The 55,280-nt window shown below is 65.7% G+C and carries 53 protein-coding genes and 1 tRNA gene (2 of these 54 running past the window's edge); 21 read left to right on the forward strand and 33 right to left on the reverse strand.

The genetic code is table 11. From position 1 onward, the window contains the following. Window positions 1–284 carry the end of an Hsp70 family protein gene (locus tag ACP69S_RS08280; protein WP_425996132.1) on the forward strand. 1,054 nt of this gene lie to the left of the window's left edge, so 284 of the gene's 1,338 nt are visible here — the last part of the coding sequence; the start codon falls outside the window, past its left edge; it ends in the stop codon at window positions 282–284. A gap of 154 nt (window positions 285–438) precedes the next feature. Then, the gene (locus tag ACP69S_RS08285) at window positions 439–2,037 is read left to right on the forward strand and encodes a beta strand repeat-containing protein (protein WP_425996134.1); all 1,599 of its coding nucleotides are present in this window, start codon (window positions 439–441) and stop codon (window positions 2,035–2,037) included. Here ACP69S_RS08285 and ACP69S_RS08290 read toward each other — a convergent pair. Continuing rightward, window positions 2,009–2,944, reverse strand: a complete 936-nt coding sequence (locus ACP69S_RS08290) for a LysR family transcriptional regulator (RefSeq protein ID WP_425996136.1) — start codon at window positions 2,942–2,944, stop codon at window positions 2,009–2,011. The genes ACP69S_RS08285 and ACP69S_RS08290 overlap by 29 nt on opposite strands. A gap of 137 nt (window positions 2,945–3,081) precedes the next feature. Here ACP69S_RS08290 and ACP69S_RS08295 point away from each other — a divergent pair, with 137 nt between their 5' ends. Together ACP69S_RS08295 and wrbA are read left to right on the forward strand one after the other, a co-directional pair. Continuing rightward, a complete protein-coding gene (locus ACP69S_RS08295) occupies window positions 3,082–3,780 on the forward strand; it encodes a pirin family protein (RefSeq protein WP_425996138.1) in 699 nt (232 codons plus the stop codon). Between the two features lie 85 nt (window positions 3,781–3,865). Beyond that, window positions 3,866–4,465, forward strand: coding sequence for an NAD(P)H:quinone oxidoreductase (wrbA, locus tag ACP69S_RS08300; protein ID WP_425996139.1), 600 nt, complete (start codon window positions 3,866–3,868; stop codon window positions 4,463–4,465). A gap of 228 nt (window positions 4,466–4,693) precedes the next feature. Here wrbA and ACP69S_RS08305 read toward each other — a convergent pair whose 3' ends face one another. The 3 genes from ACP69S_RS08305 to ppdK form a co-directional block, all read right to left on the reverse strand. Further along, complete coding sequence (locus tag ACP69S_RS08305) at window positions 4,694–5,614, reverse strand: DUF4861 family protein (RefSeq protein ID WP_425996141.1); 921 nt, start codon at window positions 5,612–5,614, stop codon at window positions 4,694–4,696. A 205-nt stretch (window positions 5,615–5,819) separates the two neighbouring features. Beyond that, window positions 5,820–6,179, reverse strand: a complete 360-nt coding sequence (locus ACP69S_RS08310; RefSeq protein ID WP_425996143.1) for a hypothetical protein — start codon at window positions 6,177–6,179, stop codon at window positions 5,820–5,822. 152 nt (window positions 6,180–6,331) lie between these two features. After that, window positions 6,332–9,016, reverse strand: a complete 2,685-nt coding sequence (gene ppdK / locus ACP69S_RS08315; RefSeq protein WP_425996145.1) for a pyruvate, phosphate dikinase — start codon at window positions 9,014–9,016, stop codon at window positions 6,332–6,334. Window positions 9,017–9,421: 405 nt separating this feature from the next. Here ppdK and ACP69S_RS08320 point away from each other — a divergent pair, with 405 nt between their 5' ends. Continuing rightward, entirely contained in the window at window positions 9,422–9,748 is a 327-nt protein-coding gene (locus ACP69S_RS08320; protein WP_425996147.1) for a GIY-YIG nuclease family protein, read from the forward strand. A 176-nt stretch (window positions 9,749–9,924) separates the two neighbouring features. Here the strand turns inward: ACP69S_RS08320 and glyS are convergent, their stop codons facing one another. The 3 genes from glyS to ACP69S_RS08335 form a co-directional block, all read right to left on the reverse strand. Further along, window positions 9,925–12,153 (reverse strand): glycine--tRNA ligase subunit beta, encoded by a 2,229-nt coding sequence (glyS, locus tag ACP69S_RS08325; RefSeq protein ID WP_425996149.1) that lies wholly within the window; start codon window positions 12,151–12,153, stop codon window positions 9,925–9,927. 5 nt (window positions 12,154–12,158) lie between these two features. Continuing rightward, window positions 12,159–13,058 carry a glycine--tRNA ligase subunit alpha gene (locus ACP69S_RS08330; RefSeq protein WP_425996151.1) on the reverse strand — a complete coding sequence of 300 codons (900 nt, stop codon included), beginning with the start codon at window positions 13,056–13,058 and terminating at the stop codon, window positions 12,159–12,161. 89 nt (window positions 13,059–13,147) lie between these two features. Further along, complete coding sequence (locus ACP69S_RS08335) at window positions 13,148–13,510, reverse strand: hypothetical protein (protein WP_425996153.1); 363 nt, start codon at window positions 13,508–13,510, stop codon at window positions 13,148–13,150. A gap of 410 nt (window positions 13,511–13,920) precedes the next feature. Here ACP69S_RS08335 and ACP69S_RS08340 point away from each other — a divergent pair, with 410 nt between their 5' ends. Beyond that, the gene (locus ACP69S_RS08340) at window positions 13,921–14,259 is read left to right on the forward strand and encodes a P-II family nitrogen regulator (protein ID WP_035046383.1); all 339 of its coding nucleotides are present in this window, start codon (window positions 13,921–13,923) and stop codon (window positions 14,257–14,259) included. Between the two features lie 28 nt (window positions 14,260–14,287). Continuing rightward, the gene (locus ACP69S_RS08345) at window positions 14,288–15,823 is read left to right on the forward strand and encodes an ammonium transporter (protein WP_425996156.1); all 1,536 of its coding nucleotides are present in this window, start codon (window positions 14,288–14,290) and stop codon (window positions 15,821–15,823) included. Between the two features lie 75 nt (window positions 15,824–15,898). Here ACP69S_RS08345 and ACP69S_RS08350 read toward each other — a convergent pair whose 3' ends face one another. The 4 genes from ACP69S_RS08350 to ACP69S_RS08365 form a co-directional block, all read right to left on the reverse strand. Continuing rightward, entirely contained in the window at window positions 15,899–16,546 is a 648-nt protein-coding gene (locus tag ACP69S_RS08350) for a peptidylprolyl isomerase (protein ID WP_425996158.1), read from the reverse strand. 65 nt (window positions 16,547–16,611) lie between these two features. Beyond that, window positions 16,612–17,493 (reverse strand): 4-(cytidine 5'-diphospho)-2-C-methyl-D-erythritol kinase, encoded by an 882-nt coding sequence (locus ACP69S_RS08355; RefSeq protein WP_425996160.1) that lies wholly within the window; start codon window positions 17,491–17,493, stop codon window positions 16,612–16,614. A gap of 38 nt (window positions 17,494–17,531) precedes the next feature. Next, window positions 17,532–19,256 carry a tetratricopeptide repeat protein gene (locus ACP69S_RS08360; protein WP_425996162.1) on the reverse strand — a complete coding sequence of 575 codons (1,725 nt, stop codon included), beginning with the start codon at window positions 19,254–19,256 and terminating at the stop codon, window positions 17,532–17,534. Between the two features lie 124 nt (window positions 19,257–19,380). Further along, entirely contained in the window at window positions 19,381–21,054 is a 1,674-nt protein-coding gene (locus ACP69S_RS08365; protein WP_425996163.1) for an electron transfer flavoprotein-ubiquinone oxidoreductase, read from the reverse strand. Between the two features lie 164 nt (window positions 21,055–21,218). Between ACP69S_RS08365 and ACP69S_RS08370 the strand changes: the two genes are divergently transcribed. Further along, entirely contained in the window at window positions 21,219–22,037 is an 819-nt protein-coding gene (locus ACP69S_RS08370) for a uracil-DNA glycosylase (RefSeq protein ID WP_425996164.1), read from the forward strand. Between the two features lie 95 nt (window positions 22,038–22,132). After that, window positions 22,133–23,653 (forward strand): lytic transglycosylase domain-containing protein, encoded by a 1,521-nt coding sequence (locus tag ACP69S_RS08375; protein WP_425996304.1) that lies wholly within the window; start codon window positions 22,133–22,135, stop codon window positions 23,651–23,653. 1 nt (window position 23,654) lies between these two features. Here ACP69S_RS08375 and ACP69S_RS08380 read toward each other — a convergent pair whose 3' ends face one another. Further along, on the reverse strand, window positions 23,655–24,143 hold the full coding sequence (locus tag ACP69S_RS08380) for a glycosyltransferase (RefSeq protein ID WP_425996166.1): 489 nt from the start codon (window positions 24,141–24,143) through the stop codon (window positions 23,655–23,657). A gap of 80 nt (window positions 24,144–24,223) precedes the next feature. Between ACP69S_RS08380 and ACP69S_RS08385 the strand changes: the two genes are divergently transcribed. Both ACP69S_RS08385 and ACP69S_RS08390 read left to right on the forward strand, forming a co-directional pair. Then, a complete protein-coding gene (locus ACP69S_RS08385; protein WP_425996168.1) occupies window positions 24,224–25,309 on the forward strand; it encodes a PA0069 family radical SAM protein in 1,086 nt (361 codons plus the stop codon). A 77-nt stretch (window positions 25,310–25,386) separates the two neighbouring features. Beyond that, window positions 25,387–25,887 (forward strand): SRPBCC family protein, encoded by a 501-nt coding sequence (locus ACP69S_RS08390; protein WP_425996170.1) that lies wholly within the window; start codon window positions 25,387–25,389, stop codon window positions 25,885–25,887. A gap of 13 nt (window positions 25,888–25,900) precedes the next feature. Here ACP69S_RS08390 and ACP69S_RS08395 read toward each other — a convergent pair whose 3' ends face one another. From ACP69S_RS08395 to ACP69S_RS08410, 4 genes are all read right to left on the reverse strand, one after another. Continuing rightward, window positions 25,901–27,151: an RNA polymerase sigma factor gene (locus tag ACP69S_RS08395; RefSeq protein ID WP_425996171.1), complete on the reverse strand. Its 1,251-nt coding sequence runs from the start codon at window positions 27,149–27,151 to the stop codon at window positions 25,901–25,903. A 145-nt stretch (window positions 27,152–27,296) separates the two neighbouring features. Further along, window positions 27,297–28,316 carry an acyltransferase family protein gene (locus ACP69S_RS08400; RefSeq protein ID WP_425996173.1) on the reverse strand — a complete coding sequence of 340 codons (1,020 nt, stop codon included), beginning with the start codon at window positions 28,314–28,316 and terminating at the stop codon, window positions 27,297–27,299. A 55-nt stretch (window positions 28,317–28,371) separates the two neighbouring features. Continuing rightward, window positions 28,372–29,436 (reverse strand): class I SAM-dependent methyltransferase, encoded by a 1,065-nt coding sequence (locus ACP69S_RS08405; RefSeq protein ID WP_425996175.1) that lies wholly within the window; start codon window positions 29,434–29,436, stop codon window positions 28,372–28,374. A gap of 7 nt (window positions 29,437–29,443) precedes the next feature. Further along, window positions 29,444–30,676, reverse strand: a complete 1,233-nt coding sequence (locus tag ACP69S_RS08410) for a class I SAM-dependent RNA methyltransferase (protein ID WP_425996177.1) — start codon at window positions 30,674–30,676, stop codon at window positions 29,444–29,446. A 257-nt stretch (window positions 30,677–30,933) separates the two neighbouring features. On the opposite strand from ACP69S_RS08410, the gene ACP69S_RS08415 reads away from it, so the two are divergent. Next, window positions 30,934–31,569 carry a glycine zipper 2TM domain-containing protein gene (locus tag ACP69S_RS08415; protein WP_425996179.1) on the forward strand — a complete coding sequence of 212 codons (636 nt, stop codon included), beginning with the start codon at window positions 30,934–30,936 and terminating at the stop codon, window positions 31,567–31,569. 66 nt (window positions 31,570–31,635) lie between these two features. On the opposite strand, the gene ACP69S_RS08420 is transcribed toward ACP69S_RS08415, so the two are convergent. Next, window positions 31,636–32,367, reverse strand: a complete 732-nt coding sequence (locus tag ACP69S_RS08420) for a TlyA family RNA methyltransferase (protein ID WP_425996181.1) — start codon at window positions 32,365–32,367, stop codon at window positions 31,636–31,638. A gap of 100 nt (window positions 32,368–32,467) precedes the next feature. On the opposite strand from ACP69S_RS08420, the gene ACP69S_RS08425 reads away from it, so the two are divergent. Next, a complete protein-coding gene (locus ACP69S_RS08425; protein WP_425996183.1) occupies window positions 32,468–33,952 on the forward strand; it encodes an amidase in 1,485 nt (494 codons plus the stop codon). Here the strand turns inward: ACP69S_RS08425 and ACP69S_RS08430 are convergent. The 6 genes from ACP69S_RS08430 to ACP69S_RS08455 form a co-directional block, all read right to left on the reverse strand. Next, window positions 33,949–34,314 (reverse strand): iron chaperone, encoded by a 366-nt coding sequence (locus ACP69S_RS08430; protein WP_425996185.1) that lies wholly within the window; start codon window positions 34,312–34,314, stop codon window positions 33,949–33,951. The genes ACP69S_RS08425 and ACP69S_RS08430 overlap by 4 nt on opposite strands. Window positions 34,315–34,333: 19 nt before the next feature. Further along, window positions 34,334–36,085: a class I adenylate-forming enzyme family protein gene (locus ACP69S_RS08435; protein WP_425996187.1), complete on the reverse strand. Its 1,752-nt coding sequence runs from the start codon at window positions 36,083–36,085 to the stop codon at window positions 34,334–34,336. 215 nt (window positions 36,086–36,300) lie between these two features. Continuing rightward, a complete protein-coding gene (locus ACP69S_RS08440; protein ID WP_425996189.1) occupies window positions 36,301–39,138 on the reverse strand; it encodes a valine--tRNA ligase in 2,838 nt (945 codons plus the stop codon). A gap of 151 nt (window positions 39,139–39,289) precedes the next feature. Next, on the reverse strand, window positions 39,290–39,826 hold the full coding sequence (locus ACP69S_RS08445; RefSeq protein ID WP_425996191.1) for a PopZ family protein: 537 nt from the start codon (window positions 39,824–39,826) through the stop codon (window positions 39,290–39,292). A gap of 129 nt (window positions 39,827–39,955) precedes the next feature. After that, window positions 39,956–41,392 carry a TolC family outer membrane protein gene (locus tag ACP69S_RS08450; RefSeq protein ID WP_425996193.1) on the reverse strand — a complete coding sequence of 479 codons (1,437 nt, stop codon included), beginning with the start codon at window positions 41,390–41,392 and terminating at the stop codon, window positions 39,956–39,958. A 151-nt stretch (window positions 41,393–41,543) separates the two neighbouring features. Continuing rightward, window positions 41,544–42,116 carry a protein-L-isoaspartate O-methyltransferase family protein gene (locus ACP69S_RS08455; protein ID WP_425996195.1) on the reverse strand — a complete coding sequence of 191 codons (573 nt, stop codon included), beginning with the start codon at window positions 42,114–42,116 and terminating at the stop codon, window positions 41,544–41,546. Window positions 42,117–42,409: 293 nt separating this feature from the next. Here ACP69S_RS08455 and ACP69S_RS08460 point away from each other — a divergent pair. Both ACP69S_RS08460 and ACP69S_RS08465 read left to right on the forward strand, forming a co-directional pair. Further along, window positions 42,410–42,484 (forward strand) — tRNA-Asn (locus ACP69S_RS08460). 213 nt (window positions 42,485–42,697) lie between these two features. Then, complete coding sequence (locus ACP69S_RS08465; protein WP_425996197.1) at window positions 42,698–43,108, forward strand: hypothetical protein; 411 nt, start codon at window positions 42,698–42,700, stop codon at window positions 43,106–43,108. 6 nt (window positions 43,109–43,114) lie between these two features. Here ACP69S_RS08465 and ACP69S_RS08470 read toward each other — a convergent pair whose 3' ends face one another. From ACP69S_RS08470 to ACP69S_RS08480, 3 genes are all read right to left on the reverse strand, one after another. Beyond that, the gene (locus ACP69S_RS08470) at window positions 43,115–43,552 is read right to left on the reverse strand and encodes a VOC family protein (protein WP_425996199.1); all 438 of its coding nucleotides are present in this window, start codon (window positions 43,550–43,552) and stop codon (window positions 43,115–43,117) included. Between the two features lie 62 nt (window positions 43,553–43,614). Then, entirely contained in the window at window positions 43,615–45,474 is a 1,860-nt protein-coding gene (locus ACP69S_RS08475) for an ABCB family ABC transporter ATP-binding protein/permease (protein ID WP_425996200.1), read from the reverse strand. Continuing rightward, entirely contained in the window at window positions 45,471–46,313 is an 843-nt protein-coding gene (locus ACP69S_RS08480) for a hypothetical protein (protein WP_425996202.1), read from the reverse strand. Before ACP69S_RS08480 ends, ACP69S_RS08475 begins: the two co-directional genes overlap by 4 nt. A gap of 93 nt (window positions 46,314–46,406) precedes the next feature. Here ACP69S_RS08480 and ACP69S_RS08485 point away from each other — a divergent pair, with 93 nt between their 5' ends. Both ACP69S_RS08485 and ACP69S_RS08490 read left to right on the forward strand, forming a co-directional pair. Then, window positions 46,407–47,015 carry a TIGR00730 family Rossman fold protein gene (locus ACP69S_RS08485; protein ID WP_425996204.1) on the forward strand — a complete coding sequence of 203 codons (609 nt, stop codon included), beginning with the start codon at window positions 46,407–46,409 and terminating at the stop codon, window positions 47,013–47,015. Between the two features lie 67 nt (window positions 47,016–47,082). After that, window positions 47,083–47,388 carry a CC_3452 family protein gene (locus ACP69S_RS08490; RefSeq protein ID WP_425996206.1) on the forward strand — a complete coding sequence of 102 codons (306 nt, stop codon included), beginning with the start codon at window positions 47,083–47,085 and terminating at the stop codon, window positions 47,386–47,388. 55 nt (window positions 47,389–47,443) lie between these two features. On the opposite strand, the gene ACP69S_RS08495 is transcribed toward ACP69S_RS08490, so the two are convergent. The 5 genes from ACP69S_RS08495 to ACP69S_RS08515 all read right to left on the reverse strand — a co-directional run bounded on the left by ACP69S_RS08495 (window position 47,444) and on the right by ACP69S_RS08515 (window position 51,913). After that, a complete protein-coding gene (locus ACP69S_RS08495; RefSeq protein ID WP_425996307.1) occupies window positions 47,444–47,575 on the reverse strand; it encodes a hypothetical protein in 132 nt (43 codons plus the stop codon). A 396-nt stretch (window positions 47,576–47,971) separates the two neighbouring features. Continuing rightward, window positions 47,972–49,117, reverse strand: coding sequence for an acyl-CoA dehydrogenase family protein (locus tag ACP69S_RS08500; RefSeq protein ID WP_425996208.1), 1,146 nt, complete (start codon window positions 49,115–49,117; stop codon window positions 47,972–47,974). Between the two features lie 187 nt (window positions 49,118–49,304). Next, the gene (locus ACP69S_RS08505) at window positions 49,305–50,519 is read right to left on the reverse strand and encodes an acyl-CoA dehydrogenase family protein (RefSeq protein ID WP_425996210.1); all 1,215 of its coding nucleotides are present in this window, start codon (window positions 50,517–50,519) and stop codon (window positions 49,305–49,307) included. A 137-nt stretch (window positions 50,520–50,656) separates the two neighbouring features. Further along, the gene (locus ACP69S_RS08510) at window positions 50,657–51,538 is read right to left on the reverse strand and encodes a nicotinate-nucleotide--dimethylbenzimidazole phosphoribosyltransferase (RefSeq protein ID WP_425996212.1); all 882 of its coding nucleotides are present in this window, start codon (window positions 51,536–51,538) and stop codon (window positions 50,657–50,659) included. A gap of 48 nt (window positions 51,539–51,586) precedes the next feature. Further along, a complete protein-coding gene (locus tag ACP69S_RS08515; RefSeq protein ID WP_425996214.1) occupies window positions 51,587–51,913 on the reverse strand; it encodes a hypothetical protein in 327 nt (108 codons plus the stop codon). A gap of 79 nt (window positions 51,914–51,992) precedes the next feature. Between ACP69S_RS08515 and ACP69S_RS08520 the strand changes: the two genes are divergently transcribed. Beyond that, window positions 51,993–52,208 carry a DUF1289 domain-containing protein gene (locus tag ACP69S_RS08520; RefSeq protein WP_425996216.1) on the forward strand — a complete coding sequence of 72 codons (216 nt, stop codon included), beginning with the start codon at window positions 51,993–51,995 and terminating at the stop codon, window positions 52,206–52,208. Between the two features lie 3 nt (window positions 52,209–52,211). On the opposite strand, the gene ACP69S_RS08525 is transcribed toward ACP69S_RS08520, so the two are convergent. Beyond that, window positions 52,212–52,541, reverse strand: a complete 330-nt coding sequence (locus ACP69S_RS08525; RefSeq protein WP_425996218.1) for a hypothetical protein — start codon at window positions 52,539–52,541, stop codon at window positions 52,212–52,214. Window positions 52,542–52,799: 258 nt separating this feature from the next. Here ACP69S_RS08525 and ACP69S_RS08530 point away from each other — a divergent pair, with 258 nt between their 5' ends. After that, window positions 52,800–53,315, forward strand: coding sequence for a TIGR02281 family clan AA aspartic protease (locus ACP69S_RS08530; protein ID WP_425996220.1), 516 nt, complete (start codon window positions 52,800–52,802; stop codon window positions 53,313–53,315). On the opposite strand, the gene dusA is transcribed toward ACP69S_RS08530, so the two are convergent. Beyond that, the gene (gene dusA, locus ACP69S_RS08535) at window positions 53,312–54,331 is read right to left on the reverse strand and encodes a tRNA dihydrouridine(20/20a) synthase DusA (RefSeq protein ID WP_425996222.1); all 1,020 of its coding nucleotides are present in this window, start codon (window positions 54,329–54,331) and stop codon (window positions 53,312–53,314) included. The genes ACP69S_RS08530 and dusA overlap by 4 nt on opposite strands. 114 nt (window positions 54,332–54,445) lie before the next feature. Here dusA and ACP69S_RS08540 point away from each other — a divergent pair, with 114 nt between their 5' ends. Next, on the forward strand, window positions 54,446–54,931 hold the full coding sequence (locus ACP69S_RS08540) for a hypothetical protein (protein ID WP_425996224.1): 486 nt from the start codon (window positions 54,446–54,448) through the stop codon (window positions 54,929–54,931). A gap of 79 nt (window positions 54,932–55,010) precedes the next feature. Further along, window positions 55,011–55,280, forward strand: partial view of an IS5 family transposase gene (locus ACP69S_RS08545; protein ID WP_425996309.1) — the beginning only. It continues 552 nt past the right edge of the window; 270 of the gene's 822 nt are visible here — the first part of the coding sequence; the start codon lies at window positions 55,011–55,013; its stop codon lies beyond the right edge, outside the window.

Here is a 55,280-nt window from a genome sequence, read left to right on the forward strand (position 1 = left end):
CCTTCGAGGGCTGGATCGCCCCGGAGCTGGCCGCCATCGAGAGGGCGGTCGACCAGGCCCTGGCCCGCGCCAATCTCACGCCCGAAGCCGTCGACCGCGTGTTCCTCACCGGCGGCAGCTCGTTCGTGCCGGCCGTGCGCGACATCTTCCAGCGCCGGTTCGCGGCCGACCGGATCGAAAGCGGCGGCGAGTTCGAGTCGATCGCCTCGGGCCTGGCCCTGATCGGCCGCGAAAACGATCTGGATCTGTGGACCATGCGGGCGATGGCCAAGTCGGTGGTCTGAACAGCGTAAGGCTGGCCGTAAATCGCTGGTTTACCTGCTCTACTTTGTCACGTGGACCGAATCTCGCAATCCACCTAGCCTGACCTTAACCATTTCGAAACGAGGCCCTGATCGCAACAACGGTCGCCTCCAAGCCGTTGGTCAGGACGAGCCTTTGCCGATCTCATATCTCTCGGCCGCGCAGATCGCCGCGCTACCGACGACGATCATTGATGATCTGTCGACGACCAAGCTAGCCACCCTCAGCAGCACCCAGGTCGGCGCGATCAGCGCCTCGGCTGTCGCCGTCCTCGACGCCACCCAGGTCGAGGCCCTTTCGGCCACCCAGGTCAAAGGCCTGTCGGCGACCCAGATCCCCAGCTTCGGCGCGGGCGTGGCTTTCAATGTCCAGCAACTGGCGGCTTTCAGCGGCGAACTGGTCGGGGCCATGACCTCGACCCAGCTGGCCGGCCTCGACGCCGCCAAGCTGGACGTTCTGGGCGCCACCCAGATCGCCGCGATCTCGGCGACGAACTTCTCGGGCCTTAACGCCACCCAGGCGGCCTCGCTGGACGTCACCCAGCTGGCGGGCCTGACCGCCAGCCAAATGTCCGGCCTGAGCACCACCGATATCGGCGAGCTGGCCGCCAGCCAGATCGGCGGCCTCGCGGCCAGCCAGATCGGCAGCCTGGAAGCCGCCGCCATCGCCGCCTTCGCGGCGGCCCAGCTGGCCGCCCTCTCGACCACCCAGATCGGCGGCATGACCGCCAGCCAGATCGGCGCCCTGAGCAGCACCCAGCTGGACGTTCTGGAGACCAGCCAGATCGCCGCCCTTTCAGCGGCCCAGGTCGCCGGCCTGAGCGGGACCCAGGTTTCGACCCTGTCCGACACCCAGGTCGGCGCGCTGAACGCCACCCAGCTTGGCGGCCTCAGCGCCACTGGCCTTTCGGTCCTGACGTCCACTCAGGTCGCCAGCTTCAGCGCCAGCCGGATCGCCGGCCTGACGACCACCCAGATCGGGAGCCTGAGCGCCACTGACTTCGCGGAGCTCTCAGCGATCCAGGTCGGCGGCCTGACGGCGTCGCAGCTGGGCGCTCTGTCGACCACCAATCTCAACGCCCTGACCAGCACCCAGATCGGCGCACTCACCAGCACCCAGTTCGCCGGCCTGACCGCGACCCAGCTTGGCGGCCTCGGCTCTGGCGACTTCGCCGAGCTGTCGAGGACCCAGATCGCCAATCTGACGGCCAGCCAGGTCGGCGGCATCTCGGCGGCCAACATTTCCAGCTTCGACGCCACCCAGGTCCAGGGCCTGTCCACGACCCAGCTGAGCGGCCTGACGTCGTCGCAGTTGGGCGGCCTGACCTCCACCGACATCGGCGAGTTCTCGGCAACCCAGATCGGCGGCCTGTCAGCGTCGCAGATCGGCTCCCTGTCGGTGACCAACCTGGCGGCGCTGGTCGTCACCCAGATAGGTTCGATCAGCGCGAACGCCATGCGCGGTCTGTCGGCCTATCAGGTGCGCAGCCTGACCCTGGACGATTTCAACGGCCTGAACGGCACGCAGATCGGCGCCCTGACCGCCACCCAGGTCTCGGCGCTATCGACGACGGTGATCGGCGGACTGACCACCACCCAGGTCGGCTATCTGACGCCGACCCAGATCCCCGGCCTGACCGTCACCCAGCTGGATTGGCTGTCGACGACCAATATAGCCGCAATGAGCCCTCTCCAGGTTGGCGCCTTCACGCCGGCCCAGGTGGATAGCCTGTAGGACCCCGCCCCTTTGCCCCAAGGGCCCAGGTCAGGAAGGCTGTCAGCGCCTCGACCCGCGCTGGCCGGGGTCCGCCAGCCGGCATGACCAGATGCAGGGCGATGGGCGGTGGGGTCCAGTCGGGCATTACCGCCTCCAGCCGGCCATCAGCCAAGGCCTCTCTTGCGATGAAGTCGGGCATCACGGCCAGACCCACTCCCGCGATCAGAGCCGGCATCAGGGCGTCGGCGTTATTGACCCGCAGTGGCCCCGCCGGGCGCACCGAGGCCTCCTCCCCAGCCGCATTAACGAACCGCCAGGCGTCAGGGGTCGGCAGGTAGGCGTAGCCGAGACAGGAATGCTCGGCGAGGTGACCGGGATGGGTCGGCCGCCCACGGCGCTCCAGATAGGAGGGAGCCCCGACGACATAGCGCTTCACCGGCCGCAGGCGACGCGCCACCAGCGACGAGTCCGGCAGGGCCGCGATACGCAGGGCGGCGTCAAAGCCCATGCCCACCAGATCGACCGTGGCGTCGCTCAGATGCAGGTCGACCGAGACCTCGGGATAGGCTGCAAGGAAATCCGGCAGGATCGGCGCGACATCGGACAGGCCAAACGACATCGGAACCGCCAGTCGCACCAGGCCGCGCGGCGCGGCGGACTGGGCCATGGCGGCGTTCTCGGCGTCCTCGCCCTGCGCCAGCATCCGTGTGGCGGGCTCGACAAGGCCCTGGCCGGCGTCGGTCAGGGCCAGGCGCCGCGAAGTGCGATTGAAAAGCCGGGCGCCAAGCCGGGTCTCCAGGCGGGTCACAGCCTTGGACACCGTAGCCTTGGACAGGCCCAGGTCCTCGGCGGCCCCCGCGAAGGACCGCAGTTCCACCACCTTGGCGAAGATCGCCAGGCCCTCAAGATCAGGTAATTTGCTCATTTTGGAAACAATAGGTTTCGATAGTTTCTATTTCGATATCGATCCTGATCGCTATCTTCATCTCAAGCAACCGACGCCGATGTCGGCGCGCTTTTCGAAAGCGAGCCCGGCGACCGGGCTCCAAGAGGTTCAAGGCCATGATCGATCGCAGACCGTTCGACAGGCTTGGCGGCGCCGACCACGGTTGGCTCAAGGCCAAGCATCACTTCTCGTTCGCCAGCTATTACGACCCCAAGAACATGAACTGGGGCGCGCTGCGGGTATGGAATGACGACGAGATCGCCCCCAATACCGGCTTCCCGCCGCACCCCCACGCGGACATGGAAATCATCACCTATGTCCGCAGCGGCGCGATTACTCACCAGGACAATCTGGGCAATACGGGCCGCACCGAGGCGGGCGACGTTCAGGTGATGAGCGCAGGTTCGGGCATCCGTCATTCGGAATATAACCTGGAGCCCGAAGCCACCCGGATCTTCCAGATATGGATCGAGCCCAACCGTACCGGCGGCGCGCCGTCATGGGGGGCCAAGCCTTTTCCCAAGGGCGACCGCTCGGGCAAGTTCGTGACCCTGGCCAGCGGCTTCGACAATGACGGCGACGTCCTGCCGATCCGCACCGACGCCCGCGTCCTGGGCGCCACCCTAAAGGCCGGCGAAAGCACGACCTACGACCTGGGCAAGAGCCGCCACGCCTATCTGGTGCCGGCGGTTGGTTCGGTCACCGTCAACGGCGTCCAGCTGAACGCCCGCGACGGCGCGGCCATCTCCAACGAGGACGTGATCACCGTCACGGCCCTCGAAGACGCCGAGCTGGTTCTGGTCGACGCCGCCTAAACGCGGCCGATTTCTTCAATCCCGAGCGGGGTGAGCGTTCAAGCTCTCCCGCCCAATCACCCAATCGCACGTCAGGGAGGCCCTCATGGCCAAGGTTCTGGTTCTCTATTATTCGTCCTACGGCCACGTCGAGGCCATGGCTCAGGCCGTGGCGGAAGGCGCCCGTGAAGCCGGCGCGACCGTCGACATCAAGCGCGTTCCCGAAACCGCGCCTGAAGCCGTCGCCAAGGCCGCCCACTTCAAGCTCGACCAGGAAGCCCCCATCGCCACGGTCGCTGAATTGGCCGACTATGACGCTATCATCATCGGCACGGGCACCCGCTTTGGCCGCATGACCTCGCAGATGGCGGCCTTCCTCGACCAGGCCGGCGGTCTGTGGACGCGCGGCGCGTTGAACGGCAAGGTGGGCGGCGCCTTCACCTCCACGGCCTCGCAACACGGCGGTCAGGAGACAACACTGTTTTCGATCATCACCAACCTGCTGCACTTTGGCATGGTGATCGTTGGCCTCGACTATGGCTACGCCGGCCAGATGACAATCGACGAAGTCACCGGCGGCAGCCCCTACGGGGCCACGACAATCGCTGGCGGCGACGGCTCGCGTCAGCCCAGCCAGACCGAGTTGGCCGGCGCCCGCTATCAGGGCCGCAGGGTCGCCGAGACCGCGATCAAGCTTCACGGCTAAGCGTTCTATCTTGTCATTCCGGCCGCAGCTAGAGCATTTTCCGATAAGTGTGAAACGGTTATCGGATCGAAAAATGCTCTAACCCTCTGATTTAGAGCCCTTTTCGCCAGACCCTGATGAAGCCATCAGGTCGGAAAGGGCTCTAGCGGAGAGCCGGGACCGCTACAGGCTCAGTACTTCCGGCGGTCCCGGCTTGGCGCGCCACGCGCTTGGCTGGGATGACAGGTTCTAGTGCGTCGGATCAAAGTCCGGCTTCTGCTCGGCCACATAGGCTTCCCAGCTCGCGCGGTCCTTGAAGTCGGGGCCTTTGTCCCAGGCCGCGCCCATATAATAGACGAACGGCTTACCGGCCTCGACCCGGACTAGGACCAGGTAGTTGTCGAAGTCCTGACGGATTTCGACGACCGAGGCGGGATCGACCATCAGGCCGATGGCCATGGCGCCCTTTTCGGGATCAGCCGGCTCCCAGAACGAAACCCGGCCAGGGACGAGGTCTCTGGTGAAGACGCCTGAGCCGCTGGCCCGCTTGCGCTTGCTGATCCCGATGCCGACGACCAGAGGTCCCGGCTTGTCGGAGCTGATCGTCGAGACCATCCGGGTGAAGTTCGTGCCCAGGGGCAGGGTAAAGGTGCGGGTCTCCCAGACCTTGCGGTCAACATCGACCGGCCAGGGCGCATAGTCGACGCTGAACGAAGCTGTGTCGCCGCCGCTTTGAAGCACCTTCCAAGTCTTCCAATTGCGCGACGTCCACAGCTTGTTGTCGTGCCAAACGCCCAGGCCGCCAGAACCGCGCGCCGTGCCGACGTCATAGAAGTCCAGCCCCTCGCCATGGTTGGCATGCTGATCGCCGGTGCGCAGCTGGCGGTCCATATAGGGCCAGCGCTCGCTCTTGCCCCAGGCGTCGATGCCCGAAGTCGAGGGCGGCTCGGCGGTTTCCAGCTTGTGGCTGTAGATGCGATGGGCGGTGCGGTCGTTTTCCCAGAGGATGTCGTCATAGCGGTACGGCGCGATGGTCACGACGGCGCGCGGTTTCTGGTCCTCGGCGTTGGGCCTAACCAGCGGCTCGACCGGGCGCGGCGGCGCAGCCTGGGCGAGCGCCGCCACTGGTGTCGCCACCAGGGCGAAGCCCAGCGCGATCTTCGCAAACATGTGCTTCCTCCCAGAAGTCTCAGCCTCTGGATGCACGGGTCGACGTCTCGTCGCCAGCGAAAAAGGGCCGCCTCTGGAGCGGCCCTCGACTCTAGAGCCCTTTCCGACCTGATGGCTTCATCAGGGTCGGGCAAAAAGGGCTCTAAATCAGAAGTTTAGAGCATTTTTCGATCCGATAACCGTTTCACACTTATCGGAAAATGCTCTAGCGACCGGCGACGATGCTGAGGGTGATCGTCGAGCCGTTGGGGCCGGGCGTGGTCCAGCTGTCGCCGACCTTCCTCTCGACCGTCGGGCTGCAGTTGGCCGGCGCGCCTGCGGGCGGGACAGGATCGGTCTGGGTGAGGCAGGTGGCGCCGCCCTCGATCTTCCAAGCGCCTTTCATGGTCGAACCGTCGGGGCTCTTGGTCGTATAGTGACCGTCGGCGTCGATGAGCATCTTGGCCACCATGCCGTTGGGATAGGTGATCGCGACAGTGTTGCCATAGGCGCTGGCCATCGGATCGGCCATGGCCGCGCCGCTGATCCCCAAGGCCAGAACGGCCGTCATCATCAAGGTCCGCATAGGTTCTCCTCCCGTTTGCTCGCCCCGTCTGTGCGGGGGTGCCAAGAGCTTAACCATGGCGGGCGTCAAATCGATAACAATGTTCTGCAATAAAAAAAGGGGCGTTCGCCTCGCCGGCGATCGCCCCTGATTTTTGCGTTAGAGCCCCAGGCCTACTTGCTGGCCAGAGCCGCCTGGGCCGCCGCCAGACGGGCGATCGGCACGCGGTAGGGCGAGCATGATACGTAGTCGAGGCCAACGCTTTCGCAGAAGGTGATCGAGGCGGGGTCACCGCCATGCTCGCCGCAGATGCCCAGCTTGACGTCGGGACGAGCCGCACGGCCACGCTCGGCGGCGATGCGAATCAGGTCGCCTACCCCTTCTTGGTCGAGGGTGACGAAGGGGTCCTTGTCGAAGATGCCCTTGTCGATATAGGCGCCCAGGAACTTGCCGGCGTCGTCGCGGCTGATGCCGAACGTCGTCTGGGTCAGGTCATTGGTGCCGAAGCTGAAGAACTCGGCATTGGCGGCCAGATCAGCGGCTCGCAGGGCGGCGCGAGGCAGCTCGATCATGGTGCCGACCGTGTACTCAATGGCGATCCCCTGCTCTGCCAGAACCGCCTTGGCGGTGCGGTCAGTCAGGTCGCGCAGGTATTTCATCTCTTCGCCCTTGGCGACCAGGGGGTGCATGATCTCGGGGATCGGCGCGGCCTTGCCCGACTTGGCGATGTCGCAGGCGGCCTCGATGATCGCCCGGACCTGCATCTCGTAGATCTCGGGATAGGAAACGCCCAGGCGGCAGCCGCGGTGGCCGAGCATGGGGTTGGTCTCGTGCAGTTCCTTGGCCCGGCGCATCAGCTTGGCGGCGTCCAGCCCTGTAGCCTGGGCCACGGCCACGACATCCTCCTCGGTATGCGGCAGGAACTCGTGCAGCGGCGGGTCGAGCAGGCGGATGGTGACCGGCAGGCCTTCCATGATCGTGAACAGCTCGACAAAGTCGGCCTTCTGGAAGGGCGCGATCTTGGCCAGGGCCGTGCGGCGACCGGCTTCGTCGTCGGCCAGGATCATTTCGCGCACGGCGGCGATCCGGGTGTCGTCGAAGAACATGTGCTCGGTGCGGCAAAGCCCGATGCCCTCGGCGCCGAAACCGCGGGCGGTCTTGGCGTCCAGCGGCGTCTCGGCGTTGGCGCGCACCTTCAGGCGACGAACCTCGTCGGCCCAGCCCATCAGGGTGGCGAAGTCGCCGGTCAGTTCGGGCTCGATCATCTTGGGCGAGCCGCTGAGGATTTCGCCGGTCGAGCCGTCGATGGTGATGATCTCGCCGGCCTTGAACTCGCGACCGCGAACCCGGAACAGGCCTTCCTTGGGGAAGATGCCCACTTCGCCGGCGCCCGAGACGCAGGCCCGGCCCATGCCGCGCGCAACGACGGCGGCGTGGCTGGTCATGCCGCCGCGCGCGGTGATGATGCCCCGCGCCGCGTGCATGCCGTGGATGTCCTCAGGGCTGGTTTCCTCGCGAACCAGGATCACGGCCTCGCCGGCGACGGCGGCCTTTTCGGCGGCGTCGCTGGTGAAGACGATCTTGCCGGTCGCCGCGCCGGGCGAGGCCGGCAGGCCCGTGGCGATCACGTCGCGATGGGCCGACGGATCAATGGTCGGGTGCAGCAACTGGTCCAGCGAGGCTGGCTCGACGCGGTTGATGGCCTCGGTGCGCGAGATCACGCCCTCGGCCGCCATATCGACGGCGATCTTCAGCGCCGCCTTGGCGGTGCGTTTGCCGTTGCGGGTCTGCAGCATGTAGAGCGTGCCCTGCTCTACCGTGAACTCGATGTCCTGCATGTCGCGATAGTGACGCTCCAGCGTCTCGACTACCGACTTGAACTGGGCGAACACCACCGGCATCGCCTCCTCCATCGAGGGGATGGTGTCGCCCATTTCCTCGCGGGCGATCTTGGTCAGGGACTGCGGCGTGCGAATGCCGGCCACCACGTCCTCGCCCTGGGCGTTGATCAGGAACTCGCCGTACAGGCGGTTGTCGCCATTGGACGGATTGCGCGTGAAGGCGACACCGGTGGCCGAGGTCTCGCCCATATTGCCAAACACCATCGACTGGATGTTGACGGCGGTGCCCCAGGCCTCGGGGATGTCGTGCATGCGGCGATAGAACTTGGCGCGGTCGTTCATCCAGCTGGCGAACACGGCGCCGACGGCGCCCCACAACTGCTCTTGGGCGTCCTGCGGGAACGGCTTGCCCAGCTCGCGCGACACGGCGGCCTTGTAGTCCTTGATCACCCCGGCCCAGTCGTCGGCGGTGAGGCCGGTGTCGACATGGACGTCCAGGCGATCCTTGTGGTCGTCGAGGATCTCCTCAAACATGTGGTGCTCCAGGTCGAGCACGACGTTCGAGTACATCTGGATGAAGCGGCGATAGCTGTCATAGGCAAAGCGGCGGTCGCCCGACAGCCTGGCCAGGCCTTCGACGGTCTCGTCGTTGAGGCCGAGATTCAGGACGGTGTCCATCATGCCCGGCATCGACGCCCGGGCGCCGGAGCGCACCGAGACCAGCAGCGGGTTGGCCACATCGCCAAACAGCTTGCCGGTGATCTGCTCGATCGTGGTCAGGCCGTCCTTGACCTGCTGGGCCAGCTCGGCCGGGTGCTGCTTGTCGTTGGCGTAATAGTGGACGCAGGCCTCGGTCGTGACCGTAAAGCCTGGTGGTACGGGCAAGCCCAGCGACGACATCTCGGCCAGGTTGGCGCCCTTGCCCCCCAGCAGATTCTTCATCGAGGCGCCGCCGTCAGCGCCGCCCCCTCCGAACGAATAGACCCAACGTGACTTGGTCAGCGTCTCAACCGGCATAATTGAAATTCACCCTGCGATAAGTGAAACTGGCCGCGACCCTCTGGGTGGTCGTCTTGCCTTGGGACAAAGCGTCGAACGGTGATCCCGCACTGCAATATCCGGGGCGTTCACTAGCACTTAGGTCAAGAACGCGTCCACCAGCGCTTTGTGTTCCACGGTGAAGTCACGAAATTTGGCAAATATTTCCAATGACAACGTTGTCTTGATAGGGATTTGTCAGATCGCTGGGGATCCGTAGTCGGAGGGATTGTTGATTTGAGCTCCGTCATCCCGGGACTTGTTCCCGGGATCCCTGGTTCAGCTTCATCAACCGGAATCAGCCGCTCGCACGAGCGGCCGATGGATGGGTCCCGGGAACAAGTCCCGGGATGACGAAACTATCTATGCGTGCATAGTTGCACCATGGTCCCCAGAGACGCGTCCATCGCCGTCTACATGATGACCAACAAACCCTACGGCACGCTCTACATCGGCGTCAGCAGCCAGTTCGAAGCCCGCCTGATCCAGCACCGCGAAGGCCTGAAGGACGGCTTCACCAAAAGCTACGGCCTGACGCGGCTGGTCTGGTATGAAACCCACGAGGTCATGACGCTCGCCATTCAGCGCGAACGGACGATGAAGGAGTGGCCGCGCCAGTGGAAGATCAACCTGCTCGAGCGGGATAACCCGCGCTGGGATGATCTCTACGACAGCGTGATGAACTGGACGCCGGTTCCGAGGCAGGTCTGAGCGGCCTGGGTGAGCCCCTAACCCTAGCACCACAATCTCCGTCATCCCGGGACTTGTTCCCGGGACCCATTTCTCCGCCGCAAGTGCAGAGCAGGATGATCGCGGACCGTGAAGCTGAACCATGGGTCCCGGGAACAAGTCCCGGGATGACGGTGGTTATAGGTCGATGATTTAAACTACCCACCAACCAGCGAGAAATCCGCGACCTGCCCCATGGCGCCGCGGACGGCGGCCAGTGTCTTCAATCGATTATCCCGCTCGGCCGGGACCTCCGAATTGACGAACACGCCGTCGAGGAAGGCGTCGACGGGGCCGCGCAGGCCGGCCAGTTCCTGCATGGCGCGGGTGAAGTCTTCGCGTGCCAGGGCGGCGGCCAGGGCCGGTTCGACCATCCGCACAGCGTCGTGCAGGGCGACTTCCGGCGCCGAGGCGTCGTCCAGCAGGCCGCGTTCGCCCTCGGCTTTCCAGCCCTTCTTCTCCTCGGCCTTGAGGATGTTGGAGGCGCGCTTGTAGCCGGCCAGCAGGTTCTTGCCGTCGTCGGTCTTCAGGAAGGCGTCGAGAGCCTCGACCCGAGCGACGATGCGGACGAGGTCGTCGTCGGCTTTCCCGTTGATGGGCGCGAACACGGCGTCGACGAGGTCGTGGCGCTTGCCTTGGTCCTTGAGCGTGACTTTCAGGCGGTCGGCGAAGAAGGCGAGAACCTCGTCAATCTTCGGCATTAGAGCGTTTCGCCACTCACTGCCGACGCGCGCTTCAAACTGCCAATCTTCGACTTCTTGGAGCTTGAACATCATGGCTTTGACCTCGTCTTCGGGAAGGTCGAGGTATTTGATGATGTCATATTCAAGAGCCGCGTCTATTGGGCCGGCGGGCACAAATCGGCCGAGGATTTCGCTCATCGCAGCGATCAAAGTTTCATGAAGCGGTACGCGAGCGCCACTTGAGAGAATGGTACGGATCACACCCAACGCCGCGCGCCGCAGCGCATACGGATCCTTCGACCCCGTCGGCTTCTCATCAATCGCGAAGAACCCGACCAGCGTATCCAGCTTGTCCGCCAGGGCCACCGCCACGCTCAATGGCGCGGTCGGGACGGCGTCGGCGGGGCCTTGCGGCTTGTAGTGATCGCGGATCGCGTCGGCGATCTCGGGGTCCATCCGGGCTTCGCGGGCGTAGTAACCACCCATCAGGCCCTGGAGTTCGGGGAACTCGCCGACCATCAGCGACGACAGGTCGGCCTTGGCCAGGCGCGCGGCCGTGCCGGCCTTCTCGACATCGGCGCCGACCAGCGGCGCGATCTCGCGGGCCAGGGCTTCGATGCGCTTCACCCGCTCGGCCATGGTCCCCAGCTTGGCGTGAAAGGTGACGCCGTTCAGCTTCTCCAGCCACTCATCGAACTTTTCGACCCCTCTGTCCTCGTCCCAGAAGAAGCGGGCGTCGCTGAGGCGGGCCGACAGCACCTTGGCGTTGCCGGCGGCGATCACGGCGCCGCCGTCGGCCGCCTGGATGTTGGCGATGGTGATGAAGTGCGGGGCCAGGCCCTCACGCGCGGGATCGCGAACGGCGAAATACTTCTGGTGCGTGCGCATCGAGGTGCGGATTGCTTCGGCGGGCAGGTCCAGGAACGACGGGTCCATGTCGCCCAGCACCGGGGTCGGCCATTCGGCCAGGCCGGCGACTTCCTCCAGAAGTCCTTGGTCTTCGACCAACTCGAGATTACGCGCAAAACAGAGCGTCTTGCAGCCCTCCAGGATGCGGCTTTTACGCTCCTCGACGTCCAGCACGACGAAGTGGTCGTTCAGGCCCTTGGCGTATTCGTCGAAGTCGCGAACGCGGAACGGCTGGCCATATCCAGTGGAAGATGGGCCCATGAACCGGTGGCCTTCGGAGATGTCGCCGCTCTCGATGCCCTCGATGCTGAACGGCACGATCTCGCGGTTGAAGACGCAGAGGATGCGCTTTAGCGGACGCACCCAGCGCAGCTTGCTGGTTCCCCAGGTCATCGACTTGGGCCAGGCAAAGCCGCGCACGATGGCTTCCACCATCTCGGCGATGATTTCGGTGGTCTGGCGGCCGGTCTTCTCGATGAAGGCCATATAGACGCCGTCGCGCTCGACCAGTTGGTCTTGCGTCAGGCCCGCCTTGCGCAGAAAGCCTTCCATGGCCTGGGGCGGAGCGCCGACGCGGGGACCCTTTAGCTCTTCCTTGCGGTCGGCCTGGGCGATGGGCAGGCCCTCGACCACCAGGGTCAGGCGGCGCGGACCGGCGAAGGTCTTCAGCGCCTCGGGCAGGAAGCCGGCGGCCGACAGGTGCTCGCGCGCCAAGCGTTCCAGATCGCGCGCGGCGTTGGCCTGCATGCGCGCGGGGATTTCTTCGGAGAACAGTTCGAGGAGAAGTTGGGGCATGGATACTACGCGGCTTCCTGCTGCTTCACCCACTCGGAGGCGCACATCTTACAAAGGTCGCGGATGCGACCGATGTAGCTGGCGCGCTCGGCGACGGCGATCGCGCCGCGGGCGTTCATCAGGTTGAAAAGGTGGCTGGCCTTGAGGACCATGTCGTAGGCGGGCAGGACAAGCGCCTTGCCCTGATATTCGCGGGCCAGCATCAACGGGACTTGGCGTTCCATGTCCTCGAACTGGCCTTTCAGCACGGCCACGTCATAGCCGTGGAAATTGGCTTGCGAGTGCTGGCGCTCGTTCTCAAGGAACACGTCGCCATAGGTCATCGCGCCCAGCGGCGACTGCGGGTCGTTGAACGGCAGGTCGTAGACGTTGTCGACGCCGAACACGTACATCGCCAGGCGTTCCAGGCCGTAGGTCAGCTCGCCGGCCACCGGCGAGACGTCCAGGCCGCCCACCTGCTGGAAGTAGGTGTACTGGCTGACTTCCATACCGTCGCACCAGACTTCCCAGCCCAGGCCCCAGGCGCCGACCGTGGGGTTTTCCCAGTCATCCTCGACAAAGCGGATGTCATGGATGCGCAGGTCCAGGCCGATGGCCTCCAGCGAACCCAGATACAGGTCCTGCATGTTGGGCGGGTTGGGCTTCAGGATCACCTGGTACTGGTAATAGTGCTGCAGGCGGTTGGGGTTCTCGCCATAGCGGCCGTCGCCCGGACGGCGCGAGGGCTGCACATAGGCCGCGTTCCACGGCTTGGGACCCAGGGCGCGCAGCACCGTGGCCGGGTGCAGGGTCCCCGCCCCCACCTCGATGTCGTGCGGCTGCAGGATCACGCAGCCATGCTCGCTCCAATAGTTATGGAGCGTCAGGATCAGAGCTTGAAACGAGGTGGGCTTGGGGCGCGACATGCGTGTCCGAACAGGGCCAGAAAAAAGTCGGCGGACCATAGGGCCCGCCGACTGGTGCTTCAAGCGATGTTGGCTGTGTCGCGAAGGGCCTAGTTGCCCTTGGGCGCGGTGCGCTTGCCGGCGTTCGACATGGGCTTGCCGTACTTGGCGCGGTTCTCGGGGGTGTCGGCGACAGGCGCGTTGGACGTAACGTTCGGGTCGCCGGCCTTCAGCATGGCCTGGGCTTCCGGCGACTGAGACGACATGGGAACGACACCGGCGGTGTCCGTTCCGACCGTCGATGCCGACGGGGTGGTAGCCGGATTAGGGCTCATGGCGCTGGGATCGGTCATTTCAGCAGGCGGCGCTGCTGGATTGACTGGATCGGCAGGCATGGTGGTGGATTGAGCCAGGGCGGCGCCGGACATCAGGGCGGTGGCGGCGGCGACGGCGAACAGACGCGACATGGACATGACGAAGCTCCTCGTGTTCCAATTCTGAATTACGCTTGGGAAGAACGTCGGTTGCCGATCATCACGGGCTCGTGACCTTCAGTATGCCGTGGAAGAGGGCCGAGCCGCGGTCACGGATTCCTTTTGGCGACAGCAAGAGCGCTCTCGATGGCAGAGCGCGCCCATCGCGCATCATTGCCCGTTTTTACCGCAACAGCAGTGGCCATTGCTTACGTTTTGGGCGCCTCGCCCATTTCCTTCTCAATCCTTGCCCAACGACCGCACCTCACCGACCGCGCCCGATAGCGTGACCATCGCCGGGGAAAACGATGCAGCGCGTGGTGGCGGCTTCGGCGGTGATCACCCGGACGTGAAACGTCCGGCAACCAAGCAAGGGGAGCCCGCGATATCGGCGGGCCGGAGCAAGGCGGATGAAACTGATCATAGCGGTCGTCAAACCCTTCAAGCTCGACGAGGTCCGTGAGGCGCTCGTCGCCGCTGGCGTTGAGGGTCTGACGGTGTCTGAAGTCAAGGGTTACGGCCGTCAGAAGGGCCAGACCGAAATCTACCGGGGCGCGGAGTATCAAGTGAACTTCGTTCCCAAGGTGAAACTGGAAGCGGTTGTGGACGATGCGTCCGCGGCCAAGGCGGTCGAGGCCGTGAAGGCCGCAGCGGCCACGGGCAAGATCGGCGACGGCAAGATCTTCGTTCTGAACGTGGAAGAAGCCGTGCGCATCCGGACCGGTGAAACCGGCCCGGCCGCTCTTTAACGCCATCGGGAACAGGGGATAACCGACGATGAAATTGACCTTCAAACCGCTGGCCGGGCTGATGCTCGCCGCGACACTGGCCGGGGCCCCGCTTGGGGCCGTGGCCTTCGCCCAGGAGGCCGCGCCCGCCGTCGCCGCCGCGCCCGCAGAGGCCGCGCCGGCGCCCGAAGCTGCCCCGGCTCCTGAAGCCGCGCCCGCCGAGGCCGCTCCCGCCGCTGCAGCGCCGGTTCCGGACAAGGGCGACAACGCCTGGATGCTCACCTCGACCGTCCTGGTCCTGCTGATGATCCTGCCGGGTCTGGCCCTGTTCTACGGCGGCCTGGTCCGCTCCAAGAACATGCTGTCGGTAATGATGCAGGTCTCGACCGTCGCCATCATCGGCTTCGTCGCCTGGGTGCTGTGGGGCTACAGCTTCGCCTTCACCGACGGCGGCAGCTGGGACAAGTACGTCGGCGGCCTTGGCCGACTGTTCCTCAAGGACGTGACACCGGCCAGCAACGTCGCGACGTTCTCCACCGGCGTCGTGATCCCGGAACTGACCTTCATCTCGTTCCAGGCGACCTTCGCCGCGATCACCGCCGCCCTCGTGATCGGCTCACTGGTCGAGCGCATGAAGTTTGCAGCCATCGTCGCTTTCGCGATCTTTTGGCCTCTGCTCTCCTACTATCCGATCGCTCACATGGTCTGGTGGTGGCCGGGTCCGGACGCCATCGCCGGTGATCCGACCGCCCCGGTCAAATCCGGCCTGCTCTGGGGCTTCGGCGCCCTCGATTTCGCCGGCGGCACCGTGGTTCACATCAATGCCGGTATCGCGGCCCTGGTCGGCGCCCTGATCGTCGGTAAACGTCAAGGTTACGGCAAGGAGCCTATGCCCCCGCACTCGCTGACCCTGACCCTCGTAGGTGCTGGCCTGCTGTGGGTGGGCTGGTTCGGCTTCAACGCCGGCTCCAACCTGGAAGCGAACGGCTACGCCTCGCTGGCGATGATCAATACCTTCGTCGCCACCGCAGCCGCCGGTCTGTCCTGGATCCTGGTGGAATGGGTCACCCGCAAGAAGCCGTCGGCCCTGGGCCTGGCTTCGGGCGTCGTGGCTGGCCTCGTGGCCATCACCCCGGCCGCCGGCTTTGCCGGCCCGATGGGCGCGGTCATCCTGGGTCTGGTCGTCTCGCCGCTCTGCATCTTCTTCTGCTCGGTTGTGAAGAACACGCTGAAGTATGATGACAGCCTGGACGCCTTCGGCATCCACGGCATCGGCGGCATCGTCGGCGCCCTCGCCACCGGCCTGCTGGTCAACCCCGTCTGGGGCGGCGCCGGTATCGTCGACTACACCACCTGCGCCAAGGACGGCGACATCTCGACCTGTGACGCCCTGGCCACCTACGAGCCGATCGCCCAGTTGATCATCCAGGCCAAGGCTGTTGGCGTGACGATCATCTGGTCGGCCATCGCCTCGGCCATCGTCTTCTTCGCGATCAAGCTGATCATCGGGCTCCGCGCTTCGCCGGACGCCGAGGAAGAAGGCTTGGACATCGCCGAACACGGCGAACGCGCCTACCACAGCTAGGCCTCGGCTGAGCTGAAAAGGCGAAGGGCGCGGAGCTTGGCTCCGCGCCCTTTCTTTTTGTCTGGAAGCCTGGGTTCAGGGCGCGATCGGCGCGCGGCGGGTCCGCAGGATCGGGACCGGCGGATCCAGGATCTGGCCCTTCATGACCGGGTTCACGGCCACGCCGGGCGTGGGCAGGTTGATGATCCTGCGGACCACGTCCATGCCCTCGACCACCTTGCCGAAGGCCGCGAAACCGGCATTGTCGCCCTGCGCAGCGGGATCCGCGTCTAGATAGGGCGCATCGCCCACGCAGATGAAGAAATCCGAAGTCGCCGTGCCCGGCGCATTGCGGGCGATCGAGACGACGCCGTCGGTGTGCTTGATCCCCGTCCGGGTGGTCGGCTCGTGGGCGATGGGTTTCAGCACCTTTGCCGGATCGCCCTGCAACCCGCCCTGGATCAGGCCGTAGTCGATGGCCCCCGGAGCCCGCGAGGCCCGGAAGAACGTAGCGCCGTCATAGCGCTTCTGATCGACATAACGCAGGAAATTGGCCGTAGTGATCGGGGCCCTATCGACATAGAGCTCGATGACGATCTTCCCCTGCCCGGTCTCGACATCGACCCGGATGGTCTTCGGCGGCGCGGGCGCAGGAGCTGCTTCTGGCTTGGCCTGGACCGCCTCGGCCAAAACCGGCTTGGCTAGGAAGGCTATAGCGAGGGCCAGAAGATCACGGCGATACATGCGAACACTCCGGATGGGACTGCCGGCAGCCTAAGGCGCCCATCGGCCGCCGTCATCGCCTGCCGTCAAAGCCCCCCGTCCAGCCTGCACCGCCTCACCCACCAATCGGGCCGCATGCTCTGCAGGCGCTCGGCCAGGCCCTCGGCCTCGATGTCGCCGGCGCACAGCGCAAAGCAGGTCGCGCCCGAGCCCGACATCCGGGCCATCAGGGTTTCGGGCTCGTCGCGCAGGATTTCCAGCACCTCGCCGATCAGGGGTTCAAGCGCGACAGCAGGGGCCTCAAGATCGTTGCGGGTGGCGGCGGCCAGCCAGGCGGCGACTTCCTCGGGACTTTCGAAAGCGTCCGGCATCCAGGGCCTGGCCTCGCCCTCCGGGGCGACGGCGGCGTCATAGGCGCGATAGACCGCCCCGGTCGGCGACGGCGCCAGCGGATTGACCAGCACGGCGTTCAGCGGCGGCAGGCCGGGCGCGGGCGAAAGGCGCTCTCCCCGACCCTCGGCCATCACCGGGCGTCCCCACAGGCAGGCCGCGCCGTCAGCGCCCAGGCTGGAGGCCATGGCTTCCAGAGTCTCGTCCGATAGCTCGGGAGCGAGGGCGTTGCGCAGCAGGCGCAGGGCTGCGCCGGCATCGCTGGAGCCGCCCCCTAGACCCGCCGCGATCGGCAAGCGCTTGTCGAGCAGCAGGCGGAATGGCGGCAGTGGCGCGGCGGCGCCCGCATGGAAAGCCCGGGCGGCGCGCATGACCAGATTGTCGTCACCCGCCGGAATGCCGGCACCGAACGGGCCGGTAGTCTCGAAGCTGGGCGCGTCGCTGGCCTGGACCGAGACCTCGTCGCCAACATCGGCGAAGACCATCAGGCTGGATATCGGATGATAGCCCTCCGCGTCGGGTCCGCCGACGTGCAGGAAGAGGTTGACCTTGGCCGGGGCGAAGGCGGAAAGGCGCATGGGAGCCCCCAGGGCGGACGGGAGGCCCGTCCGATAACTCAGTTACGGGCGATGGTCGATGACGCGGCGGGTCCGACCGCGCCCAGACCGTCCTTCAGCTTGGCCTCGGCCTCGGCCTTCTGCTTAGCGTCCGGCTCAAGACTCAGCACCCGACGCCACTGGAACTGCGCCTCGATCTGCCGGCCGGCGCGCCAGTAGGCGTCGCCCAGGTGACCGTTGACGTCAGGATCGCCCGGCTCCATCTCGGCGGCCTGTTCCAGCTTCTCGACGGCGGTCTTGTAGTTGCCCAGCCGGTAATAGGCCCAGCCCAGCGAGTCGAGCATGGCCCCCGATTGCGGACGCGCATCGACGGCCTTCTGAACCATGGACAGGGCCTCTGGCAGGCGCTCGTTGCGGTCGATCCACGAATAGCCGAGGAAATTCAGCAGCTCAGGCTCGTCCGGGTTGATCTTCAACGCCGCGCCCAGGTCGCGCTCGGCCTCGGTCCAGCGTCCGGCCCGCTCCAGGGCGATGCCGCGCAGATAAAGCACGCGCCAATCGGGGCGGTCAGCCTCGCGGGCGATCAGAGGGTCCAGAACCTTGACTGACTCGTCCCAGCGCTCGTTAGCCCGCAGCAGATCGGCCAAGGCGATCTGGGCGTCTCGGTCGCCGGGCGCGGCCAACATCGACTGGCGCGCGATCTCCAGAGCGCGCGGCTTGTCGCCGCTCTGCTGGTAGGTCCATGCCAGCTTGCTCTGGGCCGTTGCATACTGGGGCGAGCTCGCCAGAATGTGGCCAAAGGCGTCGATGGCGCCGCGATGGTCTTCAGCCTGGTTCAGCAGGTCGCCAACCAGCAGCCAGGCCTCTTCGCGTTCGGGATCCAGTCGCAGGGCCAGACGCAGATAGGCCAGGGCGAACTGGCTCTGACGCTCGCCAGCGAAGGTGGCCGCGCAGGCCACTAGGTTCTGGGCCGCGCCTTGTTTGATCGTCGGCATCGGCGGCGCAGCGCTCTTGGCGAGGGCGCGCGTGCGGGCCCTTTGCAACCCGGCGTCCGAAGGATCGGCGGTCAGGGCCTGATCGTAGAGCGTGACCGCGTCGGCGTGGCGTTTGCGACGCTCCAGAAATGCGCCGTAGTCGAGGATGAAGAGGCCGGCGGCATTCGGTAACGAGGTCAGCGCCTTGTAGTCGGTCTCGGCCTCGTCATAGCGCCGCGCCCGCTCGAACAGGCGGGCCTGACCCAGTTGGCCGAAATACTGCACCAGCCGGTCGTTTTGCAGACTGGGCTGCACTGTCGCGCCCTCGGCGTCGCCCGCGGCGGCGGCCACCCAGGGACCCAGCAGGGCAGCGGCCTGTCGGTGCGGGAAGGCGATGGGCTCGGCGTTCAGAAGAGCTTGAGCTTCCTTGCCCTTACCCGTCGCCAACAATTCCACGACCCGGGTCAGGGACGCCAGCCGCTTGACCGCTTCGCCGGTGTCGGCGCCGCGCGGCGCGATCTGGGCGGCGCGGGTCACCTCCCCAGACAACAGCAGGGCGGTGAAGGTCCGCTCGCCGATCACGCCGGGGTCGTCGCCCAGCACGCTCGCCACGCCGAAATAGTCAGCCGCCTCGCGCGTGCGACCGTCGCGCAACGCCGCCTGTCCGGCCAGGAACTGGCCATAGGAACTTCGAACGTCGAAGAGGGAATAGTTGTTCGACACCGGGCCGCGCAGGGCGACATCCTGGGTCGAGGCGCAGGCTGACAGGGTCAGGAGGGACGCGGCGGCAAGAAGAACTTTGAAACGCATGCTGACACCCTGTTGGGTTTCGACGCGCGCTGCAAGTCCGCGACGCGCGGCAAAGACGCTTGGTGAACCCTCAGCACGCCAACAAAAAGGCCTCCCGATCCATTCCGATCAGGAGGCCGTGTCATCACATGTTCGGATAGTTGGGGCCGCCACCGCCTTCGGGCGTCGTCCAGACGATGTTCTGCGACGGATCCTTGATGTCGCAGGTTTTGCAGTGAACGCAGTTCTGGGCGTTGATCTGGAAGCGCGGGTCTTGGCCCTGCTCGTTATAGAGCACCTCATAGACGCCAGCCGGGCAGTAGAGCCGCGCCGGCTCGCCATACTTCGGCAGATTGACCGCGATCGGGATCGACGGGTCTTTCAGCTTAAGGTGAGCAGGCTGGTCTTCCTCGTGGTTAGTGGCCGAGATGAACACCGAAGACAACTTGTCGAAACTGATCACACCGTCTGGCTTGGGATAGACGATGGGCTTGTGGTCCTTGGCCAGGCCGGTCGAGGCGGCGTCGGTCTTGTCGTGCTGCATCGTGCCGAAGAACGAGAAGCCGCCGGTCAGGTGGGTGCACCACATGTCGAACATGCCCACGGCGCCGCCCAGGAAGGTGCCCAGCTTGCCCAGCAGCGGCTTGGCGTTGCGGACGACCTTCAGTTCCTTGGCGACCCAGCTCTTTTCGAACGCTGTCTGGTACTCGACCAGCTCGTCGCTGGCGCGGCCGGCGGCGAGGGCCTTGAAGGCTTGTTCAGCGGCCAGCATGCCGGTCTTCATGGCGTTGTGGCTGCCCTTGATGCGGGGCACATTGACGACGCCGGCTGAGCAACCGATCAGCGCGCCGCCCGGGAAGGTCAGCTTGGGGATCGACTGATACCCGCCCTCGGTGATGGCCCGCGCGCCATAGGAGATCCGGCGACCGCCTTCCAGGTGCGGCTTGACCGACGGATGGTGCTTGAAGCGCTGAAACTCGTCGAACGGCGACAGCCACGGGTTCTTGTAGTTCAGGTGCACCACATAGCCGATCGACACGTAGTTATCGCCGAAGTGGTACATGAAACTGCCACCGCCGGTCTTGTCGTCCAGCGGCCAGCCGGTAGTGTGCTCGGCCAGGCCGGGCTGGTGCTTTTCCGGCGGGACCTGCCACAGCTCCTTGATGCCGATACCGAACTTCTGAGGCGACTTGCCGGCCGAAAGATCGAACTTGGCGATCAGTTGCTTGGCCAGCGAGCCGCGCACGCCCTCGGCGATGAAGACGTATTTGCCGTGCAGTTCCATGCCGGGCTGGTAGTCGCCCTTCTTCTCGCCATCCTTGGCGACACCGACCACGCCGACCACGACGCCCTTCAGCGAGCCGTCGTCGTTCCAGACCATGTCGGAGGCGGCGAAGCCCGGATAGATCTCGACGCCGAGTTCCTCAGCCTTGCCGGCCAGCCAGCGGGTCACGTTGCCTAGCGATGCGATGTAGCAGCCGTGGTTGTGCATGAACGGCGGCAGGGCGAACATCGGCAGCGAGGCCTCGCCCTGGGGACCCAGGATCAGGAAGCGATCCTTTGTCACTGGCGTCTCGAGCGGCGCGCCCTCTTCCTTCCAGTTCGGGAAGAGCTCGTTCAGGGCCTTAGGATCGATCACCGCGCCCGACAGGATATGGGCGCCGACCTCGGAGCCCTTTTCCAGCACGGCGACCGAAACCTCGGTCCCCGCCTCAGCGGCCAGTTGCTTCAGCCGGATCGCGGCCGACAGGCCGGCGGGACCGCCGCCGACGATGACGACGTCGTATTCCATCGACTCGCGTTCGAGGTCTTCGCTCATGAGATCTCCCGCCCGGCCCCATCACTTGCTTGGATGGGGCCCGCCTTATGACTGTTTGAATTGACCTTATCCGAACGTGACGCGGCGGTGGTCAAGGAGAAAGCTACGACTTTTGTTGCGGCGCAGCGTGGAGAGCCGGCAAAGATCGCGCTAAGGATACGCTCATGAGCCTCGCCGTCGATCCGCGCGCCGTCGAAAGCCTGCTCGCCTTCTGGGCGGATGCGGGCGTCGACGCCACCTATGCCGATGCGCCGATCGACCGTCTCGCCGAGGGCGCGGCCCTGTTGCGGGCCAAGAGCCAGCCGCCGCCGGTCGTGGCCGCACCTCGCCCGACCCTGGTGGCCGGCGGCTCGCCCGACATCGCCGCCGCCGTTGCCCAGGCCAAGGCCGCCGCCCTTGCCTGCAACGATCTCGAAGCCCTCGCCGCCGCCATCGCGGCCTTTGGGGGGTGTGCGCTGAAAACCCAGGGCGCCAGGCAGGCGGTGTTTTCGCGTGGTCCAGGCGACGCGCCCCTGATGATCATCGGCGAAGGCCCCGGCGCCGACGAAGACGCGCAAGGGCAGCCATTCGTGGGTCGCGCCGGGCAGCTGCTGGACCGCATGATAAAAGCCGCTGGCCTGACTGACCGGGTCTTCATCACCAACACCGTCTTTTGGCGCCCGCCCGGCAACCGCACGCCGACCCCGCAGGAACAATCCGTCTGCGCGCCGTTCCTGGAACGCGCCATCGCACTGGTAAACCCCAAGATGCTGATGCTGGTGGGCGGCGCCTCGGCCAAGGCCATGCTGAGGCGCGAGGAGGGCATTCTTTCGCTGCGTGGCCGCTGGTTCGAATGGACCGCCTCCGACGGTTCCAACGAACTGCCCGCCCTACCCACATTGCATCCGGCCTTCCTGCTCAGGCAGCCGGCGGCGAAGAAGAAGGCCTGGCAGGACCTTCTGACGCTGACCGAAAGACTTGATCGCCCGGAGCGTCCCCACTAGGACTCTCTACGACCAGTGGGAACGGGGGCGCGTCGTCGCTTTTCGAGAGCCGACGCGAGTACGATTTGCGATCCTTGGCGCGCACTCTGGCCGCAATGTCGGCCCTGTTGCTCTGTCTAGCCGGCTTACAAGCTCACGCCTCCAGCCTTGAGCCGCTGTCCAAGGACGATGTCCGCTACTACCGCGCCGCCTTTTCGGCCTCGGAGCGTGGCGATTTCGACGCCGCTGAGGCCGCTTTCGCCAATACCCGCGACAAGAGCCTGGCCGGCCGTCTGGCCTACGGCAAGGTCATGCACCCGCGCGCCTACACAGCCGAATACGAAGATCTGACAGACTGGTTGAAGGCCTATGGCGACGAGGCCGGGGCCGACAAGGTCTATACGCTGGCGGTCAAGCGTAAGCCGGCGAAGGGGCCCGCCCCCTCACCGCCGGTGTTGTTCGTCGCTTCCGACAAAGGCCCGCCGGCGGCGGACAAGGCTCGCGGCGCTCGCGAAGCCTATTATTCCGGCGACATCGCCAAGGCCCTGTCGCTGGCTCAGATCAGCGGCGAGCGCTGGATCGCGGGCCTGGCCTCCTATCGCCTAGGCCAACATACCCAGGCGCAGAGCTTTTTCGACCAAGTGGCCCGCGACGAAAGCCAGGACGACTGGCTGCGCGCCGCCGGCGCCTTCTGGGCCGCCCGCGCCGCCAGCGGCGCCGGTCGCAGCGCAGACGCCCGCGAGGCGCTGATCGAGGCCGCCCGCTCGCCCAACACCTTCTACGGCATGATCGCGGCGCGGCAGCTCAGCTTGGCCGGCGTGGCCCTGCCCAATGATCCCGATGACCCCATCGCCGCCCTGATCAGCCGCTTCAGCTATGACGGCCCGGACGTCACCTCGCTGAACCGTCTGCTGATCGCAGATGACCGCGCCCGCCGCGCCGCCGCCCTGGCCCAGATCGGCCGCTGGGTCGAAGCGGGTCAGGAACTGCGCGCCGGCCTTTCCTTGGCCGAAACCGAGAAGGCGCGCGGCGACTGGATGAGCCTGACCCTGGCCCTGAATGCCCGCGCGCCGCTGAACGCCGGCCGGCCGGTGGCTCGCCTGGGCGCCGAGGACTATCCCCTGCCCCCGTTGGAGCCCAAGGGCGGCTTCACGATCCACAAGGCCATGGTCTACGCCTTGGTGCGCCAGGAAAGCCGTTTCGATCCGATGGCGGTCTCAGGCGCCGGCGCCACGGGCCTGATGCAACTGATGCCGATCGCCGCCGCCCGCGCCGCCGGCGACGACAAGCTGTTGGCCGACACTTCGCCGTTGCTGGACCCGGCCTTCAACCTGCGGGTCGGTCAGGACTATTTCACCTGGCTGATGGATCGCGGCCTACAGAGCAATGACATGCTGCGCGCTGTGGCGGCCTATAATGGCGGCCCGGGAACCCTGCTGAAGACCCAGGCCCAGCTGGGCGCCGATTGCGACAGCCTGCTACTGATTGAAAGCCTACCGGCCGTCGAGACGCGCAACTATGTCGAGAAGGTCGTGGCCTCGTACTGGACCTATCGCCGCCTGATGGGAGCCGAGACCCGCACCCTGGACGCCGTGGCGATGGGCGCGCGCGAGATCGACTTCCGCCTGGACCTCTAGGTCACCAGACCAGCCGATTGGCGCCGACCGCGCCAATCAGTCTCGCAAAGCCCTTGTCGCCGGCCTTGAAGCCACCGATGGCCTCATAGCGGCGCGCCGAGAGCAGCAGGCCTTGCGGTGACACGAACGGCCGGCGAAACCACGACAGGCCCGGACGCGGCAGGCTGGCTGCCTTGTCCCAGCTCGCATTGATCTGCTTTTCCACCACCAGCCGCCAGCCTTCCGGCAGGATCGCATCGGGCTCCAGCAGCATCAGCCAGTCACCGCGCGGCCGTGCGCAAGCCACCGCCAGACGCGCGCCAACATCGACTCCAGCGGCCACGACCCGTGCTCCGCAATCCTCGGCGATGTCCAGTGTGCCATCGGTGGAGCCACCATCGGCCAGCACGACTTCGCGGACCAACCCGTCTACCGCCGCTGTCACCAGGCTGGAAAGGCACGGCCCGATCAGGTGGGCGCTGTCGTGGGTCGGGATGACGACGGTGATCATGCGCCTTGCTTCAAGGCGCCGGGCGCATCGGTCAAGGGTAGTTCTTGTTATGTTCTCATTTCAACGTTACGGTTTGCGCCATGGCCGTCCCCTCACACATGAACCGCGTCGCGCTCCGAGGCCGCGGCGCGCGGTCGAACGAGACCAGCCGCTTCGAGAGCTTCCGCTCCGAGGCCTTCGAGGATGGCTGGACGGAGGAAGACGAGGCGGCGCGGCCGTTGACCACCACCATCCAGCCGATGAAGTCCAAGACCATCATCGCCAAGAACGACAGCCCGGACATCAGCTTCAATCGCTCGATCAATCCCTATCGGGGCTGCGAACACGGCTGCATCTACTGCTACGCCCGCCCGGCCCACGCCTATCTGGGGCTCTCGCCCGGCCTCGACTTCGAATCCAAGCTGTTCTTCAAGCCCGAGGCGGGCAAGCTGCTGGAGCGCGAGCTGTCGAAGCCGACCTACAAGCCGCAGGTCATCCATATCGGCGGCGACACTGATCCCTACCAGCCGCAGGAAAAGACCCTGCGCGTCACCCGGGCGGTGATCGAGACCCTGGCGCGGTTCAACCACCCCTTCACGATCATCACCAAATCGGCGCTGATCGTCCGCGATCTCGATATCCTTGGTCCCATGGGCAAGGCGGGCCTGGCGCGGGCGGCGGTGTCGGTCACGACCCTTGACCGCAAGCTGGCCCGCAGCATGGAGCCGCGCGCCGCCACGCCCGAGCGCCGGATCGACGCCATCCGCCAGTTGGCCGCAGCCGGCGTGCCGGTGACGGTGATGTTCGCGCCCTCGATCCCGTCGCTGAACGACCACGAGATGGAGTCCATACTGCAGCGCGCGACCGAGGCTGGAGCGACCTCGGCCGGCTATGTCGCCCTGCGCCTGCCATTGGAGATCAGCGATCTCTTCCAGCAATGGCTGGCCGCAGACCACCCCGACCGCGCCAAGCGGGTGATGTCGCTGGTCCGTCAGATGCGCGGCGGCGCGGCCTATGCCTCGGAATGGGGGACGCGCATGACCGGAGAGGGTCCCGTCGCCGAGGTGATGAGCCAGCGGTTTGACGTCGCCCGCCGGCGGTTCGGTCTGGAAGCGCCTGTGCAGCTGATGGACGTCGGGGCGTTCCGGGTTCCCGCCAAGGCCGGCGACCAGTTGAGCCTGTTTTGATGCGCTCGCTTTCACTTGACGCTGAGCCGATCCGGCGCATTAGTGAAGTTATCACTTTACTAATGCGGAGCCAACCTATGGCGGATCCCGCGGTCGTTCACGACACCTTCGTTCTCGAACGCGTCTATCCGGCCAGACCTGAGCGGGTGTTCGCCGCGTTCGCCGACGCCAAGGTCAAAAGGCGGTGGTTCGCTGAAAGCCCCAGCCATGACATCGAAGCTTTCGACATGGACTTCCAGATCGGCGGCGCCGAGATCGCCCGCTATCGCTTCAAGCCGGGCGGTCCTTTCGTAGGCGTCATCCTGTCGAGCGACGGGACCTATCTGGACATCCAGCCGGGGATCCGGGTCGTCATCGCCTCGACCATGAGCCTGGGCGGCCGGCGTATCTCGGCCTCGCTCGTGACCATCACGCTGTCGCCGACGACAGACGGAACTATCCTGACCTGCACGCATCAAGGGGCGTTTTTCGAAGGCGCCGACGGACCGAAAATGCGCGAGGCTGGCTGGCGGCTGCTTCTCGATCAGCTGGCCAAAGTCCTGATGCACCAGATCGAAAATTCTCCGGCAGTGGTTTGATCTGACTGAGGATTCAGGGTGCGGCTTCGCGCTTCATCCGATCCAGGTGCTGCCGAATGTGAGCCGCTTCGGCGGCGGTTCTGGCCAAGGCGATGGCCCGGTCGAAGGCGACCCTGGCCTCATCCGCCTGCCCCATCTCCAGCAAGAAGGCTCCCCGCGCGCCGTGGAAATGGAAGTAGCCGCCGAGCCGCGGTTCCAAGGACTCGATCATCGCCAAGGCCGCCTCAGCCCCCTCAACCTTGGCCACAGCGACCGCGTGGTTCAGCGTCACCACCGGCGAAGGCTGCATACGCTCCAATGTCTCGTAAAGCTGGTCGATCCCGGCCCAGTCGGTGTCTTCCGGTTTTGCCGCGCGGGCGTGCAGGGCCGCAATGGCCGCCTGCACCTGATACGGCCCCGGCCGACGCCGCCACATCGCCTTGTCGATCAAGGCCAAACCCTCATCAATCATCCGCCTGTGCCACAGCCCCCGGTCCTGGTCGTCGAGCAGGATCGCCGCGCCGTGCTGGTCGAACCGCGCCGCCGAGCGGGCGTGCTGCAGCAGCATCAGGGCCGTCAGCCCCATGATCTCCGGCTCGGACGGGAACAGCCGCAGCAGCAGCCGCGCCAGGCGGATGGCTTCGTCGCTCAGCGGCCCCCTCGCCTCCACCGCCGCGCCGCTGGCCGAGTAGCCTTCGTTGAAAACGAGATAGATCATCGCCGCCACCGCCGCGAGGCGCTCGGCGCGCTCGATGGGTCCCGGGGTCTCGAAGGCAGCGTCGCCGCCGGCCACCTTGGCCTTTGCGCGGGTGATCCGCTGCTCCATGGCCGCTTCGCTGACCAGGAAAGCCCTGGCGATCTGTTTGACCGACAAACCCGAAATCACGCGCAAGGCCAGGGAGATCTGCTGGGTGGCCGGCAGGTCGGGATGGCAGCAGATGAACAGAAGCCGCAGGACGTCGTCGCGATAGCGCGAGCCATCCAGGCGCTCGACAAGCGCGGCTTCGGCGTCTTCCAGATTCGAAAGCAACTCCTCCGGCGGCAGCGGCTGCTGGCGGCTGGTCTTGCGGCTGGCGTCGATGGCGGCGTTGCGGCCGACCAGAATCAACCAGGCGGTCGGATCACGCGGCGGGCCGTTTTTCGGCCAGTTTTGCAGAGCCCGCAGGCAGGCGTCCTGGAAGGCCTCCTGCGCCGCGTCCAGATCGCGGAAAAAGCGCGGCAGGGCGGCCGTCGCCTGGGGACGGGCGGCGGCAAGCGTCGCGTCGATCCAGGCGGGGTCAGCCATGACCTTGTCATTCTGCTCCTGCGATCAGGCGCAGACGGTGTATTCGTCGTGATAGCAAAGGATGGCGTAGAGCATGGGCGGATCCTCGTCTTGTCCCCAGGACTAACGAGCATGCCGCGCGCCGACACCGCACGTGTGAAAAATCTCAGGTCGTTGGCCAGCGCGCCTTAAGCCACCGACGGACTGGTATGTCGTAAGCCCTCAGAACGCCCCAGGCCCCGGCGATGATCAGCAACACCGCGATCGCGACGAACAGGGTTGGGTAGCCCTTACCGCCAACAGCGCGGAAGGCGCGTAGCACCAGTTCCCATAGCACCCAGTGCAGGGCGTAAAGCGGATAGGAAACCTCGCCGCTGAACCGGCAAATCGTTCCGACCCGACCTTCGGGATCGCGATGGCCCAGAAGCACGATCAACGGGAACACCATGGCCACGCAGACCAGATCATAGGTGGCGGTGTAGTCCATCGGCGGCACGGCCAGGGCGGCCAGCAGCACCAGGGCCAGCAACCATGCCGGCGCCGCGAGCCGCACATAGGCCTGGACCCGATAACATCCCCAGCCCAGGGCAAACGGGAAGATCGTGCGGATAATCCCGATCCAGTAGGTGGCGCGATCCCAGCCGGTCTGCACCCCGCCCATGCCATAGGCGATGCCGATCAGCACGCCGCCCGAGACGAAGATGACCAGCACCAGCCACAGCGTCGACAGGCGTCTGGCGGGGAACCAGAGGGCGCTGGCCAGCAACTCCAGGAACAACGACCAGGCCGGCGGATTCAAAGGGAAAAGTGGTGAGAAACTGTCCTCGTCATCAACCCAGATCCGAGGCAAGACCAGCAGCCCCATCAGCAGGCACATCAGGATGCTGTCACGGTGCCCGATCATCACCAGCGCGCCCGCGACCATCGACAGTCCGATCAGCGGCCAGACGCGGATCAGGCGCGCGCGCATGAAGCCCAGCCAGCCCATGGTCCGCGCGCCATAGGCGTGGGCCAGGACGAAGCCGCTCAGACAGAAGAAGAAGTCCACGGCCAGATAGCCATGGGCCATCAGCCAAGGGCGATAGGTCCAACCCCCGAGATGGTACAGCAGCACGCCCAGGGCCGCGACGCCGCGCAGCCCGTCCAGGGCCTCATAGCGACGCCCGCCGTCGATCGATTGCCCCAACGCGCTCGCCCCTGACACAGCGCTTAGTGCCGCGCCTGCGCCCGTCCGTCCAGCCTCAGGCCTTTTCGAACAGCATGGCCTTGGTCAGAAAAGCCCGATCCTCACCGACCAGCCGCAGGCCGGCCCCGCTGAACAGGGCCGCCAGATCGGTCTGGGCGTAGGTCGAATAGTAGGGCTCGTGGAAATAGGCTGGAAAGGCGTCCAGCAGACGCGCCAGATTCGGCTCGTCGGTCGGCTGCACCGAGTCGACAAAGACCAGCACGCCGCCTGGCTTGAGAGACCGGGCGATAGAGGCCGCCACCACGGGTCGAACACGCGGCGGCAGTTCGTGGAACAGGTAGACGCAGCTCACCGCATCCAGCGATCCGTCGGCGAACGGCAGGGTCTCGATATTGGCCTGCACCATCCCGACGCCGGAGCGTCGACGCGCCTGGGCCAGATAGGCCGATGACAAGTCGAGCCCCGCCAGAGCGGCGCGAGGAAAGGCGGCCTTCAGATCGCGAAGAAAAGCGCCCGCCCCGCAGGCCGCATCGACGATAAGCAGCTCGCGATGATCTCGGCCCCGCCAGTGTTTTGCCAGCAAAGACAGTCCGCGTCGGCGCATGGCCCCGGCCGTGCCCGCGAACAGGGCCTCAACCTGGGTGTCGTAGCGCCGGGCGCTCTCCGCTGTAAACCAGCCGCCCGACTGATAGTGGAAGTTTTGGCGATAATAGTTTGGATAGGCTTCAGTTTCCGCCTCGGACCTAACCTCTACGCCATCGCCTCGCCGCCGGCGTTGATCCACCGCGCGGGCATCCAACAGGAAATCCAGAGCGCGCAACAAGGCCTTGACCGGCCGGGTCGGCGCGTCCTCGACGGCGGGATAGAGACCGTCGGCAACGTCGCGGGCGTCCTTTTCGAACGCCTCCAGGTAAACGCGGCGCAGGCGCTCCTTCGAGACCTGCGCTCCCTCGGGCTGGAAGCTTCGCGCAGCTTCGCCCTGGGTGGGCCGGGTGATAGCGCGCGCCAGCCCGCCGGCAGCGCTCCACCAGACGGCCTTGGCCGCCGCCTTGGCGCGCTGCCCGACCGCGTCTAGCGCGAAGGCTCTGCGCTCACGTCGCCCGATCGCCTGATCGTCCATGCCTGCCTCATCGCGAGAAGATCCCGACAAGTTCAATATGGGGCGACCAGACGAACTGGTCCACTGGCAGCACCTTTTCCAGTTTGAAGCCGGCATCGACCAGCATCCGGGCGTCCCGGGCGAAGGTGGCCGGGTTGCACGAGACGCTAACCACCCTGGCGACCTTGGAATTGGCGATCTCGACGGTCTGCTCGAACGCCCCGGCGCGCGGCGGATCGATGACCACCACGTCGGTCTTGGTCAGTTCCATGGTCAGCACCGGCCGGCGAACCAGATCACGCGCCTCGGCGGTGATCGGCTTGAGACCCGGAGCCCCGCCGATGGCGGCCTTCAAGGCGCTGATGGCCGGCGCTGAGGCGTCGGCCGCATGGACTGCCGCGACTTCGGCCAGACGGAAGGTGAAGGTGCCTGCTCCGCAATAGAGGTCGGCGATCTTGCTCGCGCCCTGGGCCGCCTCGACGGCGAAGGCGACCATAGCCTTCTCGGCTTGGGGCACGGCCTGCAGGAAGGAGCCCGGCGACAGGGCGACCAAGGCGGGACCCAGCTTCACCAGCGGCTGGCGATCCATGTAGACCACTTCACCCGCCAGGGTGACGCGTGCGAAGTCGCCTTCGCTGGCCGCCATGGCCGCGACCATCCGGGCGTCGGCCGAGAGGCCTCCGCTCTTGGCTTCGACGCCGGTGATGTCGATGTCGAGGCCCGTCGCCGTCAGGGTGACGTGCAAGGTCGGCGCCGACTTGGGGTGTTCCAGGAACGGCTGGGCCAGGCGCGCCAAGGCCGGGAAGGCGGCGACCAGACGCGGGTCGGAAACCGGGCATTCCTCGATCTTCACCAGGTTCCAGGAGCGGCGCTCCTTGAAGCCCAGGCGCACCCCGCCCTTGCCGCCGCGGGCGTGCAGGGCGACGCGGCGACGCGAGGCCGGCGGGGCGGCGAAGGCCGGCAGGATCTCGGTCTCAATGCCTTCGTGCGAGAGCTGGACGCGGATCAGCTCGGCCTTCCAGTCCAGATAGGGCTGCTGCGCCCAGTGCTGGCTGGTGCAGCCACCACAGTCGCCAAAATGCTTGCACGGCGGCGTGACGCGATCCGGGCTGGCGTCGAGGATTTCAAGCAGCTCGCCGCGCGAACCGTCCATCTTCACCGTGGCCCGCTCGCCCGGCAGGGTCAGAGGGACAAACACCGGGCCGTCTCGGACGATGCCGTCGCCCTGAGCGCCGACCGCGTCGATGATCACTTCACGCATTCCGTATCCAATCTCGCGGCGGAACCTTCGAAAGGTCACGCCAATTCAAGCCCATGAGCCGTACTGGCGGCGGGCGCGGGGGTCTGATGACCCCGTCGCGGGTGTCCATACCCTTAAAAGGGTCATTTGGCATGAAGGAAGATGAACGCTCCGCTCAAGGTCCGTTCATCTTCGCGCCAACAGGATGCCAATGTCGGGTGGTCGGGTGCACTTTCGGCTGACCTAAAAATGACATCAGTAGGCTTGAGATCATCGCCATGACCAACAGGACGCCGACCATGAAGATCGCTCTGTGCGCCGCCGTCGCGGCTGTTGCCGCCGGCGCTTTCGCCCCTACTTTCGCCAGCGCCCAGGCCTATGGCCAGCCCAGCTATCGCAGCGGCGCCTATGACAACAACGGCTACTACTACGATCCCTGCCGCCGCAGCACGACGCAGCGCGGCACGGGTGGCGGTCTCGCTGGCGCCGGTCTTGGCGCGGCTATCGGCGGCAGCGTCTCGGGCAATGGCGCCAAGACCGAAGGCGCCGTCTTGGGCGGTCTTCTGGGCGCAGTGATCGGTAGCAACATCGGCAAGAACTCGGCGGCCTGCACTCCGACCCACCGCTCGCCTCCGCCTCCGCCGACCGCCTATAACAGCTACGACGACCGCTATGACGCCCGGCCCTATGACGATCGCCGCTACGAAGACGCGCGCCGCGACGCCGACCGCGACGCCTATCGTCGGGACTCCTATCGTCGGGACTCCTATTCGTACCGCGTCGATCAGCGCTCGGCCGACGTCAATGGCTGCACCCTGGCCGAAAGCCCGATCTACCTGCCAGACGGCCGCGTTCAGAAGCGCTTCGTGCGGGTCTGCCCCGACGCCCAAGGCCGTTTCCAGGTCGTGGACTAAGCGCCCAGCTTGTACTGAATAGCTCGCAGATCAGACGGCCGCTCGCCTCGTGTGAGCGGCCGTTTTCTATCTGCGGCGAGCCCAGACCAGGCTCTCGACCTGGCCGTCGCCGCCGGTGATCGGGCTTTCGTCCTCGCCCATCACGGTCCAGCCCGCTTCCTCCAGGAAATCAACGATCTCGCGGCGCACCCGCGCGATGGTTTGCGGATCCTTGACCAGCCCGTTCTTGCCCACATGGCCCTTCCCCGCCTCGAACTGCGGCTTCACCAGCGTGACAAGATCGGCGCCCGACGACGCCAGCGCCAGCGCGGCCGGCAAGGCCTTGGTCATCGAGATGAAGCTGACATCGCTGACGATCAGTTCCGGGTCTTCCTCGATCCAGCTGGTGTCCAGAATTCGGGCATCGGTGCCAGACAGATCAACAACCCGCTCATCCTCGACCAAACTGTGGTGCAGCTGCTCGCGCCCGACATCGACCGCATAAACCTTGGCCGCCCCGCGCGACAGCAGCACCTCGGTAAAGCCGCCGGTAGAGGCGCCGACATCGATGGCGACCTTACCCTCGACGGCGATGGGCCACAGGTCCAGGGCGTGGACCAGCTTCAAGGCGCCGCGCCCGACCCACGGATGGGCCAGGGAAGAACGAATCGAGACGTGCTCCTCGACCATCTCGGATGGCTTGAGCACCAACACGCCATCGGCGCGCACCAGCCCGGCTTCTATGGCCTCGCGGGCCTTGGCGCGGCTGTCGAACAGGCCGCGCTCCATCATCAGAACATCTACACGTCTACGGGTCATGGGCGGGGTCTAGCACGGACTTGCGGTGACGGTCGCTTCAGGTTCAACTGAACGCTGTTCACCGGCGCGCCAAGACGCCGGTCGCTCGGGAGGGATTCTCATGCACTTCAGTCGCCGCGGCCTGCTGGCCGCCTCGGCCGCGATCGCCGCCGCCCCGTCCGTCGAAGCCAAGCCAAGGGCCGCCAGCCTACCGGCCTGGACGCCCGACGCCACCGAGATCGCTGGCCGCATCCGCCGCAAAGAGGTCAGTGTCGTCGAAGTGGTCGAGGAGGCGATCCGCAAGGCCGAAGCCCTGCAGCCCAAGATCGGCGCCCTGGTGACCTCCGATTTCGACCGGGCCATGGACAAGGCCAAGGGCGGCCAGCTTTCCGGCCCGTTCGCCGGCGTTCCATTCCTGATCAAGGACCTGGACCCCTATACCGGCCTGCCCACGCGCTACGGCTCGCGCAGCTCGATGGGCGCTCGCCCCGAAAAGGCCCAGACCGCCTTTGTCGACGCCTATGATCGGGCCGGCCTGGTGGTAATCGGCAAGTCGACGACACCGGAATACGGCTTCCTGCCGACAACCGAGCCCATGGGCTTCCTGCCCACCCGCAATCCCTGGAGCCTGAAGCACTCGCCGGGCGGCTCATCGGGCGGCGCCGCAGCCGCGACGGCGGCTGGCATCGTGCCCTTTGCCCACGCCAGCGACGGGGGCGGCTCGATCCGCATTCCAGCGGCCAATTGCGGCCTGTTTGGCCTGAAGCCTTCGCGCGGCCGGATGATCGAGGGTCGGCCTCACAGCCGGGGCATCGACCTTTCCGTGGCCCATGTGGTCAGCCACAGCGTCCGCGACTCGGCAGCCATGTTCGCCGCCAGCGAACGCACGGCGACGGGCTCGCCCTTCAAGGCCATCGGCGTGGTCACCAAGCCGCTGAAGAAGCGTCTGAAGGTCGGGTTGATCCTGGAAACCGGCACGGGCCGCAAGCCCGACGCAGAGGTGATCGCCGCCGTCGAGGGCGCAGCCAAGCTGATGGCCAGCCTGGGTCACCGCGTTGAACCCACCTCCTGGCCGATGGACGGCGCCCAGTTTGGACGCGACTTCACCGCCCTGTGGTCCACCGGCGCTGCCGAACTGGTCGCCGGCGTCAGCAAGGCGCTGGGCCGCAAGGCCGACGCCAGTGTGTTGGAGCCCTTTAGCCTGGGCATGGCGGAACTGGTCGCCAGCCTGAAGCCGGGCGACATCGAGGCCGCTGTCGGCCGTCTGCAGGCCGCGTCGAAGGCCTATGATGACTGGCTGACCCGGTACGACGTCATCCTGTCGCCGGTGCTGGGCAGCCCGCCGGTCGAGCTGGGCTTCGTCAGCGGCGATGTGCCGTTCCAGACCCTGCAGGCGCGGCTGATGGACTATGTCGGCTACACGCCGGTGCAAAACGTCGCCGGCGCGCCGGCCATGAGCATGCCGCTGCACTGGACCGCTGACGGCCTGCCGGTCGGCGTCCACTTCGCCGGGCGCGCGGGTTCGGAGAAGATGCTGTTCCAATTGGCCTATCAGCTGGAAGCCGCTCAGCCCTGGGCGCACCGCAAGCCGCCGACCTCGCTCTAGCGACAGCCGCCGGGTCCTTGATCGCGGATGTCCGAGAGGATGTCCGCGATCAACTCGAAGTCCATTGCCTCTGGCTTACGCCAGCGAATGCAGCCCTTGCCGTAGTCGACGCCCTTCAGGCGGTCGGCGAAGGCTTCAACAGCCGCTTGGCCGGCATAGAACGAGATGTGCTGCTTTTGGCTATTGAACGCGATCCAGGGCAGCTTGGGATCGCCATAGGCCGGCATGCCGAACGCCATCAGTTCATGCTCGCCCCCGAAGGCTTCGAGACAAAGCGCCCGAAGGCGGTCCAGCGCCGGCCTGCGGTCGGGCGAGACCTCCGACATGTAGTCATCGACGTTCGCCGCCTTCGACTGGACCATCTCCGCCTCCGTAAGGACCCTACCCCTCGACGAACACCTTCTTGAGTTCGTTCTTCATGATCTTGCCATTGGCGTTGCGCGGCAAGGTCTCGTGCCAGAACACCACCTTGACCGGCACCTTGTAGGCCGCAAGGCGGTCGGCGACGAAGGCCCGCAGTTCGGCCTCGGTGGCTTCCGCGCCGGGCTTGAGGGTCACGACGGCCGCAGGCTCCTCGCCCAGCGTCTTGTGATCAATGCCGACCAGGGCCGCGTCCATCACCGCCGGATGGTCGTAGAGAAGGTTCTCGACCTCGATGCAGTAGATGTTCTCTCCACCCCGGATCAGCATGTCCTTGGCGCGGTCGATGATGAAGCAGAAACCCTCGGCGTCGAGACGCGCCAGGTCCCCGGTCTTCACCCAGCCATCGATGAAGGTCTGGGCCGTCGCTTCAGGCTTGTTCCAATAGCCGCGCACGACCTGCGGGCCGCGGCACCACAGCTCGCCGACCTCACCGATGGGCAGTTCGCGATGCGGCTCTTCGACGGTCATGATCTTCAGGTCGGTGACCGGAACAGCGGGGCCGCAGCTGTCGGGGCGGTTCTCGTAGTCTTCCGCCGAGTTACTGGTGGCAGTCGCCGAGGTCTCGGTCATGCCCCAGCCGTTGCCGGGCGAGGCTTTGGGCCAGATTTCCTTGATCTTGCGGACCAGCTCGGGAGCCGACGGCGCGCCGCCATAGGCCACGGCCTCGATGGAGGACAGGTCGTACTTCTCGCGGTTGGGATGCTCGATGATCTGCCATGCGATGGTTGGAACGCCGCCCATTTGGGTCAGGCGCTCGTCCTGAATCAGCTGCATGGCTTTGTCGGGATCCCACTTGCGGATCATGGCCAGCTTTGCGCCGCCGAACAGCGACGGGTTCAGGACCGCGAAACAGCCGGTGGCGTGGAAGAACGGCACCGAGATGAGCGAGCCGCGCTGCGGGCCGTTGGGATCGGGCTCCGGCGGCGCTTCGCCCCGACGCAGGAAGCTGCGCGCGCCGGCGGCGGCGGCGGCGAAGATGTTGCTGTTGATGTTGCGATGGGTGCCGATGGCGCCCTTGGGCTTACCGGTGGTGCCCGAGGTGTAGAAGATCGTCGCGTCGTCATCAGCCGTCAGCGGCGTGGTCGGCAGAGGCTGTTCGTCCAGCTTGGCCCAATCGTTGGGACAGCTGATCACCGTCTCCAGGCGCGTAACATAGGGGTGGGCGATCTCTTCCTTGGCGCGGCTGACATAGACGCGCTCGAGCTCGGGGCAGTTGTGCAGGTGCTCGGCCAGGCGCTCGTAGCGCTCGACATCGACCACCAGCGTCTTGGCACCGGAATCCAGCAGGCCGTATTCCAGCTCGCCGGCCGTCCACCAGGCGTTCAGAGGCGTCACGATCGCGCCGATCACCATGCCTGCATAGAAGGCTACCGGCCATTCAGGCAGGTTGCGCATGACGATGGCGACACGGTCGCCCTTCTGCACACCCTTGGCCGCCAGCTCGGCCGCGAACACCGTGACGGCGCGGTAGAAGGCCTCGAAGCTGACCCGCTCGTCCTCGTGAACCAGGAATATCCGCTCGCCATGGGCGCGGCCCAGAACCAGCGTGTCGCGCAAGGTCGGCGGGACGTTTTTCCAGGTCCGGGTCTTCACGCCGCGGATCTCAACCTCTTCCATCTCGCCAGCCGTGCCCGGCTGGGTGATCATGGCATAGGCTTGCTGAACCGACATGGCGGGCCAAGGAATCGACGCGGGGGTGGCCTGGGTCATGTTTACTCTCCCGGTATGGTCGCGCCTTGTAATCGAGCGCGTTCAATAGGGAGAAAGCACAGCCGCGAGCCCGATGCAAACGTCTGTTTGATCCTAAGGGAACATCGATAACCTAGGGTTCAGGTAAGCGGCATGCCGTAACGTCAAAGCGCCAAGGAAAAGGGCGGCACGCCTTAGCGACACCGCCCTCAAACGTCGAACAGAACCAGCGCGCCCTACCCGACCGACGCTAGTCGGACGAGCGCCGCCTCCAGCTTGGCCTTGGCCGCTTCGGCCTCGGCGAGGCGTTCGCGATTTTCCTCGACGACCTCCTCCTTGGCGCGAGCCAGGAAGTCGGGATTGTTCAACTTCTTGGCGGTCTTCTCGATCTCGCCGACATGGCCGGCGATTTCCCTGGTCAGACGCGCCTTCTCGGCCGCCAGGTCGATGAACTCGGCGATGGCGAGAGCGCCGGTCGCCTCGCCCAGCACGAAGGGCACGGCGCCAGTCGGAGGCGCGTCGGCTTCACGGGCACTGTCCAGACGAGCCAGTGTCAGCAGCAGGTCGCGGTGACGGGCCAGGCGCGCCCTGGTCTCGGCGCTGGCGCCGATCAGGGTCAGAGGCGGCTTGGCGCCCGGGGGCACATTCATCTCGGCGCGCACCGAGCGAATCTCGCTGACGGTGTCCACCAGCCAGCCGATCTCGGCCTCGGCGGCGGCGTCGATCCAGCTTTCCGGCAGCTCCGGCCACTTGGCCGAAATCAGCAGGCCATCGCGCTTGGGGCCAAACTCGGCGGTCTTGTCCCACAGCTCCTCGGTGATGAACGGCATCACCGGGTGCAGAAGCTTGAGGATCACGTCCAGCGCCCAAGCCGCGGTGGCGCGGGTCTCGGCCTTGGCGGCGGCGTCGTCGCCGTTCAGAACCGGCTTGGCCAGCTCCAGATACCAGTCGCAGAAAACGTTCCAGATGAACTTGTAGAGCGCGCCGGCGGCCGCATCGAACGACGGCGCTTCAAGGGCGCGGGTCACTTCGGCGACGGTCTTGACGGTCTCGCCACGGATCCACTTGTTGATCGGCTGCTGGACGGTCGCGGGATCGAAGCCCTCGACGCGGACGCACTCGTTCATCTGGGCGAAGCGCGAGGCGTTCCACAGCTTGGTGCCAAAGTTGCGATAACCTTCAATGCGTTGCTTCGATAGTTTAATGTCGCGCGCCTGACCCGACATCGCCGTCATGGTGAAGCGCACGGCGTCGCAGCCCAGTTCGTCGATCAGGACCAAGGGGTCCATCACATTGCCCTTGGACTTGCTCATCTTGGCGCCCTTCTCGTCACGGACGAGGGCGTTGATGAACACCTGCTTGAACGGAACTTCGCCCATGAAGTGGATGCCCATCATCATCATCCGGGCGACCCAGAAGAAGATGATGTCAAAGCCGGTGACCAGGGTGCTGGTCGGGTAAAAGCGGGCGACGTCCGTGGTCTTCTCCGGCCAGCCCAGGGTCGAGAACGGCCATAAGGCGGAGCTGAACCAGGTGTCGAGAACGTCTTCGTCGCGGAAAAGACCGATCTCGTTGGCGGCCGAATAGCTCGCGTCGCTCAGGGATACCTGAGCGGATGCAAGAACCTTGATCCGCTTATTGAAGCCGAGCTTCGAGTAGTGAGCTTGCGCTTCGGCAAGCGCCTCCTCTTCGGTCTCAGCGACGAAGATCTCGAACTGGCCCTCAACGTACTGAGGTTCACCGTCGGCTGACAGTTTGGGACCGAACCACGCCGGAATGCGGTGGCCCCACCAGAGCTGGCGCGACACGCACCAGGGCTCGATGTTGCGCAGCCACTCGAAGTAGGTCTTTTCCCAGTGCTTTGGCTCGAAGACGGTGTCGCCATTCTCGACGGCCTTCAGGGCCGGTTGCGCCAAGGTCTTGGCGTCGACGTACCACTGGTCGGTCAGATAGGGCTCGATGACCACGCCGGAGCGGTCGCCGTGCGGGACCATGTGCCTGGTCTTCTCGATCTCGCGCAGCCAGCCGTCCTCCTCGGCCTTGGCGATGATCGCCTTGCGGGCCACGAAACGGTCAAGACCTTGATACTCAGCGGGCACGGTGTCGTTCAGGCGCGCATCGGGCGTCAGAATGTTGATGGCTTCCAAGCCATGGCGTTTGCCGACGCCGAAGTCGTTGAAGTCATGGGCCGGGGTGATCTTTACCGCGCCGGAGCCCTTGGTCGGGTCGGCATAGTCGTCGGCGACGATCGGGATACGGCGGCCGACGATCGGCAGCACGACGTGCTTGCCGACCAGGTCCTTGTAGCGCTCATCGCTCGGGTGAACGGCGACGGCGGTGTCGCCCAGCATCGTCTCGGGGCGTGTGGTGGCCACGACGATGAAGTCGCGGGTCTCGAACTCGGTGGCCTTGCCGTCCTCGTCGAAGGCGACCGGGTACTGGAAGGTCACGCCGTCGGCCAACGGATAGGCGAAGTGCCAATAGTGGCCGTCGACCTCCTTCTGCTCGACCTCAAGGTCGGAGATGGCGGTTTGGAACTGCGGGTCCCAGTTGACCAGCCGCTTGTCGCGGTAGAGCAGGTTTTGCTTGTACAGCTGGACGAACACCTTGCGGACGGCGGCCGACAGGCCCTCGTCCAGGGTGAAGCGCTCGCGCGACCAGTCGCAGCTGGCGCCCAGGCGGCGCAGCTGGTTGATGATCGTGCCGCCGCTCTCGGCCTTCCATTCCCAGATCTTCTCGACGAAGGCTTCGCGGCCCATGTCGCGGCGACCGGCATTGCCGGCGGCGGCCAGCTGGCGCTCGACCACCATCTGGGTGGCGATGCCCGCGTGGTCGGTGCCCGGCAGCCACAGGGCCGCCTTGCCGCGCATGCGGTGGAAGCGGGTCAGCACGTCCTGCAGCGTGTTGTTCAGCGCATGGCCGATGTGCAGCGAGCCCGTTACGTTCGGCGGCGGGATGACGATCACGAACGGCTCGGCGTTCGGATCCTCGCTCGGCTTGAAGGCCCCGGAGGCCTCCCAGGCGGCGTACAGGCGGGGTTCGGCGGCTTTGGGATCGAAGGTCTTGTCTAGCATGGCGGTGCGGGTATGCCATCTGCGGCCGCCGCGCGAAACCGGGTGGCCTGGATTCAGGAAGGATTTGAACGGAAAAAGGCGGTCGCCGGAGCGACCGCCTCTTCAGGTTTCGAGGTCCGCGCTGCAGCCGAAGCTGTCGCGAGACCCGATTTTATACGCGACCGCGCGCGATGCGGTGGACTTCTTCTTCCACCTTGGTCTCGACGATGCGCGGCAGGTTTTGGTCCAGCCACTCCTTGAGCAGCGGGCGCAGCAACTCATGGACCACATCTTCCAGCGTCCGGCCGTCCTTGGGCATCAGCAGGGCCGAGCTCAGGCTGCCAAAGGCGCTGGCGGCGAGGTTGGAGGCGTGATCGCCGACCAGGGTCTCGGCCACATCGTCGCGATTGAACGACGGAGCCGGCGGCGTATAGGCAGGTTCCGGCGCGGGCGAGGGCGGCGAATAGACGTCGAGATCACCGAGGCTCTCGACCGGCCCAGGTTCCGGCTTGTAACCGGGTTCCGGTTCGATCGGATCGGTCAGCTCAAGCACGTCGTCTTCGGCCGGAGCCTGATACTCAGGTTCGGGCTCAGGCGCGGGCGCCGCTGCGGCCTCGGGCTCCGCCGGAGCGTCATCTTCGGAGATGATGCGCCGGATGGAGGCGAGGATCTCCTCCATCGTCGGTTCTTGAGAGCTCTGGTCGGACATGTGCGGGGGCCGTCGGAAAGAGGTACGAATCCTTGCGCACCCCAAGGGGCGCTTACCCCCGATGGTGCAGACTTGCGCGGCTTAAGCAAGCGCAAGGATCGCAGGTGGGCGAAATCGACGCGGTGAGGTCTACTTCGAGGAAGGCTTGGTTGACGGTGCGCCGACCTTGTCGATGACCTGCACCACCGGCTCCCACGGCACCCATCCCAGGGCGTGATTGACGCGATTGTACGAGGTCTTCGGGTCGTAGACGGCGACGTCCGGGGCCAGAGAGGCAATGTTCAGAGCGCCCATGGCCTGAAGCACGCTGGCGCTGGCGACATATTCGTCGCGACGGGCCGAGACCAGGGCCAGCTCGGCCGAGCGCAATTCCTGCTGGGCGTTCAGTACGTCCAGGGTGGTGCGCAGACCGACCTGCTGCTCTTGACGCACGCCTTCGAAGGCAATGCGCGCGGCGCGGACCTGTTCTTCGTTCGAGACCAGGTTGGAACGCGAGGCCAGCAAGCTGCTCCACGCATTGGAAACCGATTGCAGAGCGGCGCGCTTGGCGCCTTCCACGGCGATGCGCGCGGCGTTCTCGCGCTCGGCGGCGGCGCGAACCTGGGACGAAATCAGACCGCCGGTAAACAGAGGGATCGAGGCGGTTACAGCCCCCGACAGTTGCCGGTCATAGTCGGAGAACTGATCGCCACGACCGTTGACCTCGTTGGCGTCGTAGCCCAGTTGCGCCCGAGCCGACACGGTGGGCCGACGCGAAGCGCGGGCCGAGGCCACACGCGCCGCCGCGGCGCGTTCATTGAAGCGCGCGGCCGCGACTTGCGGATTGTTGTTCTCGGCGGCGTCGAAGGCTTGCTCGACCGTCGGCGGAAGCAAGGCTGCAAGCGAGGGCTCGGCAACCAGATCGGTCGGGTTCTGGCCGACGATGGCGGCATAGCCCGCGCGGCTGATCGACAGCTGGGCCTGGGCCGAGCTGAGGGCGGCCTGAGCCGCCGCGCGGCGAGCCTGCGACTGAGCAACGTCGGTGCGCGTGATCTCGCCCACTTCGAAACGGGCGTTGGATTCGTCGAGCTGGCGGCCCAGAACCGAAACGTTCTCCTGCGAGATGCGTAGGCGCTCCTCGTCGCGCCGAACATCGACATAGGCCTGGATCACATTGATCAGGACGTTCTGTTCGACATTGCGCAGGCTTTCGCGGGCTGACAGCACGTCGGCTTCGGCGGCTGTCAGGTTGGCGCTGGCCTTGCCGCCCGTATAGAGCGGCTGACTGATGGACAGGACCGCGCCGCTGCCCGAGGTCTCGATGCTCGCACCGCCGTTCGGATCGCTACGGGCCTCGGTGACGTCGGCTGAAAGGCTGGCCGTCGGCCGGAAGGCCGTCTTGGCCTGAACCACGCTTTCGTCGGTGGCGCGCTGCGTCGCGCGCTGCTGCTGCAACGTGGGATTGGTCTGATACGCCAGGGCGATAGCGTCGGTCAGCGTCTCGGCCTGGGCGGCGGACACGAAGCCGGCCATCAGGCCCAAGCTGCAAGCGGCGGCCAACAATCCGGCCCGACGGCTATTCGACATCAAGTTCTATCCCCAAGACACACGACGCTCGCGCCCGCACTTAACATATGAGCGCGTGTAGGGCTGACCGCCACCGGCCGCCAGTTAAGCTTTTTTCACCCACACGTTGCGCGCATGTTTCTACAACACAAAAGACCCTGCCCGGTTCGGACTAGAATGCGAAGCCCGGCTCGGCGGAGAAGCCCGCCAGAACCGGCGGCGTGGAGTCGAACACGGTCCGGCGCCCGATACCGTCTTCGGCATGAACATAGATGGTCGCCTGTCCGACAGGGCCGCCGCGCTCCACGACACCAAGCCGACCGCCGACCGCCAGGGCCTGGGTCCAAGCGGCGGGAGCCACGCCGACCGCGCCTTCGCAGATGATGATGTCGTAGCCGGCGCCGGCGGGGCTCTTCAGGTCGTCGCCATCGAGGCGGGTGACCGAAAGGCCCATGGTTTCAAGAACAACGGCAGCATAGGGCGCGGCGATGGCCAAGGCCTTCTCGCCCGCGCGAGGCTTCAGGTATTGCAGCAACTTGCCCACATCGCGCGGGCGCAGCAGCCAGCGGCCTGGCGCATATTCGACCTCGGCGTCGGCATAGGCCAGATAGGCCTTGCTCGCCGGGACCACGGCCTCGCGGGCCACCACGCGCAGCGCGTCCTGCAAAGGCAGGTCGGTGACGTCGGCGGTGCGGATCTGGCTTTCCACCATGTTCAGCCGCGCGGCGGCGAAATCGGTGCTCATGGAATCCCTCGGTCGGACTAGGCGTTCGAGCAGGCTTATAGGTCCGCCCCTCCCCCCAAGGCAATGCGAACAGGTTGCGAAGGGGAGGAAGGACCGGTTGCGACCTTATGGCGCCGCCTGAAATTAAGACCCGATTAACTATAAACGCGCAGTTTTCGAGTGTCTTCTTTGAAGGCGCCCACCATCACTGACTTTCACAGCCCGGTCACAAGCCGGGCTGTTTTTTTGTTCGAAGGCGCTTGCGCCGAGTCAACGAGGCGGCTATCACCCGGCCTCTTCCTGAGGCGACCTGTTCCGCGGTAGCTCAGTGGTAGAGCAGCCGGCTGTTAACCGGCTGGTCGTAGGTTCGAATCCTACCCGCGGAGCCACCTCTGGCTTGAGCAGCGACCTTCGCTTCGGCGGAGGTCGCGCTTTCCCCTTCCAAACACTCCTGAGCCTTGTTCCGCGCCGCCAGCGGCTGCTTCGTCTCGCCACTTCCCCGATTTGGGGACGTCGACTGCGCCCCAAAGGGCCGCAGGGTTCCATGGCCAAGCCAACAACGCTACGCGACGCTTCTCCGACGCCGCCGTCGGCGCTATGGCTTGACCATGATCACTGCCGACGACCACTGGCCCGCGACCCTGCAACGCGTTATCGCCACACTTGAGTTCAAGGTCGAGGATCCCCAGGCCATTGTCCCCGTGATGGAGATCGAGTCGCGTCAGGACATCCACTCCCTGCCGGCTCTGATCCAGACCGCCGTCAAGGCGACCATGGAGCTGGATCACTGGATCGCGGTGGAACGCATGGAGATCCCGGTCGATCGGGAGGCTGTCCTGGCCCGCAAGCAGCTGGCGCGGGCGCTGGCGATTCAGCCGCCAGGCAGCGCTCAATCACCCTTCACGACCGGATATGAGGCCGCCTATCGCCTGCGCCTGGAACAGCTGGTCTGGGCGGCCATAGCCGATCACCCTCGGCGGCGACTCGAGGAGCTGGCTTCGGCCCGCGCCTGATCGGGACTACCAGGCGCCGGTATTGGGCATCGACGCCCACGGCTCGGCGGGGGGCAGGCTGCCGTGCTGTAGCAGCTCTACCGAGATATTGTCAGGCGATCTCACGAACGCCATGTGCCCGTCGCGCGGCGGGCGGTTGATGGTTACGCCCATATCCATCAGGCGCTGGCAGGTCTCGTAGATGTCGTCGACCCGATAGGCCAGATGGCCGAAATTGCGGCCGCCGTCATAGTCCTCGGGGTCCCAATTGTAAGTCAGCTCGACCAGCGGCGCCTTGCGCTCCACGGCCAGTTCCACGTCTTCCGGCGCGGCCAGGAACACCAGGGTGAAGCGGCCCTTGTCGTTTTCCATCCGGTACATTTCGGTCAGGCCCAAGCCCTCGCAATAGAACCGCAGCGAGGCGTCCAGATCGCGGACGCGGACCATGGTGTGCAGATAGCGCAAGGCGAAACTCCGAAACTGTGTGCGACGGATATAGACCTTCGGCGCGGTTACGCGAAGGCCAGTCAGGTGGCCGGCTTTTCCCGCGTCTGGCGCCGCCACAGAGCCGCATACTCGCCGCCGGCCTCCAGCAGGGCGGCATGGGCGCCGCGCTCGACGATCCTGCCCCTGCGCAGGACCACGATCTCGTCCGCGTCGGCGATGGTCGAGAGCCGGTGAGCCACCACCAGCGTGGTGCGCCCTGCCCTGGCCTTGCGCAGGGTCTCCTGGATCGCCGCTTCGGTGCGGCTATCCAGAGCGCTGGTCGCCTCGTCAAGAATCAGAACGCGGGGCTGGGCCAGCAAGGCCCGGGCGATGCCAACCCGCTGGCGCTCGCCGCCAGACAGCTTCAGCCCCCGTTCGCCGACCTTGGTGGCCATGCCTTCGGGCAGGTTGCGGATGAACTCGCCCAGTTCGGCGGCCTCGGCAGCCGCCCAGATCTCGGCCTCCGTGGCCTCGGGCCTGGCGAAACCGATGTTGCTGAGCACGGTCTCGTTGAACAGGGCTACATCCTGCGGGACCAGAGCGATCGCGCCGCGCAGAGAGGCCTGACGCAGGTCGCGCAGGTCGCAGCCGTCGAGGGTGATCTTCCCAGCCTGCGGGTCGATCATTCGCAGCGCCAGGCGCACCAGGGTGGTCTTGCCCGCGCCCGAAGGTCCGACGATGGCCACCGTGGTCCCGGGCGGGATCGAGAAGCTGACGTCCTTTAGCCCTTCCGAGCGCGCGCCATGGCGGAACGACACGGCCTCGAACACCACAGCCCCGCCGCGCTGGTCGGCGCAGGGCGGCAGGTCGATGGCGTCTGGCGCATCGGCCACGTCGGCGCTTTGACGACGCAGGTCGAGCATGGCTTCCATGTCGATGAACGACTGGCGAATCTCGCGATAGGCAAAGCCAAGGATATTCAGCGGCGCATAGAGATTTATCAGGATCAGCACGGCGGCCGTGACGTCACCCGGCCCCATGCGTCCCGCGGAGGCTTCCATGCCCGCCAGCACGGCCATCGCGCCCAAGCCCAGGCTCATGACCGCCGCCTGGACGATGTTGAGTACAGTCAGGGAGTTGGTCGACTTGACCTGGGCGTCGCCATAGACGTCGAGCGCGCTCTTGTAGCCCCCGACCGCGCGGTCCTCTCCGCCGAAGGATTTGACGGTCTCGTAGTTGATCAGCGAATCCACCGCCCGGCCTGCGGCCTCGGCGTCGGCCTCGTTCAGCGCCCGGCGATGGCCGATGCGCCAGTCGGAAATGGCGAAGGTAATGTAACCGTAAACACCGACGGTGAGCAGGGCGATGGCGGCGAACCGCCAGTCATAGGCCTTGGCTAGCACGACGGCCGCCATCAGCAGCTCGATCGCGGTCGGACCCAGGTTGAAGACCAGGCTGCGCAGCAGGAAGTCCATTGACCGCGCGCCGCGATCAATGACGCGCGATAGAGATCCTGTGCGCTTGGACTGATGGAAGTCTATCGACAGCGAAAGGGCATGGGCGAAGGTCTCGACCGCCGCCCGGTTCTGGGCCGCCTGGGCCACGGGCGTGAAGACTGCGTCCCGCGCCTGGGGCGCCGCCGCCGAAATAAAACGCACCAAGGCCCAAGCCGTCGCCAGGCCGGCGAAGGTCCAACTGACAACGACCGCCGCGCTCTGCCCCGCCGCCAACCGGTTGACGGCCGCGCCCAGCAGCAAGGGAGCCAGAACGCCGAGAGCCTTGCCGATAAGGGTGAAGGCCAGAGCCAGGGTGATGCGCCAGCGCAGGCCCGGCGCGTTCGAGCGCAGGACCAATCGGAAAAGATCGCCCATCGCACTCCAGAAGCGCACACGGACGACTGGCGGCGCCACTGCGCCTGCAACCGCCTCACGCGCTGACGGCGCCGTGCCGAAACCCCTCACCGTGCAGGGGCCTGGATAATCAGCGTTGTCTGTACGCCGCCGCCCGGTGTCATCCAGTCAACGCGCCAGCCGACATCAACGCGCTGGGCGCGAACCGGCCCGTCGACCAGCGGTGCGGCGGGCGAAACCACGACCGTGATCCTTTGCTCGCCGCCCTCGCCGCTGACCTGAATGTCGCGGGCTCCCGCCCCGAGTGGTTCGCTCAGGGACAGCGAGAAGCGCCCATCATCGCCGGCCTGACCGACAGCGCGCGGGGTGCGATCAACACGGACGCCTAGCCCCGCGCCCGGCGTAGCCATGCCCGAGATCACCGCGCCGCCCCCCCGGTCGACGTCGACCGCAAGGATATTTGGGGATGCCGATCCCGGCGCCAGGCGCCGGGCGCCCGCGCCGGCCCGCAGCAGCGCCACGTCGCCATCGGGCGTGACCATCACATAGCCCTGGCCCTGAACTGTGCGGCCACCGCGCGTCATCGAAAGGCCGTACAGGCGAACGCCGTCGCTTGCCGGCACGGTCAGGCTCCAGCGTCCGCCGGCGTCGATCTGGCCGACGACGGTTTCACCGGTCGGGGCGCCCAGCCGCACGCTGGCTTCCGGCGCGCCAGCGCCTTTCAGCACCAGACCCGTCGGCTCACGCTCTGCCTGCAAGATATGCGGCGGCGCGATATAGCCGGCCTCGGAGGCGTCGGTCTGAGTCGAGGGCGGCGCGCTCTTGGGTCGCCACTCGTCCTGCCCGGATCCGTCGCAGGCGCCGAGCGCGAGGCTGATCCCGGCCAGGATCCCGATAACTGCGCCTCGGACGAGCCGTGACTTGAAACGGGCGGTGCAAATCCTGATCATGCGTCGCTCTTGTCGGCGCGACGAACCGCGCCGACGTTTACATAGGTGGCGCGCCGGCCTGGCGCGCCCTTTCTTTTGTTGGAGTGGACGACGATGCCCGATGAGTCTAGGCGCCTGGACTCGGTCTGCGTCTATTGCGGTTCCTCCAATGACGCCGATCCCGCCTTTATCGCGGCCGCCAGCCAGATCGGCGCGAGCTTCGCCAAGGCGGGCCTGAAGCTGATCTATGGCGGCGGGGGCGTTGGCCTGATGGGCGCGACGGCGCGCGGCGCCCACGCCGCCGGCGGACGCGTGCTTGGGATCATCCCCAAGTTCCTGACCGGCCGCGAGCAGCCGTTCGACGATGTCGAGACCGTCGTGGTCGACAACATGCACGAGCGGAAAATGCTGATGTTCGAACAGGCCGACGCCTTTGTCGTGCTGCCGGGCGGCATCGGGACCTTGGAGGAGATCATCGAGCTCCTCTCCTGGCGGCGGCTGGACCTGCACCAGAAGCCCATCGTGTTCCACAATCCGCGCGGTTTCTGGGACCCGCTGTTTGTCCTGCTGCAGCACACCATCGACGAGAGGCTGACCCCACCCTCGCTGGTCGATTGCTGGCGATCGGTTGCGGATGCCGACGATATCACCCCGGCGCTCTTGTCATGGGGCGCGGAAACCTATCAAAGCGGCGCTCCAACAAGTGTTCGGCAGTTGACATAGTTTCCAAAAGAAACGCACTATCCGCCAGCGTCGGACTCCCACCGGCGCGGGGATAGGAAAACACACAATGCGTACCCTTCTTATGGGCCTGACGGCCTGCGCCCTGCTGTCTGCACCGGCCTTCGCCGCCGACACAGAGAGCGCCTGGTTGACCCTGAAGTCGCCGGGCACGGCAGACCACCTGATCCAGGACGGCGCCCTGTGGCGCTGCAAGACCGACGTATGCAAGGCGCCCAAGGTGAAGTCGCTGCCCAGCCTGCGCGCTTGTCGCAAGCTGGTGGGCCAACTGGGCGCCGTCACGGCGTTCAACTATCGCGGCGAAGCCCTTGACGAAGCCGCCATCGCCGAATGCAACACGGCCGCCAAGCCCTGATGCGCAAAGGGGCGATCCGCGCGTGCGGATCGCCCCTTCTATGCTGGGCTTGAGCCTATTTGCTCTTGGTGGGCTTGGGCGGCTTGGGCGCCGGAGTGGATCTTCCGCCGACGAGCATCCCGCCCAGCAGGGCGAATGACATCATGGCGTGGTTCATCTTAGATACGTTCATGGCGGCGTCTCCCAGACAGGCCGTTGGACCAGGAGACGCGCGCGGCTTACAGGGGCGGTCCCCTCCTAGTCGTCAGCGCGTCGAAGGAAAGCATGCGCCGAACTACGTGGTTCGCAAGTTATTTAATCCGTAAACGGACTATATCAGCGCACGGAACATGCCGTTTTTTGATGCCGCTCGGGTAGCGCTATTTATTCAGTACACGGTAGTTATTAGATCACCGAAACGCATAAACCCTGTGCGGCCCGGCTTCCCAGGCGCGCGGATCGAAGCGGCGACCTTTGAGCGCCATGCGAGCGGTCTGGAAGGACGAAACTGCGACGGAGCTAAAGAAAAAACCGCCCGCGTCGGCATGACGCAGGCGGTTTTCAATGTTTTCGTCGATGCTCCGTGGGCGTCGCCGCCTCGTCGCTAGGCTGCTGCGTCGAACGACACGGATTCGTATCGCTTCAGGTGATGATCGACAGAGCCGTACAGGCCCTCAATGATCGAGGCGCGCTTGAAATAGTGGCCTATGGCCAGCTCGTCGGTCATGCCCATGCCGCCATGGATCTGGATGGCGTTCTGGCCCACGAACTTGCAGGCCCGGCCGATCTGAACCTTCATCGCCGAGACGGCCTTGGCGCGGGTGGCGTCGTCCTCGTCGATCTTGATGGTGGCCATATAGGTCATCGAGACGGCCTGCTCGACATTGATGAACATGTCGACCATCCGGTGCTGAAGCACCTGGAAGTTGGCGATGGCGGTGCCGAACTGCTTGCGCTGCTTGGCGTAGTCGAGCGTGCCTCCATGCAGCTTGCGCAGCACGCCGACAGCTTCCGCGCCGACGGCGGCGGTGGCCTCGTCGATCACCTTGTCGATCAGCGGCAGGCCCTCGCCCTCGGCGCCGATCAGGGCGTCGGCGGGGATGGAGACGTTCTCGAAGAAGACTTCCGAAGCACGGCCGCCATCCACGGTGGGATAGTCGCGGGTGACGATGCCCGGCAGGCTCTTGTCGATCAGGAACACCGACACGCCGCCAGCGTCGCGCTGGGCGCCGCCGGTTCGGGCCGTAACGATCAGGTGCGAAGCGAACGGCGCGCCGACCACGACGGCCTTGTGGCCGTTCAGGACATAGCCCGAGCCGTCCTTCTTGGCGGTCGTCTTAAGGTCACGCCAGGTGTAGCGGCCCTGGGGTTCGGCATAGGCGAAGGCGATGGTGGTCGCGCCGCCGATGATGCCTTCGATGACCGAGGCCGCGCCCGCATAGCCCGAGTGCTTCATGAAGCCGCCGCCGACCACGACCGTGCCCAGATAGGGCTCGATGACCAGGGCTTTGCCGAACTCTTCCATGATGATCATGTTGTCGATGGCTCCGCCGCCCAGGCCGCCCAGCTCTTCGCTGAACGAGGCTCCCAGGACGCCAAGCTCCTCGGCGAAGGCCTTCCAGTGATCGGCGCGCCAGCCGCTCTCGGAGGCCACGATCTTCCGGCGGGTCTCGAAGTCGTACTTGTCCTGCAGGAAGCTCGCGACCGTGTCGCGGACCATCGACTGCTCTTCGGTGAAGTTGAAATCCATCCCAGGGTTTCCCGTCTTTTTGTTCGACCGCTCGGCGCGGTCCTTGTTCGAGACCCTTCTCCCCTTGCGGGAGAAGGTGGCCCCGGCGTCAGCCGGGGTCGGATGAGGGGTCACGCGGACGGATCAGGGAAACCCCTCATCCGTCGCTGCGCGACACCTTCTCCCGCGGGGGGAGAAGGCAGAAAGATCAGAGCCCCAGCACCATCTTGGCGATGATGTTGCGCTGGATCTCGTTGGAGCCGCCATAGATCGACGTCTTGCGGACGTTGAAATAGTGGGGCGCCGAGCGATGAGCGAAATCGGGACCGATCGGATGGGCGTTGTCGCCGTCCTTCGGAAAGCCACGGAAGTACGGCGCGCCATAGTGGCCGGCGGCTTCCAGGACGAGCTCGGTGATCCGTTGCTGGATCTCGGTGCCCTTGATCTTCAGGACGCTGGATTCCGGACCGGGACCTTTGCCGGCCGCTTCGCCCGCCAGGGTGCGCAACTCGGTGAACTCCAGGGCGGTCAGGTCGATCTCCAGTTCGGCGACCTTGCGCTTAAACACCGGATCCTTCAGCAGGGCCTCGCCGTCATCCGAGAGCTCAATGGAAGCGATGGCGCGGATGCGCTCGATGCCGCGCTTGGAGCGGGCGACGCCGGCGATGCCGGAGCGCTCGTGGGCCAGCAGGAACTTGGCGCAGGTCCAGCCCTTGTTCTCGTCGAAGATGCGGTTCTCGACCGGCACCTTGACGTTCTCGAGCCAGACTTCGTTGACCTCGTGCTCGCCGCCCAGGGTGATGATCGGACGCACGGTGACGCCCGGCGACTTCATGTCGATCAGCAGGAACGAGATGCCTTCCTGGATCTTGGCCACAGGATCAGTGCGGACCAGACAGAAGATCCAGTCGGCGTGCTGGGCCAGGGTGGTCCAGGTCTTCTGGCCGTTGACCAGGTAATATTCCTTGCCGTCGTCGCCGGTGAAGCGCTCTGCCTTGGTCTTGAGGCTGGCCAGGTCGGAACCGGCGCCCGGTTCGGAATAGCCCTGCGCCCACCAGATGTCGCCCGACAGGGTCGGCGGCAGGAAACGTTCCTTCTGCTCGGGCGTGGCGAAGGTGTAGATCACCGGCCCGACCATGTTGATGCCGAACGGCAGGATGGGCACGCAGTCGGCGCGGGCGGTCTCTTCCGACCAGATGTAGCGCTGAACCGAGGTCCAGCCCGGACCGCCGAACTTCTCGGGCCAAGCTGGGGCAACCCAGCCCTTTTTCGCCAGGGCGCGGTGCCAGGACAGGAAGTCCTCCTTCGCCATTTCCTCGCCCTCCTCCTGCTTTTCACGCAGGCCGGCCGGATAGGTCTCGGCGATGAAGGCGCGGACTTCGTCGCGGAAGGCGACGTCCTCGGGCGAGAAGTCGAGATTCATGGCGGGCTCCCGGTTTCGGCCTCCTTGGGGAGGGGCCGATTTGTTGTGTCGGGCGCCACGATAGATGTCGAACGAGCGTTTGGAAAGATGACGTTAGCGTCAACGGAAACGAATATGATCCGCGTTCAGTTAGAAGCCTATCGCGCCTCGCAAGCCAGCTTGACGAGGGCGAGAGCGAGAGCGCCGCCCACCCCTTCCTCGTCGACGATATCGAGCGCCAGAAGTGGTGGCTTGTCGATAGCCGCCAGCAGCCGTGCATGGCCTTTCGCGGCGCCGGCATGAGCGGCAATGCAATGATCCAACAGGCCCGGATCAATCTTGTAAAGCACGGCTGCAGCGGCGCAGGCAGCGTAGCCGTCAAGCAACACCGGGATAGTCTGCACCCGCGCTGCCAGGATCGCGCCCGCCACGGCCGCGGTCTCCCGACCGCCAAGCTGACGCAGGACCTGCAGCGGATCTCCGAGGCCGCCCTCCTCCCGCGCGCGCTCCACGGCGGCGACCACCAGGTCAGGCGCGTCGGTCCAGTCGCTGGCCTCGCCACCGAACAGGGCCAGGGCGACGCACGAGGCGATCATGTCGGTTTCGGCGGCGATAACGCCTGGGATCAGCAGGTCCGGCTGCTTGGCCAGAGCCTCCATGCCGAAGGCCATGGTCGCGGCGCACTCCTTCTCGCTCATCGCGGCCTTGTCGACGGCGTTGGGCGTCGGGCGATCCACGGCAAGATCGAAGGCCTCCAGGCCCGCGCCTTGCGCGCCGGCCAGCCGGCAGACCGTCGCGCCGCCGGAGGCGACGGCTTCCAGCCGGTCCCGCGCATAGCCGCGGGGCCCCACGCCCTGACGAGCTCCTGCATAGAGCGCCACCACCGGCCGGTTGACAGCAGGCGGAGTCTTGCCCGTCCAGGCCGTGAGCCAGGACGATATCTCCGCCAGTCGGTCGGACTGAACCAGGGCGGGCGCGGCGCCGGCCGCCGGCGGACTGGAAGCCAAGGCGCGAATGTCGTCGAACGGTGAAGCGGTCATGGCGCGGGCTTTGGCGCCCGCGTCCGGTCTTGTAAAGTCGGTTGGCGTCTAGCTGGCCAGCAAGGCTTGGCAGGGACCGTCTCGCTCAGCGACCAGGTCGGCCCGGATGGCGCCATCGGCCCGTTTCGCCTGGCTGTTCGCCGTGCTCGCGGCGTCCGAAGCCTTGTCGACAATGTGATCAACGCGCGCTTGCCGTTGGGCCTTGACCAAGGCCTCGAACCCGGTGGCGTCGGCAGCGCCAAGGCTCGACGCCTTCGCCAATGCCTGGCAACGCGAGGCCTGGACGAACTGGCTGTCGGTCAGCCGAGACGCGGCGAGCACGGGCGTCGCAACGGCAATGGCCAAGGCGGCGCAGGTGAAACGAGCAATGGTCATTGGAACCCTCGGAATGAAGACATACAGCTCGGACCACGCCGGACGTTGCGCCGCGCTCGCGAACCGGAGACAATTGCGTATGGACCCGACCGTTTCCCCGCCCCGCCCGATCACCACGCCATGCGTGAAGGTCTGCGCCGTGGACGGCCTTAGCGGCTACTGCCTTGGGTGCCGCCGAACCCTGCCGGAAATCGCTGGCTGGGGCCGCCTGAGCGATCAGGAGAGGGCCGCCATCATGGCCGCCCTCCCCGATCGTCCGGATCCTGTGGCCAGCCTGATGGCCGGCCAAGGCTAAGCCTTACTCGCCGCCCTTCAGCCAGCTGGCGCAGGCGCCCTGACGTTCAGCCAGCAGCTTTTCCTTCTTGGCGCCCGTGGCCTTGTCGCCTTCCGTCTGGGCAGCCTTGATCTTGGTATTGGAGGACAGCTTGACGGCCAGGGGACGCGGGTAGCCCTCGGTACGCAGCAGCAGGTCAACGGCCTGAGTGTTGAGCTGGCCGAGCCCTTCCGACGACGCCAGGCCGCGGCAGCGCGCCGCCTGGAGGAATTGGTTGTCGGTTACCTTCGGTGCGGCCTGAGCGACGCCGGTCAGCGCCGTAGCAATGGCGGCAGCCATGATGATCGTTTTCATTGTCCGTTCCCTCGATAAGCAACTCTTTGCTCGGCAGAGAGATACTGCCGGCTAAAACACAGATGAAGTTAATTCGACGACATGTATTTCATTACACAAGTTTAATCACAGTGTTTATCGGAAAACGGTAATCACGATTACCGGATCATTAACTATACGCAATAATTCGGCGATCCGATTCACCGCTTGCAAACGCCTGTCGCTCTAAGGTCGACGTCAACGGCCGAAGAAAACGGTCACAAAGCCTTTCAAGGCGGGATGTCTTCGATGTTGAAGTTCGCGGCTATCGCGATGGTGGGAGCGCTCTCGGCGGTGGGAGCCGCCAAGGCCGTGGTGTCACTGGATGACCTGCGCCAACCGGAGCTGCGCGCGCCGACGGCCGCCAACGCCACGCTGGGCGGCTCCGAAGGCGCGGCCCAACTGACCAAGGGCGCCGACGGCCACTTCTGGGCCGAGGCGACCGTGGATGGCAAGGCCGTGCGCTTTCTGGTCGATACTGGCGCCACCGCCGTCTCGCTCAGCCTGGCCGACGCCCAGCGTCTGGGGATCGACACCGACAAGCTAAACTACGACTACAGCGTAATCACTGCCGACGGTCGCACTCGCGCTGCCTCGGTGAAGCTGGCCAGCGTCGCCATCGCCGGCGCTCGCGTGCGCGACGTCGACGCCCTGGTCATCGAGAAAGGCCTCGAAACCTCGCTGCTGGGCATGAGCTATCTGGGCCGGCTCTCGCGCTTCGAGGCTACGCCTCGCGCGCTGATCCTGCACCCTTAGGCGAGAACGCTCTCGGCGAACCGGGCCTCCCGCGCCTCCATCGCCTGGCGCACCGCGTCCAGAGCCCGATCCACGACCTCGATCCCTGCTCCAGCCGGCACGCCCTCGACGGTCAGGATTCGCCGCCACGCCCGCGCCCCTGGCAGGCCGTGGAACAGGCCCAGCATGTGCCGACTCATGGCCGCCAGATGCACGCCAGCAGCCAGTTTCTCGGCGAGATAGGGCTTGAAGCGTTCGACGACCTCGAACTCCGAGACATCCGCATCAGCCTCGCCGAACACCCGTCGGTCCACCGCACCCAGCAGGCCCGGCTCGTGATAGGCCGAGCGCCCCAGCATCACGCCGTCCACATGTTGAAGATGGGTCTCGACCGCATCGAGGTCGGTGACACCGCCATTGATCACAATCGTCAAGTTGGGGCGCTCGCGCTTCAGCCGATAGACCAACTCGTAGTCCAGCGGCGGGATGTCACGGTTCTCCTTTGGCGATAGCCCCTTCAGCCAGGCCTTGCGGGCATGGACTACAAAGCTGTCGACTCCGGCGGCGGCGCTGGCGTCGACCAGGGCAAACAGGCTCTCCTGTGGATCCTGGTCATCCACGCCAATGCGGCACTTCACCGTCGCCGGAACCGCCACTGCGTCCTTGATCGCCGCCATGCACTCAGCGACCAGTTGGGGCTCGCGCATCAGGCAAGCGCCGAAACGGCCGCTCTGCACGCGATCTGAAGGGCAGCCGACGTTCAGATTGATCTCGTCATAGCCAAAATCCTCGCCAATACGCGCCGCCAGCGCCAGTTCGACAGGATCAGAGCCACCCAGTTGCAAGGCGACAGGGTGCTGTCCCCTATCAAAGCCCAGCAGCTTCTCACGATCACCGTGCACGATGGCGCCGCTGGTCACCATCTCAGAATACAGCAACGCCCGGCTCGACAGGGTGCGATGCAACGACCGGCAATGACGGTCGCTCCAGTCCATCATAGGTGCAATAGAGAATCTATGTGCTTGAAATTGCTGCATTTTTAGAAGATAATCAATGAGTTGAGGGTGGGCGTGTACACGCCAGAATAAGCCAGGACACGCTACTTTTCGCCACGGTACGACGCGTCACTGTACACAGGGAGTACGCGAAAATTGGCCACGTTCGTGAAGCTCCCGTCCGGATCCTGGCGCGCCGTCGTTCGGCGCAAGGGCTGCTATATATGCGAGACCTTCCATCAGCGCGAGGACGCGCGGCGTTGGGCCACGGCTGCCGAAAGCACCATCGACCGGGGCGGCAAACCCAAGCCCACACGTATCGCTGACAAGAGAACTCTGGCCAACCTGATGGACCTTCATATCGCGGACCTGAAGTCGGTGAGTAAAAGGATCGGGCGAACCAAGCTCGACATGCTCAAGATGCTGAAGACCGATCCGGTCGGTAAGACGAAATTCGCCGAACTCGACCGGCTAAGGATCATCGGCTTCGGCAAACGGCGCGCCGAGGGTGGAGCGGGGCCCGTGACGGTGGGGATGTACATCGGCACGATCAAGACCGTGTTGATCTGCGTCGCGCGCTACACGATATCGAGACCCGCCCCGACCAGGTCGATGTGGCCCGCGTCGCCTTTGTTCATTTAGAGGCTGACCCGAAATGAAGTTGGGTGATTTCAGGCACTTGTGATTCTGTTGGAGGTGCGAACCAACAACGGAATTTGACATTTGGACCGAAACCACTCGGCGCAGGCATGCCCGAAAGGGCCTGCGGTATTCAAGCGATCTGACGGACGAGGAATGGGCGGTTCTGGAACCGCTGGTCCCGGCGCGGTCTCGGCTGGGGCGACCGGCCAAGTGGTCCCGGCGGACGATCACCAACGCCCTGCTGTATGTTTTACGCAGCGGCCTGCCGTGGCGGATGCTGCCGGGGGACTTCCCGCCGGTGACGACGGTTCAGCGCCATTTCTACGCCTGGCGCGACAGCGGCCTTTGG

The organism is Caulobacter sp. DWR1-3-2b1 (assembly GCF_049895765.1).
GTDB lineage: Bacteria > Pseudomonadota > Alphaproteobacteria > Caulobacterales > Caulobacteraceae > Caulobacter.

Bases quoted from the DNA above. Each gene is read 5' to 3' on its own strand.
- ACP69S_RS08290 (WP_425996136.1), bottom strand. From the start codon at position 2,944: ATGAGCAAATTACCTGATCTTGAGGGCCTGGCGATCTTCGCCAAGGTG.
- ACP69S_RS08295 (WP_425996138.1), top strand. From the start codon at position 3,082: ATGATCGATCGCAGACCGTTCGACAGGCTTGGCGGCGCCGACCACGGT.
- wrbA (WP_425996139.1), top strand. From the start codon at position 3,866: ATGGCCAAGGTTCTGGTTCTCTATTATTCGTCCTACGGCCACGTCGAG.
- ACP69S_RS08305 (WP_425996141.1), bottom strand. From the start codon at position 5,614: ATGTTTGCGAAGATCGCGCTGGGCTTCGCCCTGGTGGCGACACCAGTG.
- ACP69S_RS08310 (WP_425996143.1), bottom strand. From the start codon at position 6,179: ATGCGGACCTTGATGATGACGGCCGTTCTGGCCTTGGGGATCAGCGGC.
- ppdK (WP_425996145.1), bottom strand. From the start codon at position 9,016: ATGCCGGTTGAGACGCTGACCAAGTCACGTTGGGTCTATTCGTTCGGA.
- ACP69S_RS08320 (WP_425996147.1), top strand. From the start codon at position 9,422: ATGGTCCCCAGAGACGCGTCCATCGCCGTCTACATGATGACCAACAAA.
- glyS (WP_425996149.1), bottom strand. From the start codon at position 12,153: ATGCCCCAACTTCTCCTCGAACTGTTCTCCGAAGAAATCCCCGCGCGC.
- ACP69S_RS08330 (WP_425996151.1), bottom strand. From the start codon at position 13,058: ATGTCGCGCCCCAAGCCCACCTCGTTTCAAGCTCTGATCCTGACGCTC.
- ACP69S_RS08335 (WP_425996153.1), bottom strand. From the start codon at position 13,510: ATGTCCATGTCGCGTCTGTTCGCCGTCGCCGCCGCCACCGCCCTGATG.
- ACP69S_RS08340 (WP_035046383.1), top strand. From the start codon at position 13,921: ATGAAACTGATCATAGCGGTCGTCAAACCCTTCAAGCTCGACGAGGTC.
- ACP69S_RS08345 (WP_425996156.1), top strand. From the start codon at position 14,288: ATGAAATTGACCTTCAAACCGCTGGCCGGGCTGATGCTCGCCGCGACA.
- ACP69S_RS08350 (WP_425996158.1), bottom strand. From the start codon at position 16,546: ATGTATCGCCGTGATCTTCTGGCCCTCGCTATAGCCTTCCTAGCCAAG.
- ACP69S_RS08355 (WP_425996160.1), bottom strand. From the start codon at position 17,493: ATGCGCCTTTCCGCCTTCGCCCCGGCCAAGGTCAACCTCTTCCTGCAC.
- ACP69S_RS08360 (WP_425996162.1), bottom strand. From the start codon at position 19,256: ATGCGTTTCAAAGTTCTTCTTGCCGCCGCGTCCCTCCTGACCCTGTCA.
- ACP69S_RS08365 (WP_425996163.1), bottom strand. From the start codon at position 21,054: ATGAGCGAAGACCTCGAACGCGAGTCGATGGAATACGACGTCGTCATC.
- ACP69S_RS08370 (WP_425996164.1), top strand. From the start codon at position 21,219: ATGAGCCTCGCCGTCGATCCGCGCGCCGTCGAAAGCCTGCTCGCCTTC.
- ACP69S_RS08375 (WP_425996304.1), top strand. From the start codon at position 22,133: ATGTCGGCCCTGTTGCTCTGTCTAGCCGGCTTACAAGCTCACGCCTCC.
- ACP69S_RS08380 (WP_425996166.1), bottom strand. From the start codon at position 24,143: ATGATCACCGTCGTCATCCCGACCCACGACAGCGCCCACCTGATCGGG.
- ACP69S_RS08385 (WP_425996168.1), top strand. From the start codon at position 24,224: ATGGCCGTCCCCTCACACATGAACCGCGTCGCGCTCCGAGGCCGCGGC.
- ACP69S_RS08390 (WP_425996170.1), top strand. From the start codon at position 25,387: ATGGCGGATCCCGCGGTCGTTCACGACACCTTCGTTCTCGAACGCGTC.
- ACP69S_RS08395 (WP_425996171.1), bottom strand. From the start codon at position 27,151: ATGGCTGACCCCGCCTGGATCGACGCGACGCTTGCCGCCGCCCGTCCC.
- ACP69S_RS08405 (WP_425996175.1), bottom strand. From the start codon at position 29,436: ATGGACGATCAGGCGATCGGGCGACGTGAGCGCAGAGCCTTCGCGCTA.
- ACP69S_RS08410 (WP_425996177.1), bottom strand. From the start codon at position 30,676: ATGCGTGAAGTGATCATCGACGCGGTCGGCGCTCAGGGCGACGGCATC.
- ACP69S_RS08415 (WP_425996179.1), top strand. From the start codon at position 30,934: ATGACCAACAGGACGCCGACCATGAAGATCGCTCTGTGCGCCGCCGTC.
- ACP69S_RS08420 (WP_425996181.1), bottom strand. From the start codon at position 32,367: ATGACCCGTAGACGTGTAGATGTTCTGATGATGGAGCGCGGCCTGTTC.
- ACP69S_RS08425 (WP_425996183.1), top strand. From the start codon at position 32,468: ATGCACTTCAGTCGCCGCGGCCTGCTGGCCGCCTCGGCCGCGATCGCC.
- ACP69S_RS08430 (WP_425996185.1), bottom strand. From the start codon at position 34,314: ATGGTCCAGTCGAAGGCGGCGAACGTCGATGACTACATGTCGGAGGTC.
- ACP69S_RS08435 (WP_425996187.1), bottom strand. From the start codon at position 36,085: ATGACCCAGGCCACCCCCGCGTCGATTCCTTGGCCCGCCATGTCGGTT.
- ACP69S_RS08440 (WP_425996189.1), bottom strand. From the start codon at position 39,138: ATGCTAGACAAGACCTTCGATCCCAAAGCCGCCGAACCCCGCCTGTAC.
- ACP69S_RS08445 (WP_425996191.1), bottom strand. From the start codon at position 39,826: ATGTCCGACCAGAGCTCTCAAGAACCGACGATGGAGGAGATCCTCGCC.
- ACP69S_RS08450 (WP_425996193.1), bottom strand. From the start codon at position 41,392: ATGTCGAATAGCCGTCGGGCCGGATTGTTGGCCGCCGCTTGCAGCTTG.
- ACP69S_RS08455 (WP_425996195.1), bottom strand. From the start codon at position 42,116: ATGAGCACCGATTTCGCCGCCGCGCGGCTGAACATGGTGGAAAGCCAG.
- ACP69S_RS08480 (WP_425996202.1), bottom strand. From the start codon at position 46,313: ATGATCAGGATTTGCACCGCCCGTTTCAAGTCACGGCTCGTCCGAGGC.
- ACP69S_RS08485 (WP_425996204.1), top strand. From the start codon at position 46,407: ATGCCCGATGAGTCTAGGCGCCTGGACTCGGTCTGCGTCTATTGCGGT.
- ACP69S_RS08490 (WP_425996206.1), top strand. From the start codon at position 47,083: ATGCGTACCCTTCTTATGGGCCTGACGGCCTGCGCCCTGCTGTCTGCA.
- ACP69S_RS08500 (WP_425996208.1), bottom strand. From the start codon at position 49,117: ATGGATTTCAACTTCACCGAAGAGCAGTCGATGGTCCGCGACACGGTC.
- ACP69S_RS08505 (WP_425996210.1), bottom strand. From the start codon at position 50,519: ATGAATCTCGACTTCTCGCCCGAGGACGTCGCCTTCCGCGACGAAGTC.
- ACP69S_RS08510 (WP_425996212.1), bottom strand. From the start codon at position 51,538: ATGACCGCTTCACCGTTCGACGACATTCGCGCCTTGGCTTCCAGTCCG.
- ACP69S_RS08515 (WP_425996214.1), bottom strand. From the start codon at position 51,913: ATGACCATTGCTCGTTTCACCTGCGCCGCCTTGGCCATTGCCGTTGCG.
- ACP69S_RS08520 (WP_425996216.1), top strand. From the start codon at position 51,993: ATGGACCCGACCGTTTCCCCGCCCCGCCCGATCACCACGCCATGCGTG.
- ACP69S_RS08525 (WP_425996218.1), bottom strand. From the start codon at position 52,541: ATGAAAACGATCATCATGGCTGCCGCCATTGCTACGGCGCTGACCGGC.
- ACP69S_RS08530 (WP_425996220.1), top strand. From the start codon at position 52,800: ATGTCTTCGATGTTGAAGTTCGCGGCTATCGCGATGGTGGGAGCGCTC.
- dusA (WP_425996222.1), bottom strand. From the start codon at position 54,331: ATGCAGCAATTTCAAGCACATAGATTCTCTATTGCACCTATGATGGAC.